The following is a 50935-nucleotide window of genomic DNA, read 5'->3' as shown; positions in this document are numbered from 1 at the left end:
GCGATGGTGCGTCGATTGGATGATCTTCAGGAAATGGAGCAGATGGAGCTCAATCGTCTGGATGTGTCCGACGAAAAGGTCAAAGACTCGATCAACTCCGTTCTGCGCCACATCGAAAAAGAGATCGCTGAAACGCACAAAGCGATCAAGAAACACATCGATGATGATCCGGACATGCGCCAGATGCGCGACTTGATCGTGACCATCGACGGTATCGGGCAGAAAACCCTTGAGCGGCTGCTGGCCGAGCTGGGCGACCTGCGCAAATACGACGACCCTCGCAAACTGGTCGCTGCTGCAGGGTTGAACCCTAAGCTGCAGGAGTCAGGAAAACTCAAAGGCAGAACAATTATTTCGAGGGTCGGCTCGGCTCGCGTTCGGGCGGGTCTGTACATGCCAGGCCTGGTAGCGCTGAGGCACAACGAGGCGATCATCGCCATGAAGGAACGCTTGAAGGCCAATGGCAAAGCCCCCAAACAGATCATCTGTGCAGCCATGCGCAAGTTGTTGCACTTCGTCTACGGAGTGCTCAAATCGGGCCAACCATTTGACCCGAAATTGGCACTTGCCCGGTGAGGGGCAAGACGGTATCTACAGGGTTTGTGGCGGGTCAGGCGCGGTCGCGGGGAATCAGGCTCTGCAACTGCTGTGCAAGAAAGTCCGCATCAAACACGAAGGTGTCCGGATCCTTCAGGCCATTGGTTTTGCGCCACTGCCACTCGCCGCTCGGTAATCCCACCAGCGAAATGCTGCCATAGCGCGCCGCGGTCAGGCCCATCACCGCCAGAGAAATCTGCCCGGCGCTGCCCATCACGTCCGGCACGAATTCCACCATTTTGCCGGCGATCACGATGCTCAGTTTTTCGGTGTTGAAGGTCGAGGTTTCCACCGGGGTGCTCGGCCCGAATGCGACGTAAGCTTCGCGGCTCACCTCCAGCAGGTTCGGTGCCTGCACCGGTTCCAGCCATTGCTGGATCTGGCCGAACAGTTCGGTGATGCGCCTGGCCCACGCCTGCGACTGGGTTTCGAACAGTTGCTTCTTGTGCGCTTCACTCTCGGCATAGTGACGAAGCATTTCGCCCAGTTGTTGTACGTCGTTCATCGGTACGTTCCTCGGGGAGAGCCTGCGAGAGTCGATAGTGACAGATCGAGGCGCCGGCGTACGTTTAACCTCGAACGTCGACACCGTGACACTTGGCAAATGGATCAACGGTACAGTTGCTTTGTACTGGCATCCGTCGTGCAACCGATGGACACTCGGCCGGAGCCCGACTTTTCCAATACGGGCCATTGAACGAGGAATTTCAATGCGTACCATCGGCTTGATCGGCGGCATGAGCTGGGAATCCAGCGCTGAATATTATCGACTCATCAATCAACAGGTCCGCGACCGCCTCGGTCCGCTGCGCTCGGCGCAAATCCTGATGTACAGCGTCGACTTCGGCCCGGTCGAACAGGCCCAGCACGCTGGGCGCTGGGACGATGCGGCGGCGATTCTGGTGGATGCCGCACGCAGGCTCGAGGCCGGCGGCGCCGAATGCGTGGTGCTATGTACCAACACCATGCACAAGGTCGCGGAGCAGATTCAGGCAGCGATCAGCATTCCGTTCCTGCACATTGCCGAACCGGCGGCGCAGGCCGCGCTGAATATTGATGCGCACACGGTGGGCCTGCTCGGCACGGCGTTCACCATGGAGCAGGACTTTCTCAAGCAGCGCCTGATTGCGCAGGGTTTGACGGTACTGGTGCCGGACGACGCCGAGCGCAAAGAAGTGCACCGGATCATCTACGACGAATTGTGCGTCGGAGTGATCAGTGACGAATCACGCAAAATCTATCAACGGGTGATCGAAACGCTGACCGCGCGCGGCGCCCAGGCGATCATCCTCGGCTGCACGGAAATCGGTCTGCTGGTCAAACCCGAACACAGCGCCCTGCCGCTGCTCGACACCACCGAACTGCATGCGCAGGCGGCGGTGGCGTTTGCATTGAGCGACTGACTCCCACAGAATTTTTTTGGCTTATCGACGGCGCAGGCGGGCCATGCTCAGGGTGTCGACCCATCGCCCGTCGCGCACCGCGTAGTCACGGAACAGGCCTTCGTTCTCGAAGCCGAACTTGCGGTACAGACCGATGGCCGCCTGGTTGTCGGCGTACACCGAGAGTTCGACCCGGTGCAGGTTCATCCAGTTGTCGGCGACGTCCAGCGCCGCCGCCAGCAGTTTTGACCCGACCCCTTTGCCTTGCCACGCCACGGCGACCGCCATGCCGACACTGCCGGCGTGGGCGCGGCGGATTCGTGAATAGTTTTCCAGGCCAAGATGACCGACCACCGCGCCCTGATGCAGCGCCACCAGTTTGACCATCCGCTCATTCTCCGCCAGCAGCCGCTGACGCCAAATCTCGGTAGATTGAAACGGCATCTGCAACACCTGCCGGGTCACTGCCGGATCGTTGTACAGCGCGGTGACGGCCTCGATGTGCGATTCATTGAAGCGTTCAAGGGTGATGGCGGGGTTGTGCTCGGGCATGGCGGATCCTTCCTGGACCGATGGGTGGCCAATCACTCTAAACTGCTTGTTCAAACACATACAAACCGTAGGAGCTGCCGCAGGCTGCGATCTTTTGATNAGATCAAAAGATCGCAGCCTGCGGCAGCTCCTACAGGGAATGGTGTGTCGGGGGATTGGGTCAGGTCTGAAACCATTCCTGGCGTTCTTTGAAGGTGTGGTGGATGAGTTCGACCAGCGTGCGGACTTCTTCTATCGCCTGGGATTCAACGTTGACCGCCAGCCATGCCTGCAACTGCATCGGCTCATCAAACAGCCCCGGCAGCGCGATCAACCCGCGATCGAAGCGGCTCATGTACGCCGGCAGCAGACCGATGCACGCGCTGCAGCGGATCATTTCCAGCATCAGCTCGTAAGACTGCATCTGCACCACACCGGCCAGACGCTGTTCAACCAGCTCATTCCACGGCCGAAAGCTGTCGATCTGCCGGTCGTGCTGCCATTGCACCAGCATGAAATCGCCGAGGTCGTCGGCACTGGCCGGGCGCGCGGTGACGCGGGAATAGCGTTTGGCGATGTGCGGCAGGTAGTCAAGCCGCGCCAGCGCCTGCGGCTGGCTGGTGGCGAAGGTCGGGCCGGGGCTGGGGGTTTCGCCGTGGGCCAGCCATAGCACCACGTCGGCACTGACCGCGCGCAGCGCCAGTTCGCTGTCCAGCGCAATGATCTCCAGACGCACGCTGGCATTGCGCCGCAGCAGTGCGATCAGGTCACGACCAAGGATGTCATGCAGAATCGACTCGGCGACGGCCAAACGCACCAGCGGCTGCTCTACCACCGGCAGTTTGCGTTCGTGGGCCAGCGCAACCAGTTGCGCCTGCAACTGCTGACCTTCACGGGTGAGGCTCAAGGCGCTGCCTTGAAAGCTGAACAGCGCGTGCTGCAGCGTTTGCTCCAGCTGCGCCAATTGTTTGCGCAGCAAGGTCGAGCGCACGTTGAGGCTGCGCGCCGCCTGCATGAAGCAACCGCAGCGAGCACTGACCAGAAAATATTGCGCGACCTCGGCATCAATGGTCGCGGCTTGCGCCAGCCATGGTTCGCGCTCGCCCTGTGCCCAGCGATAGTCGGGGCTACCCTGTCGTCCTGCGGGTTCGGTGAATGACATCGATGACTCCCTGTCGATCTTTGTTGTTGATGCTTCCGGCGCGGTATGGAACGTCTGAACCTGTGAAAATCCTGTGGGAGCTGGCTTGCCAGCGATGGGGGACTCACATCCAGCCCNTCCGCCATCGCTGGCAAGCCAGCTCCCACAGGGTTATTGGTGGGTTTCAAGGACCTTGTTCAGCTCGGCCCCATCGATGCTCAGCGTCGCGGTATTGAGCATGCCGTCCAGATACGCCTGGGCAATCTGCTCCTGCCGTTGCGCCCGCAAGGCTTGAGTCAACTGATCGCGCAGTTCGTCGAGGGTCGCGGTACGCGCCGGTTGCTGTTCGGTGAGTTTGATCACATGGAAACCGGCTGCACTCTGCAGCGGATCGGACACCGCGCCGACCTTCAACTTAGCCACCGCCCCCCGCACCTCCGGCACCAGTTGCTGCAACGGTTGCAGCCCGGTGTCGCCGCCGCGTTCGGCGGTCAGCCGATCCTGCGAATACTGAGTCGCCAGCGCGGCAAAATCCCCCGGCGTGCCTTGGGCTTTCTTGCTTAGCTCGGTCGCCTGTTTGCGCACGGTTTCCAGGCTCTGGGCATCCGGCACCGCGAGGAAAATCTGGCTGACCCGATACAACGGCGGGGTCATCCAGTTGGCTTTGCCGGCGTCGTACGCCTGTTGCAACTCGGCCGTACTCGGGTAGTCCGCCGGCACGGTGCTGACCGAGCGCAAATAATCGCGAAAGACGATCTGCTCGCTGGCCGCGCGGGTTTGCCGCACCACGTCCGGACGCTGCGCCCAGCCCTGAGCGTCGGCCTGCTCCAGCACCGCTTTCTCTGCCAGACGGGTACGAATCCAGCGCTCCAGTGCTTCACGGTTGCCGCGCAGTTGCTCGGCACTTGCCGGTGGCAATGTCGCCAGCAATGCCTGCAACTCCTGTGGCGTCACCTGCTGATTGCCCAACCGCGCCACTGCCGGCCCCGCAGCAACCGCCGCCAAGGGCGACGATTGCTGGGCGGCAACCGGGTCAGTGCCCGGTCGCAGCACCAGTGCCACGGCTACCACCAACAGCGCCACTGCCCCGGCGCCGATCACCATGGCAGGCTTTTTCACAGCGCGACTTCCTCTTGTTCGGCGACCGCGACTTTGGCTGTCGAGGCTTGCGCGGCCTGGGTGAAATCACGCAGATAGACGATGAACTCCTGCAGCAAACGGTCCCACAGCTCCAGGCTGCCACGCAGGTGTTCGTTGCTCACACCCGCCGCGACCACCACGTCCATTTCCATCACCAGAAACTCGCCCTGCAACGACAACCGGGCAAAACGCCGGGTGGCGTTCCACTGTTCGGCCACACCTTGTGGCAACTCACCTTGCACCCGCAGCGCGCAGCTGAAGGTGAAATCGACATAGCTGCCCTGCTCCACCGCCGGGTTGCCGAAACGCACGGCATAACCGATGCCCTGACTGGCGCTGAGCAACTGCACGATGCCGTTCTGTTCGGTCTGGTTGACGCGATAACCGGCCGCTTGCAGGACGTCGGTCAGGGATTGCGGGGACACATGGCTGATCAATTGAGTCATGACTTCTTCCTTGTTTGTTAATCAATGCGCGAGCGCAGCTTGCGGCGCGTCGAATTGAGTCTTGTAGAGCTCGTCACCGAACCCCTGCGCCAGTTCATCAAACTTGACCCGGGCGCTGCCCGCGAAGGGCTGGCGGATCTTCATCACCTCGGCGACATCGATGTTTTCGTAGGCGCTGAGGATCTGTTTGGCGACGCCGTACATCTGCTGATTCTTGACTGAACATTGCTGCACTTGTGTGTCACGTTCAGCCAATTGCGCTTGAAGCTTAGACCGTTCTGCCTCTTTGGCACGGGCCATGACCAGCAACTCGTCGTAGGCCTTCTTGAATTTGCCGACCTGTTCGCTGCTGGCGGCGACTTGCGCTTGCGCCTGGCTGTGCAGATTCTGCTGCTGGCCGGCCAACTGTTCGGCCACGCCTCTGGCCTTGGCCAGTTCAGCGGTCAATTGCTTGATCTGCGCCTGCGCGGCCTTGGCCTCATTCTGCGCCGCCAGTTGCGCGGCGCTGGCCTGGGCCTGCTGACTTTGCAGGGCCTGCAACTGCTGAGTGGTGCTGCGCAACTGGGTACGCAGACGCTCCTCCATGCCTTCGGCGTGCGCGCCATGTGCAATGAAAAAACTCAGCCCCAACAGTAAAACTCGTGCGTGCATGACCGTACTCCCGGCGCCTTAGAAGCGCGTGTTGATCTCAAGCTGCAAGACGTCGATGTCGAACGGCGCACCGTACACGGCCTCGGTGCTCATCCAGCGGCCGGTGGCGTAGACGTTCTTCGCCAAACCGTAGTTGCCGCCGAGGATATAGCCCTTGGCGTTGGTGCCGCCGAGGTGGAACGACGAGTCGTTGAAGCCATCAGGCAAGGCGTCCGGCTGGATGTACTTGTAGCCGGCGAACAGGTTCCAGTCGCCCTGCTTCTTCAGGTCCAGCGCGTTGCCAAGGGTGAACTGGACCATCCACGCATTGGCGCCGCTTTGGATCTCGCCGTTGCTGTTGAGGTTGTTGACGATCTGCCCCTCGGAGCGCTTGCGCATGTCGCCTTCGTCGTAACCGAGGTTGTGGATGTAGTTGCCCTGGCTGCGCAATTTGAAGTCTTGCGGCAGATCGGCGTCCCATACCAGGTTCAGGTCGAGCAGGTTGAATTCCGACGCAAGACCAACGAATTGCGGCTGCGGCGTGGTGGTCGGGTTGGCCGGGTTCGGCGTGATGTCGCGCAACAGGAACACGCTGTTGCCCTTCTGCATGAACGCCGCTCGAGTGCCGTCGGTGTCGCAGCCCGGAGCGCCGGCCCACGGTGCGCAAGGGCTGGAGCGTTGGCCTTGAATGTCGTCGAAACGGTAATAGGCCAACGCACCCTTGAGGCGGTTGTTGCTGTTGATCGCCCACTTGGCGCCAAGCTGCGCGCCGTACAGCCACTTGTTGTCGCTTTCTTCCTTGTCGAAGCCATTGCTGGTGCTGGTGTCATTGGTGTAATCCACCGGGAATGCACCGACGGTGCCGAACACGCCCCAGTCGTGGTTGAGCTTGTGGTCGAAAATCGCCGCCACACCGTCGAAGTTGAGGTCGTTGGAATAGAGCATGTCGGTGGACATGAACGGGTTGGCGAAACGCCCGCCGGTCAGGGTCAGCTCATCGGTCGGTTTCCAGTTCAGGTAACCCTGATCGAGCCAGATGTCTTTCTTGGCAAAACCGCCGCCGAGGTTCTGCGTGGTCGATACCGGGTTGTTGTCCGAGCCGGTGCCGATGCGGATGCCGGCAGTCCATTCTGGCGAGATCACCGCTTTCATCCCTAGCCGCGCGCGCAGCCGGAACAGGTTGGTGCGGTCTTCACGGGTATTGAGCAACGGCGGCAGGTTGGTGCTGCTGTTGGGGTTCACGTCGTACGGGCCGTTGTTGTTGAGTTTGGCGAAGTCGACGATTTCGTTGCTGTTGCTGCCCGAGTAGTAGCGCGATTCGTCACGCAGACGAATGTCGCCGTCGAAGCTGATGCGCGATGCCCAGTCCGGGAAGGTGTTGGGCGCGGCCCAGTTTTCCTGCTTGGCGGTGGCCATGACTTCGGCCTTGACCTGATCGCGGATCTGGTCGCGTACCGCGGCCGGCACATATTGCACGCGCACATCGCCCGGTGCCGCCACCGGTCCGGCCGCTACGGCGGTGGAAGCGGCGGCCTGCTTGGCCTGCGCCGCTTCGTTCTGCGCCTGGGCGATCAGCGCATCGGCCTTGTCCTGTTTCAGAATGCCCTGCTCGACCAGCAAGCGGATCAGATTGATCGTGGCGTTCTCCGAGGGCGCAGGCGCTGCCGCGGCCTGACCGACCAGGGTCGCGATGACCATGCCGACCGCCAGGGACAATCGATTCACGTTGGAAATCATCTGCACACAACTCCTTTTCATACAGCTTTATGAATTCGGTTAACCCGGACGCCGCCCTTGCAGGGACAGGCGCACAGGCAAGGTGATGGAGGCCGGTGGCCGTTCGCTCAGATGGGGCGCGTTACGCAATGCGGCCAGCACCTGAGTGTCGATCTCGGGCTTGCCGCTGGACTTGACCAGCTCGACCCGGGTGATTTCGCCGACGCTGCTCAGCCAGACATCGGCCTGCAGCGAAAACGCGAGGTTGCGCAGGTCCGGGTTCTCGCGCAGCAAACGCTGGAAGGTGAACGCCAGGAACTGGCTGTAGGTGCCGGTGCCCAAGCGTCCGCCACCCGCACCGGCCATGCCGCCGCCCTTGCCGGCGCCGATGTTGAACGCGTCGTTGCCACTCTGCGCGTCGCCGTCCATTTGCATCGGGTTGGCCAGATCGTCCGCCGGTGATGGCGGCGCCTCTTCCTCGGGCTTGACCTCTTGCGGCTCGGGCGTTGGCTCGGGCTCGACGATTTTTTCTTCCACCGGGGTTTCCGGTTCCGGCGGTTTTTCCGGCGGCGGAGGTGGCGGTGGCGGCAATGGAATGATCGTCGGCACCTTCGGCGCTTCACGGCGGATGCCGCTCATGTCATTGGCCCACTGCCACAGGAACCACGCGGCGAGCGCGCCGAGCAGCAGCCCGGCGCCCCACTTCAGGTAACGCAACGGCGAGCGCTTCACCGGCAGTGGCTCAATCGGGAGTTGTGCGGTCATCACTCAGCCCTGCGTCGGTTTGCCGGTCACCAGACCGACCTGGGACAGTTCGAGCCGGCGCAACAGATCCAGCACTTCAATGACCTTCTGGTACTGCACCGTGGCGTCGCCGCGCACGATCACCGGGAAGTCCGGGCTCTGCGCCTTCTCGATGCGCAGGCGCTCCTCCAACTCGGCGAGGGTCACCGGGTAGGCGTCGAGGAACACCTGGCCGCCGTCGTTGACCGAAATCGCCTTGGTCTTGGCCTCGGACAGCGACACTGAAGCGCTGGCTTTGGGCAGGTTGATCTGGATCCCGGAGACCTGCGCGGTGGCGGTGAGGATGAACATCACCAGCACCACCATCAGCACGTCCACCAGTGGCGTGATGTTGATGCTGTCCACCGCTGCATCTTCGTCATCGTCGTGGGAGGCATTTACAGACGCCATGGCAATGCTCCTCAGGCCGGTACGGAGTGGTTGGCGTGATGGCTGCGCTGATGCGCCGCTTCACTGGACTGACCTTCACCGTGCATCTCCGCCAGACGGGTAATGAACTCGTCGACGAACACGCGCATGTCGGCGCTGACTTCCTTGTTACGGGTGATCAGACGGTTGTAGCCAAACAGCGCCGGGATCGCGACAAACAGGCCCATGGCGGTGGCGAGCAACGCCGCCGCCATGCCGGGCGCGATGGCGTTGATGTTGACGTCGCCGGCCATGGCCGTACCGAGGAACACCACCATGATCCCCAGCACGGTGCCGAGCAGGCCGATGTACGGGCCGCCGGCGATGGCGTTGGACAGCGTCGCGAGTTTCGAGCTGAGCGCCTGGTTCTCGCGGGTGCGCACGCCGTCCATCGAGCAGCGAATCGCTTCAATCGTCGCTGCCGACACCGAAGAGGTATCGGCGCCCTGCTCGCGGCGGGTACGGATTTCCTTGACCGCCACCGAGTACAGGCGCCACAGCGGCGAATGCTGCAGACGCTGGGCCAGTTGCGCGTCGTCGGCGAACATCTCCAGACGGGTACCGACCTTGGCGAACTGCTCGCGGAAATCCTCGTTGGCCTTGCTCACGCGGCTGAGGGTGCGGTTCTTGCGCAGCATGATGATCCACGACTGGAACATCATCAGCACCAGCACGGCGATGATCACCCAGGCGTCCACCGGTACCGCGTTGAGCAGGAATCCGAGGCTGCCGAAACCGAAGCCGGACTGCTCTTCGTCGACGCCGTAGGCCACCAGTTTCGACTCCGCGCCTTGCGAGGTGGCGTCGGCCAGCAGCAACGTCGCCGGGCGGGCAACTTTGGAAAGGCGCAGTTCGTCGATGGCCCCCACAAATGGCTGGTACGGGCCAGCGGCCAGATCACCGCCAACCGCCATCACCGAATTGAACGCCGGCATCGTTTGCGCGAGGGTCGCGCCCTCACGACCGTTGATGTACAGGCTGACTTTCGAACCTTCGGCGGTCAGCGCGACGTGCTGCCATTGGCCGGGATTCAGCGCCTGAGAGGCCACCGCGCGCTGGCCGTCGATCTCCACGAACGGCACGCCTTGATTGACCCCGACCAGCAGACTGTTAGCGCCTTCGCGACGGGTCAAGATCAGTTGCTCGCCATTGGCCTGATCCAGCCGCAGCCAAGCACTGAAAGTGAATGCGCTGCCAGCGCTGTGCTGCAACGATGGACTGGCCGGCAGCAGCAACGGCTGGCCGCTGAACTGCAAGGCGCGCCCTACTACACCGTCAATCGCCGCACCGGTGGCGCTTTGTGCGGTGTTGCCGTAGGCGGTGGTGTCTTTGGCCGGGGTGCCGGTAGCACCGTCGAAGTGATAGAGCGCGGTGTAATTCGGATCGAAGGTCAACTGGCCGTTGCCGGTCGCCGGGGCCTTCTGGTTGCCGTAATACATCCAGATGTCCTGACGCTGGCCGCCCTCGACATTCGGCACATCGACCCAGATCAGCGCCATGCCCATCAACGCGTCGAAGCTTTCGATCTGGTGATTGAGCACGGTCTTGTCATCGGCGGCGACGAAGCGCAAATCCGCACCGTCTTCCTTGACCCCGTCGAAGGTGAAATTGCCGGTGTGCAGGCGCACCAGCAGCGCGGTGCGGCCCAGGGCCTGATTGATCCCGGCGCCCTGCGGCGTGGTGTCGACGGCGATCTGTTTGCGGTAATGCCAGTCGTCCTGCCACCAGGCCTGCGCCGTGGCCGGGAGCACGAAGCCCAGGCAGATCAACAACGAAAGAATGAGGCGCTGCATGAACGTGCTCCTTTAGAACGTGGCTTGAAGGTTGAAGTGCAGGCGCGATTCCTGCTTCGAGGTGTTCGGCCCTTCGAGTAGCGGGTAGCCCCAGTCGAGGCTGCCGGACAGCCATTTGCTGAGGCTGGCGCGGGTGCCGAGGCCGACACTGGCCAGGGCGTAACTGGCGTCCTGATCCGGCAACTCGTCACGCAGGTACAGTTGCGCACCTTCGGCAAAGGCGTAGAAGCGCCATTCCTGCATCCAGCTGCCGGCGTATTTCGCCAGCGACGGCGTGCGCAGTTCCTGACTGAGCAGCACGCCGTCATCCCCGGTGCGTTCAGCGGCCAGATAACCGCGCACCGAAGTGGCGCCGCCGGCGGAGAATTGTTCGTTGGAGACCAGTGGCCCCGACGCCAATTGGAACGCGCCTTTGCTCGCGCTTTGCCAATCGTTGTCGAAGGTCCAGGTGAAGGTGCTGTCGCCCTTGACCACCGCGAAACTCGGGTTGGCGCGGTAGCGCTTGTAGTCGAAGTCTTCGTCGGAACTGCCGTAACCGAAGATGCTGCGAGTGGCCGCAACCAGGCTCAGGCCGAGGCCTAGCTGACTCTTTTCGGTGTAACGGAAGCCGTTGTAGGCGAAGGTGAACGGGGCGTATTTCAGCGGCACCTTGTCGCTCTCGCCGGACAGGGTCAGGCGTTCGTCGAAATCCTTGAAGTCGATACCGGCCGACAGCGAGTTCGACCAGTTGCCGCTGGACGGCAGCGTGTAGATCGCCGACACCCCGTAGGAATGGCCCTTGCCCAGCACATTGCTGCCGCCGATGGTCGCGACGTTGCTGTCAGACTGATAACCGGAGAACTGCACGCTCCAGCGCTCGCTCAGCGGCGCGGTGTAGGACGCCGACCAGACCTTGGCGTTGTCGGTGTCCTGCGGCGCGGTGAAGTACGTCAGGTTGATGCTGTGGCCAAGCTGCCAGAGGTTGTTGTAGCCAAGGCTGGTCACGGCGCGCAGTTTCTCGGTGTCGGCGCTGTAGTCGTTGTTGAGGCCGACGCTGGCGCTCCACGGGTTCTGGTCTTCGACCTGCAAGTCGACGTCCATGGTCCCGGGGCGCTGGCCTTCGCGCACCAGCGGCATGACCTGGCGGCCCGGGGTTTTATTGAGCTGCGCCAGTTCGCCCTGAACCTTGGCGAAGTCCGGCACCTCGCCTTCTTTCAGGGCCGGGACGTTGTCGCGGATGTCCAGCGGCGAATAGTGTTTGGCGCCGACCACACGCACGCGGCCGACCTTGGTTTCGCTGACTTGCAGGTAGACGATACCGTCAGCCACTGCTTGCTCCGGCAACTCGACGAACACCGATTGATAGCCACGCTCCTGATAAGCCTTTTGCAGGGCATCGCGGGCGCCTTCGATGTCAGTCATGGCTTTTTGCGGGCCGAGAAACGGATACACCGCCTCTTCGATGGCCCGTGCGTCGAGCACGGTGTTGCCGCGCACGAAGTATTCGTTGACGTCCACCAGACGTTGCGGCGCGGCGCCTTGGGCAGCCTCTTCGGCGAATGCCGGTTGCGCGCCGGCCGTCACCAGCAGCCAGCCCCACAGCGCCAGCCGTGACGTGAAAATTCGATCCACACTACCCCCTGAATTCGCGATGACCTGTTGGCGCTGTCGCGCGCCTTGTGTGTTGCGTCAGTTGCTGGCTGTCGAGGCACCGCTGTGCTTGCCGAGCCAGGTGTGCAGCAGCGCGAAGTTCAAGGAGAACTCAGGCATTTGCAGCAAGGCACCGCAGAACACTTCGCCAATGATTTTCTGGATGAGCAGCACCGCACGCGGCTCGTTGAGCAGCGTGGCGATGTCGCGACTGAGGACGTTGAAACTCCAGACTTTCTGATTCAGGCCAAGACCGACGAACCAACGGAACAGCAAGTTGTAATTGAGCTGCTCATACAGCTGCTGTTCGCTAGGCACTGAATACAGCAGTTGCAGGAGCAGGATGTGCATGACGGTTTGCGCGGGGATGAGCATGCCGGGCTCGGCATTGAGTTCGTGCAGCAGGCCTTGGTGAGCGTCGAGCAAGTCGTCGATTTGCGGGCGCAGCAACACCAGCGAATGGCCGGGCGGAATGTAGCTGGAGACCTCTTTCAAGGCGCCCTGCCAGTCATCCTGCGAGACGATCCAGACCCACGGCGCGCCGTAGCGATACACCGACACCGGTTTCTTGCGCGCCGCCTCAACGATCTTCGACAGGCGCTGATCGAGCTCCTGCATGCCCACTTTCGAGTAGCGTTCCATAGTCCCCATTGCCTCACTCCCGGCGTCCCGCCTCGGCTTGTGAAAAGCGCCCCGTTGGGCCCCTCAAGCGCGTTACATAGGCATGACCGGACTGGCTATGTGCTACCGAACTTTTGTCATGAAAGCTTCATCAATGATTCAGAGGAAAACGAACAGGAAAAAAAACATGGAAGCCAGGTTCACTGCCATGTTTTTGGATGACGCAGAACGTCAGTTTTTAAGCTCAAAGACACCATTGGAGAGTGCGACTTCTTTAGGTCCTGTCGGCTCACTACCGGCATCGGCAATCATTTTAAGGTTAAATGACCCAGTGATTTTCACGGTCCCGGCCGAGATGGTGGCCGTCAGGGAACCAGACTTTACGGTATACCTAAACATGTAATCATCCTCCCTAAAGGTATATTTAATCACGGGCAATTGTGCATCTATGAAGGTTTTTGTTCCCTCAAACTTCTCGATATTCATAGATAAGGAAGTGTGAAATTTGGCACCCATAGAGTGGCTTACATTCACTTGAAAAAAATTGCCGACCTCGCTGAGAGCGAGCTCACTGGCTTCAAATTTCCCGAATTCGCTGGTGTCAAAGTTAAACTTACCGATAGTCGCCATTTGCATCACCTATCTATAGAGGGGTTATCAATAACGCCTGAAGGTAATACTTGTCCCTTCAACGACGACGCGAGGGCCAATTATTGCGCGCAGCAGAAACATGCCGTCTACTGTAAAACCTGACAGTAGACGGCGCCGGATATTGGTCACATGTTGTGCGATCTGGCCTCAGGTGTACGCCGGCCAGGTGTAGACAATTCTGCCGCCACGCACCGCCAGCAGATCACCGAATTGCAGGAGGACGGCTTCAGTCTGGGTCGGACGCAGGAACACTTGATCTTCGACGGTCAGGCCGACCGCGTCAGAACCGTTGACCATTTCCTGATTCGAACTGCGGCCATACACGCCGTTGCTCTGTAGTCCGGTCGGTGATTCGAACTCGGCCATCCAGTTGCCGCCGTAAATGAAAAAGGTCTGGCGCTGATTGACATCCCACCACGACAGCAGCTTCGACTGGTCATCCAGCGCCGGGATGTTCACCGCGCCGGTGCTCTTCAACACCGGGGTGGCGATGTAGGTCGCCGGCACATGGTCAACCAGCGAGGGCAGGTCGTAATGCGTCGGTTTGAGCATCGCCGTACCCACCGACACCTCGGTGCTCAGTGTCTCGTTTTCGTGGATGCGGTAGCTCGGGCTGCCGGCGGTGTTCAGGCACAGGTGGTCATTCCACAACGCCGGAAACTGCAGGCGAGTGAAATCCACGCAGCGCTGATAAATCACCATCACCTTGGCGAACAGTTCCTCGGGCGAACCGAGTATCCCCGGCACGCCCATGCCCACAAACGGGTCGTAACCCATGAACCCGGCGAACACCAGGTGCTGCGGGTTGGCGCTGATCAGCGCGAGCATCTGCCCCAACGCACTTACATCACTGACCCCGCCGCGATGCAGGCCGACATCCAGCTCGATGTTGATGCGCATCCGTGTGCCCAATCCCTGCGCCAGCGCCAGGTATTGCTGCAGACGTTCGGGATTGTCGATCAGCCATTGCAGTTGCTTCGCGGGATCGAACGGGCCTTTGTGGGTTTGATAGAACAGCTGTGCCGAACGCACCGGCAGCGGCTTGCCGAGCAGGATGTCGGACTGGGGAAACGTGACAGCGTCGTGATTGAGGAACGGCTGGTGAAACGACATGAGCTTTTGCGTCCCGGCCCGTTGCGCGATGTAGCTCAACAGTCCCGGTGACGGCAGGGATTTCTCCACCAATCGCAATTGCTTGCCGCCGCGTCGCACCGACTGCATGACCACGTCGATGTTGTGGTCGAGCCGATCCAGATCGATCAAAAGCACCGGACGCATTGGGCCGTGGTCTTTCAACTCTTTATTCAGGGCGCGAAAATACTCGCTGTACGGGCCGCCGTGATCGCCCGGTCGCAACCAGGCACCGACTCCCAGCAAAAAGGCGCCAACGCCCACGGTGCCCAGCATGAAATTGCGTCGATTGACCGCCATCAGTTCACCCCCAGAATTGACGACAGATGCGCGTTGAGAAAACGTCCGCGCGGGTCCAGTGCCTGGCGTACGTCGACAAACTCGCGCCAGCGCGGGTACAGCGGTTGCAGGGTGCGCGCATTGAGCGTGTGCAATTTGCCCCAATGCGGGCGACCGTTGTACTTCCAGAAAATCGGTTCGACCGCGGCGAAGAAGTTGTGATGGTCCATCTGATAATGCTGGTGCACCGAGATCGAACAGCTGTCGCGGCCCTCGAACATGCTCAGTGGAATGTCGTCGGCCTTGACGTAGCGGTACTCGATGGGAAACCAGGTGCGCAGGTCCTTGTCCTGAATCAGCTTGAGGATTTCACGCAGGCAGGCTGGGCCGTATTCGGCGGGCACCGAGTACTCCATCTCGTTGAAGCGCACGGTGCGCACGTTGGCGTAGATGTCGAACGAGTCACCGACCCGATCATCGAAACTCGCCAGATGCCGCAAGCTGTTGAGCAACGAGGTGCGCAGGCCGGGGAAGTCACTGCCGTACTTGTCGATCTTCTCGATCAGGGTCACGAACTCGTTGCCACCCTCCTCCTCGGGCGGGATCGGCGGTGTGGCCGGGTCGCCGGTTTCGTTGAGGGCGATGGACAAGGCGTAGTCGGAATGGGTGACCACGAGCATTTCCCAGTGCTGGTTTTCGCGGGTGTTCTTGTCCAGATCTTCAAGCAGCTCTTCGGTCTTGGCGATCCACTGGGTTTCCCGCAGACGATACGCCGGACGGTTTTGCAAGCGGATTTTAGTGGCAACACCCAACGCACCAAGGGATACCCGGGCAGCATTGAATACGTCCGGATGACGCTGGCTGTCGCAGTCCAATACTTCGCCGCTGGCGGTCACCAGCTGCATCCCGCAGACGTGCGCCGAGTAAGACTGAAAGGTTTTGCCGGTGCCGTGAGTCGAGGTGGAAATGGCGCCGGCGAGGGTCTGGTAATCGATGTCGGCCATGTTTTGCAGGGCTTGGCCGATGTCTTTGAGCGGCTTGCCCATACGCGACATCGGCGTGCCGGCGGCGAATTCGGCTTGCAGGGTGTTCGGGTCGTGATCGAGCAGACCGTTGAAGTAGCTCAGCGACAGCAACGTGCCGTCGGTGGGCACCAGCGCACTGAAGGAATGCGCCGAACCGACGGGACGAATCTTGCCCGGTGCCTGTTGGATGACTGCGGTCAATTCGTCCAGATTCTTTGGTGCTATCCGCGTCGCCGGCAGGCAACTCTGCCCGCCCGACCAGTTGCGCCAGGGAATCAGTCGTGGCGCGCGCATCAACTGGCCCAGCGCCGGATTGGAAGCCAGCGCACTGAAGGCGCCGACGATACTTGCCCGTTGCAACAACTGACGGCGTGTCAGATCCATGCTCATGCGCGCGCCCTTATTGTGGGAGGGGCTGATCGGCCATGAAGCCGATCAGTTGCAGGAATTGTTCTTCCGAACACTCGACGCACTGGCCCATCGGCGGCATGCCGTTGTAACCGTTGATGGCGTGATCAAGCAGGGTGTCGGCGCCCTGTCGCAGGCGCGGTTCCCAAGCTTTGCGGTCGCCGGTCAGCGGCGCGTTGGCGGCCGGGTTGGCGTGGCACAGCTGGCAGCTGTTGGCGTAGATCTGCGCCAGTGCCGGGTCGGAGGGCGTGGCGTTGTGAGTGGTCGCCGGCGGTGCAGCTTTTTCGCCGCAGCCGCACAGGGTGACAGACAGCGCCAGCAATAAAGTGAGTGGGATTACCCGCATAACGATCCTCGCCTGGGTAGCGCTTTTTGTTGTGATCACACCTTAAGGCAGGCACGGCAGCGGGTTGAGGGCATTGCGGGACAACGAGGGGGCCATCCGGGGACACACCGATGCCCTCTGTAGGAGCTGCCGCAGGCTGNTGATCTTGACCTTCAAAAGCAAAGTCAAAAGATCGCAGCCTGCGGCAGCTCCTACAGAGATTGGGGTGAGCATCCCGCTCTGTTCCGCCTCTCTGCGTGACATTCGCGTGACATTCGCGGGTTTAAATTCCCGCGTATTCAGGCGTATAACCTGTACAGACTTTTTGATCTGCATACGGACATCAATACGGGGTAGCGACATGACCACAGCAAACATCCTTGGCAACCTGTTCCCTTCTGTCAGCGACATCCCGGAAAAATACCGCCTCGACGGTCAGGTCGAGCAACGCGAATATCTCGTCGATGGCCAACTGCGGCGCTGGGACGGCCCGCTCGCCACGGTACGCAGCCCGGTGTACCTGCACGGCGAGAATGGTGATGAACAAGTGATTCTCGGCAGCACCCCGCTGCTGGATGCCGACACCGCCCTCACCGCCCTTGATGCCGCCGTGCGTGCCTACGATCGCGGTCAGGGCCTGTGGCCGACCATGCGCGTGGCCGAGCGCATTCAGCACGTCGAAGCGTTCCTCGGGCGTATGCGCCAGCAGCGCGAAGCCGTGGTCAAATTGCTGATGTGGGAGATCGGCAAGAACCTCAAGGACTCGGAAAAAGAGTTCGACCGCACCTGCGATTACATCGTCGACACCATCAACGCACTCAAAGAACTCGACCGCCGCTCCAGCCGGTTCGAACTGGAACAGGACACTCTCGGCCAGATTCGTCGCGTGCCGCTCGGTGTCGCGCTGTGCATGGGCCCTTACAACTATCCGCTGAACGAAACCTTCACCACGCTGATCCCGGCGCTGATCATGGGCAACACTGTGGTGTTCAAACCGGCCAAGCTCGGCGTGCTGCTGATCCGACCGTTGCTTGAAGCGTTCCGCGACAGCTTCCCCACCGGCGTGATCAACGTGATCTACGGCAGCGGCCGCGAGACCGTCAGCGCGCTGATGGCCAGCGGCAAGATCGATATCTTCGCCTTCATCGGCACCAACAAGGCCGCCAGCGACCTGAAAAAACTGCACCCGAAACCACACCGTTTGCGCGCCGCGCTGGGTCTGGATGCGAAGAACCCGGGCATCGTCCTGCCCGAAGTCGATCTGGACAACGCAGTCAGCGAAGCGGTCACCGGCTCTCTGTCGTTCAACGGCCAGCGCTGCACGGCATTGAAGATCCTGTTTGTGCATGAGGACGTGGTCGACGCCTTCATCGAAAAATTCAACGCCAAACTCGCTACGCTGAAACCTGGCATGCCGTGGGACAGCGGCGTGGCACTGACGCCGCTGCCGGAGTCGGGCAAGGTCGACTACCTGCACGGTCTGGTGGCTGACGCGCAGAGCAAGGGCGCACAAGTGGTCAACCCGAATGGCGGCGCCAGTCGCGAGTCGTTCTTCTACCCCGCCGTGGTGTACCCGGTGACGCCGCAGATGCGTGTGTACAACGAAGAACAATTCGGTCCGGTGGTGCCGATCGTGCCGTACCGCCACCTCGATACCGTGATCGATTACGTGCTGGAATCGGACTTCGGCCAGCAACTGAGCCTGTTCGGCACCAACCCGGTGGCGATCGGCCGACTGGTCGACACCTTCGCCAACCAGGTCGGGCGGATCAACCTCAACGCCCAGTGCCAGCGCGGCCCGGACACTTACCCGTTCAACGGGCGCAAGAACTCCGCCGAAGGCACGCTGTCGGTACACGATGCACTGCGGGTGTTTTCGATCCGCACACTGGTGGCGACCAAGTTCCAGGACAGCAACAAGGACCTGATCAGCGAAATCATTCGCGGCCGCGATTCGAGCTTCCTGACCACCGATTACATCTTCTGACGAGGACTTTGCACTGAGCACCTTCAGCACCCACCGACTGCCACCGCTGCTGCGGCGAATCCTGCGTCCGTTGCTGGACCCGTATCGCCGCTACCAGCACGCCCGACTGATTCACGCGGTGCGGGTAGCGCTGGGTCTGCTGGCAACTATCCTGCTGACCACCGGCATCAACCTGCCCCACGGCGAGTGGGCGTCGGTGACCATGCTGGTGGTGATTGGTGGCCTGCAGCACCACGGCAACATCGGCAAAAAAGCCGCCGAACGCGCCACCGGCACCCTGATCGGTGCCGGCGTCGGACTGGTGCTGGTGGCGCAACAGGCATGGCTGGGCCTGCCATGGCTGACGTACTTTGCCATGGCGGTGGTCTGCGGATTTTTCTCCTATCACGCCATCGGCAAGGGCGGTTACACCGCCCTGCTGTCGGCGATCACGGTGTTCATTGTCGCCGGACATGGCGACAACCCGATCACCGACGGCTTGTGGCGCGGGGTCGACATCCTGATCGGCATCGCCCTGGCCCTCGCCTTTTCCTTCGCCCTGCCGCTGTACGCGGTGTATTCGTGGCGCTACAACCTGGCCGATGCCCTGCGCGATTGCGCCACCTTGTACGGGCGAATCATCAGCGGTCAACCGGTCAGCGCCGATGAACATCTGAAGCTGATGGGCCGGGTGACCACGGTGATGGTGCAATTGCGCTCACTGATGCCTTCGGTGTCCAAGGAAGTGAAAATCTCCATGACCGAACTGGACGCGATTCAACGCAACCTGCGCATGTGCGTCAGCACGCTGGAGATCCTCGGCAACACCCGCCCGGATGCCAACGACCCCGACGCCATGGCGCACCTGCAATCGGCGTTGCGGGCCGAGCACCGGGTGATCCGCGTGCAACTGATTGGCATGGCACGGGCCTTGAAGTCCGGCGCTACTCAGCGCCTGGAACGCCCGCTGGAGTTGCCGGACGCCAGTCTCGACACGCCGGTGTACAACACGCTGGACGGTTACCGGTTACTGACCCGACAACTGGCCGCGAACATTGGCGAGCTGCGCCAACGCCTGGCGATGACGGCGCCGCGCTGGAACATCTGAATCAGCGGAAAAATCCATGTAACAAAGCCGACATCATCACTACAATGCGCCGCACAACGGATGTGACATGGACGCATAAATGCAATTCAGGAAGAGTATCAACGCCCTGCGGGCACTGGCCGTGCTGTCGGTCGTGCTGTTTCATTTCAAGGTGCCAGGATTCGAGGGCGGGTTCGTCGGCGTAGACGTATTCTTCGTCATCTCCGGCTTCCTGATGACCGGCATCATCGTCAATGGCGTGCAGCAGCAGAACTTTTCCCTCCTCGGTTTCTACGCCTCCCGCGCTCGCCGCATTATTCCTGCCCTGCTGGTGCTGTGCGTTACGCTGCTGGTCTTCGGTTACTTTTACTTGCCGCTGGACGACTTGCGCGAAACCATCCGCACGATCAAGAGCAGTCTGCTATTCAGTTCGAACTTCAGTTTCGCCGAAAGCGGCAATTATTTTGCCGCGCCACTGCATGAAAACTGGTTGTTGCATACCTGGTCACTGTCGGTCGAATGGCAGTTCTACCTGCTTTATCCCGTGCTGATCATGGGGCTGCACCGGTTCTTCGGCACCGATAAAACCCGCTTTGCCTTGCTGGCCGTGGCGCTGATTTCGCTGCTGGCGTCCATCGTCGTGCCCCCCGTCAACCCGACGTTCGCCTTCTACATGCTGCCCACCCGCGCCTGGGAAATGATCGCTGGCGGCCTGGTTTTTTTGTTTCCGCTACGATTGAGCCAGCGCGGCGGCGCAATTTGCGAAGGATTCGGCCTGCTGGCGATTGCCGTCAGCGTGCTGGTTTTTTCGGCAGCGGACCTGTGGCCGGGCTACCTGGCACTGGTGCCGGTGCTGGGGACGATGTTGGTGATTCACGGCAATACCCGGTCGGTGTTCAGCAGCAATCCTGCGCTGCAATTTGTCGGGAGCATTTCCTACTCGATGTACTTGTGGCATTGGCCGCTGGTGGTGCTGCTTTACCTGTGCGGGCTTTTGAGCAGTTGGCCGCACGTGATCGGCGCAATCATCGCCTCGTTCGTCCTCGGCACCCTGTCCTTCTACCTGGTGGAATCGAAGGTGAAGAAAGGTACGAGCGCTACTCGAACAGTGATCAAGTTCGCGTCGCTGACGGTAGCGGTGGTGGCCGTGTCTGCAACGACGTCGTCGCTGGTAAAGCAGCATCCCGACTGGCGCCCGGCACTGGTCGAATTTGGTCAGCCGGAATACACCAGCAAGCTGTATCCGCAGGAGTGCTACCCGAATGCCTATGCGGCGGCGGATTGCAAACTGGGCACGGGGGATGTGTCGGTGATTTTGTACGGCGACAGTCATGCGCAATCCACCGCAGCGGCGGTGCAGATGGACAACCCTAACGCAGCGCTGTCCTGGTCACGGGGCGGTTGCCCGACCTTGGCCCACTTCGCCATGCACGACAAAACCGTCGAAAGCCAATGTCGAGGCTTCAATCAGGAAAAGCTGCAACAACTGAAGGCCGGCTATGCCGGGATCCCGGTGGTGCTGTTCAGCCGCGCGGCGCTGTACGCGGATTCAGGGCGGGATAACAGCTATCGGATTTCCTTTCCCGAGCGCCAGAACGCGTTTGCCGAAGCCTATACCGAAGAGTACGTCAGCACGGTCTGCTCGATCGCTGAAAACCATCCGGTGTATATCGTCAAACCGATCCCGGAAATGCCTTTCAGCGTCTACAAGGGTTTGAATCTTAATCAGCGGTTGTTCCGGCAAACCTCGGACATTTCCCTGCCGTTACAGGCTTACGAGAAACGTAATCGCATCGCCATCGGCACCATCGAAGCTGCTGCCAGCCGCTGCAACGCGACGGTGATCGACCCGACGCCGTACCTGTGCCCCGATGGCCACTGCATGGGCTCCATGGACGGCGTCCCGCTGTACTTTGACGACAACCATCTGGTGGATGCCGGCAATCAGCAGTTGAAAGGACTGTTCCGCGATGTGATCAAACCGATCTGAGCTGGCGCCGGGCTTTCAAGCCCCAGCCCTGTTGCATCCCGGCGGCGGCCAACAGAATCGCCGCCACGCCGACCCATTGCAGGATTTGCAGGCGATGGCCGAAGGCAAACCAGTCGACGAAGATCGCCGCAATCGGGTAGATGAACGACAGCGCACCGGTCAGGGCGGTCGGCAGTTTCTGGATCGCGCCGTACAGCAGCACATACATCAGGCCGGTGTGGACGATGCCCAGCGTCACCAGACTGGCCCAGGCTGCGCCGGTCTGCGGCAGACCGTTGAAGTGCGCGAACGGCGCGAGCAACAGCACTCCGGTGCAGACTTGGATCAGCGCGATCAGATGCGGCGGCGTGCCGGTCAGACGCTTGATGATCAGCGCCGCCATCGCGTAGAGCAACGCCGCGCCCAGCGCCAGCGCGATCCCCAGCAGATATTCGTGACCGCTCTCGCCCTGCCCGCCGTGGGCGCTGACGATCGCCAGCATGCCGAGAAAGGAAATCGCTAGCCAGAACAGCTTCTGCAAGGTGATTTTCTCGCCGAGAAACAGTGCCGCCAAGCCAACCAGCATGAACGGTTGTACGTTGTAGACCGCCGTGCCGATGGCGATAGAGGCACGGGAATACGAGCCGAACAACAACACCCAGTTGCCGACAATCGCCACCCCGCTGAGCACCGCGAGCAGGAACGTGGTGCGGGTCAGAATGCCCGGACGCAGGAAGCCGAACGCGGCACAGATCAGCAGCAAGGTGCCAGCGCCGAACACGCAACGCCAGAACACCACGTCCAGCACCGGCTGCCCGGAGACCAGCACGAACCAGCCAATGGTCCCGGAAATCAGCATGGCGGCGGTCATTTCCAATGAACCACGGCGGATTGAGTTGTCCATCATCGATCTCCCTAAACGTTTTGACGAAAGCGTGGGCAAAGTATGCCAAGCCGGCTCCCTGCGCCTCCAGCGCAAAAAGCAGGCTAAACTCGGTTTCTGCCTTTTTTATCGCGGGTGGTTTCCCGTCAATGCCTAATGCCGGAGTTGCGCCATGACCGACGATATCGACCAGATCCTCATCAGCGCCTTGATGGAAGACTCACGCCGCTCGCTCAAGGCACTGGCGCAGATCAGCGGCCTGTCGTCGCCCAGCGTGGCCGAGCGCCTGCGTCGCCTGGAGGAGCGCGGCGTGCTCAAGGGCTATACGGTTGAGATCGACCCGAAATGCTTCGGCTATCAACTGCAGGCCATCGTTCGGGTGCGACCGTTACCGGGGCAATTGCAGGAAGTGGAACGACAGATCCTGTCGATTCCGGAATTCACCGAGTGCGACAAAGTCACCGGGGAGGACTGCTTCATCGCCCGCCTGCACGTGCGCTCGATGGAACAGCTCGACACCCTGCTCGACCGCCTCAACACACTGGCCGAAACCAACACTGCGATCGTCAAGAAGACGCCAGTCAAGCGCCGGTTACCGCCGATGGCGTGAGTGCTTTTTGCGCGTGTTCGGCGTAGATTGGGATTTTTCCGGCGAAGGATTGGCGGTAATGAAATTTCAGGCATTGATGCTGTCGGCAGTATTGCTCACCGGGTGCGGGACGGTGCAAACGGTTGCGTTCAACGACAAGTTTTCCGTGGACCAGCTGAAAACCAAGAAAACCTATTGCGGCGCCGTTCCGCGCGTTTACAGCGGTGCAACCTACGACTTTTGCATGCTGCACGCCGAAAAACCGGATGATGTCGACGCGTTCAATTACAACAATGCTTCTTTTGGCCTGGTGGTAGATGCCGCGGTTTCGGGTGTGCTGGATACATTTCTGCTGCCCTACACCATTTACAAGCAACAGGCTGATGGCAGCATCGTGATCAACTGATCTGCTTTTCGCAGACAACAAAAAACCCGCCGATGCGGGTTTTTTGTTGTTTCAGGCCAGCGATCAGTCGTCGCGGCTCATGATGCCGAAGATCTGCAACAAGCTGATGAACAGGTTGTAGATCGATACATACAGGCTGATGGTCGCCATGATGTAGTTACGCTCGCCACCGTGGATGATCGCGCTGGTCTGGAACAGAATGCAGACCGACGAGAACAGCACGAAACCGGCGCTGATCGCCAGTTGCAGGCCGCTGATCTGGAAGAACATGCTTGCCAGAGTGGCACCCAGCAACACGAAGAAACCGGCGGTGATGAAACCACCGAGGAAGCTCATGTCCTTGCGGGTGATCAGCACATAGGCCGACAGACCACCGAACACCAGTGCGGTCATCGCGAATGCCGAACTGACCACTTCAGCGCCGCCCTGCATGCCCAGGTAACGGTTGAGGATCGGGCCGAGCAGGAAGCCCATGAAACCGGTCAGCGCAAAGGCGGACACCAGGCCCCATGCCGAATCACGGAGTTTGTTGGTGAGGAAGAACAGCCCGTAGAAGCCGATCAGCACCACGAAAATGTTCGGGTAGCCGACACGCATCTGCTGCGCCACAAACGCCATCACACCGCTGAATGCGAGGGTGAGCGCCAGCAAGCCGTATGTGTTGCGCAGGACGCGGCTAACCTCTAGCTGCTCAGCCTGCACGCTGTTGTGAACTGCGTAATCCTGTTCGCGCATGGCGACACTCCTGTTGGTTTGAAACGTTCAGTGGCAAAGATCATAACAGACGCTCTGTAACAAGCCATGCACAGAGTTTGACAGTGTGTTTCATTCAGGTATTATGGCGCCCGCAACGCAAACGGAGGTGTGGCCGAGTGGTTTAAGGCAACGGTCTTGAAAACCGTCGACTGTAACAGGTCCATGAGTTCGAATCCCATCGCCTCCGCCATATTTAGTACTTCAAAGCCCTGATTATTCAGGGCTTTGTCGTTTCTGGAGCTCGCGTTTTTTGGACATCCATTTCTGGATCGTTTCCGCATCTTTTCAGCTATTTCCGCAACCCTCCCGTTCCATTCCAGCGTTCCAGCCTAGATCAAGAAACTCAGAACTCATCCACAATGAGTATTCGGTGACGTCCATAGGCAGCTTACGGCCAGAAGCGGATCAACGTGAATGTCTGCCACGGCCAATACCGCACGTTCAGATAAACGACAAAACTGTCCGTGATCCTGCCAGACGTGACCAGTCAAAAGATGAGTAGTAAGGGGGGCAAAGAGGCACGACAAAGCGGGCCTCGATTTCAAGCTTTTATACCTGTATCGGTTATATTTTTTCAGTTTGCCCCTTATCGTCAGGACGGATCTTGAACCAGATCGAGTACATCGCGGGCAGGAACACGAGCGTCATGATGGTGCCGACGAGCGTGCCGCCAATCAGGGTATAGGCCAGCGTCCCCCAGAACACCGAGTGTGTCAGGGGAATAAACGCGAGGATTGCCGCCAGGGCCGTCAACAGTACCGGTCGTGCACGTTGCACCGTGGCTTCGACGACAGCGTGAAACGGATCCAGCCCTTCTTGCGCGTTGTGATGAATCTGACCGATCAGAATCAGCGTATTGCGCATCAGGATCCCCGACAGTGCAATCAACCCGACCAGCGCATTGATGCCAAACGGCTGATTGAAGATGAGCAGTGTCGGCACCACACCAATCAACCCTAACGGCGAGGTAAGGAACACCATGATCATCGCCGAGATCGAACGGACCTGCACAATGATGATGACCAGGGTCATGGCAATCATGATCGGCAACAACGGCAGGATCGCCTTGCCAGCCTTGCCGGACTCTTCAATCGCGCCCGCCTGCTCGATCCGGTAACCGGAAGGCAGCTTCTCGATGATCGGCTGCAGTTGCTTCAGAAGCGCGCTGGAAACATCCGGTGGCTGCAAGTCCTCGGCAATGTCGCCGCGCACGGTGATGGTCGGGGTGCGATCACGCCGGCGCAGGATCGGATCTTCCATGCGCACATCGACCTCGCCTATCTGCGACAAGGGGATTCGCTGTCCCGACGCACCGACTAAAGTGAAGCCTTCGATTTGTTGCGGATCGAGCCGTATATCGCCCGCTGCCCGCCCCATGATCTGCACTGAACGAATATCTTCACGCACCGCCGTGATCGGTACTCCGCTAAGCAGGAATTGCAATTGCTGTGCAACCGCAGTCGATGTCAGCCCCACTGCCTGCAGACGGTCCTGATCCAGGTTGAAATGCAACGATGGAGTCAGCGGCCCCCAATCAGTGTTCACGGTTCTCATCATCGGACTGTCTTGCATCACGCCCCGCACCTGCTCGGCGATCACGCGCAACTTTGCCGGATCAGGCCCCATCACACGGTATGCCACCGGAAATGGCGAATAAGGACCAAACACAATCTGCGATGCCCTGAGGCGCGCCTCAGGGGCAAGCCCTTGAGCGACCGCGTCACGAAAACGCAGTTTGAGGGTTTCCCGTGCCTCCTGACTGTCGGTCAGCACAACGATCTTGGCGAACGACGGATCGGGCAGCTCCGGCGCCATCGCCAGAAAGAAACGCGGCGCCCCTTGGCCAACATAGGCCGTGACGATTTTTGCCTCGTCTTGCTGGCGCAGCCAGGCTTCTACTTTGGCGGCCGTGGCGCTGGTCTGCTCGATGGAAGTGCCGTAGGGCATTTGCACCTCGATCATGACTTCGGGACGGTCAGAGGTTGGGAAGAACTGTTTCTTCACCAGACCCATGCCCGCCGCCGCCACGAAGAACAGTCCGATAACCATGCCCGCGACCCACCATTTGCGCGCGATGACCCGGGTCAGAACCCGGCGGAAGCGGTTGTATCGCGGCGTGTTGTAGATGGCCGCGTGTCCACCCTCGACTGCCTTGATGTCTGGCAACAGTTTCACGCCCAGATAAGGGGTAAATGCCACTGCCACGACCCAAGAAGCGATGAGAGCAATGCCCACGATCCAGAACATGTTACTGGTGTATTCGCCGGCGGTTGACTGAGCGAAACCGTTCGGCAAAAAACCGATCGCCGTCACGAGGGTTCCCGCCAGCATCGGTGCCGCCGTGTGGCTCCAGGCATAGGCAGACGCCTTGATGCGATCGTAGCCCTCCTCCATTTTCACCACCATCATTTCAATGGCAATGATCGCGTCATCGACCAGTAGCCCCAGCGCCAAGATCAACGACCCGAGGGTAATACGGTCGAAGTTCTTGCCGGTGGCTGCCATCACCACAAACACGATCGCCAGGGTCAAAGGCACGGCGGCGGCGACCACCACGCCGACACGCCAGCCCATGCTGAGAAAGCAGACGAGCATGACCACCAGCAGCGCGACGAAGAATTTGACCATGAACTCGCCGACGGCAGAGTCGATATTCACAGCCTGGTCGGTGACCTTCGAGAGGCTCATGCCCAGTGGCATTTCCTCATTGATCCTTGCGGTCTCGGCATCCAGCGCCTTGCCCAGATCAAGACCGTTCCAGCCCTCGCGCATCACTACGCCGAGCAACAGCGCATCTTCGCCGTTATTGCGCACCAGAAAAGTGGCCGGGTCTTCATAACCGCGTTCGACCGTCGCCACATCAGACAGCTTGAGTGTCCGCCCTTGCACGACCACAGGGGTATCGCGGATTTTCTGCAGTTTGTCGAACGCACCATCGAGACGCAGAATAATCTGTGGCCCGCTGGTTTCGATTGATCCGGCCGGGGTCAGCGCATTCTGACTGTTCAGCGCGGCGAAGATGTCCTGCGGTGACAAGCCCAGGGTCGCCAACCGGTCATGAGAGAACGAAACAAATATCCGTTCGGCTTGTTCGCCGATGATGTTGACCTTCTTCACCCCCGGCACATGCAACAGGCGCTGGCGCATCGACTCCGCATCGCGGACCAGCAAGCGCTGGGGCTCGCCTTTGGATTTCAGAGCGAACAGCGCAAAGGTCACGTCCGAATACTCATCGTTGACCATCGGCCCGATGACGCCCGCCGGCAACTTGATGGCTTCATCGTCGAGTTTTTTACGCGCCTGATAGAACTCCTCCTGCACTTGCGCAGGCGGCGTGCTATCGAGCAACGAGACCATCGTGAAAGCGAGCCCCGGCCGCGTATAGGTTTCGGAGCGGTCGTACCACTTGAGCTCTTGCAGGCGTTTTTCCAGGGGTTCCGCGACCTGATCCTGCATCTCTTGTGCGGTAGCCCCCGGCCACGCCGTGATGACGGTCAACTGCTTGACTGTAAAAGGAGGGTCTTCGGCACGCCCCAACTGGAAGAACGCCAGGATGCCGGCAACGGCAATCAGGAAAATCAGAAAGACTGTAATCGCCCGCTCGCGAACGGCGATGGCGGAAATGTTGAATCGTCCCTCGCTCATGGACGACTCCCGGCAACGGTGGCCGCATCAGGCACAGGCATTCTTACAGGCTCACCTTCGCGCAACAGATGAGCGCCCAGCGCAACGATTTGCTCGCCGACGCGAAGGTCGCCGGCCACTCGGGCCGATTCGTCGCTCAACCCTAGCACCTGAACCGGTCGCCAAGTCACGCTTGGCGGGGTGCCGGTGATAACCCACACCCCAGGGCCTTTACCGGCGTCGTAAAGCGCGGCAATGGGCACTTGCAACGACGCGGCAGGTGTCGAGACCTCGGCTATTCTGAGGGTGACTGTCGAACCTATCGGCGCATTGGCCAGCGCGCCTTCCAGTACATAGCGGGCCTCGAACGTACGCGTCGTGCGGTCCGCCGAATCCGAAAGCAACCTCAGTTTCGCGGTAACAGCCCCCGAAGCGTCGCCGTAGCGCGTGGCTTGAGCGGTGGATCCTGCTGCGGGACGCAACGTCTCGGGCAAGTGCACGATGGCCTCGCGTTGCCCTGCCCGCGCCAGTCGAACCACCGGCTGTCCCGGGCTGACGACTTGTCCGGGTTCGGCGAGTGTTTCCACTACAACGCCATCGGCATCGGCGACCAGCACCGCATATCCGGAAGCGTTGCGTGCAACGTCCGCATTTGCTTCAGCGGCGCTTAGTTGCGCCTTGGCGGTATCTGCGGCGGCTTTAATCTGATCGTATGCCGATGCGGAAATGGCGCCGGCGCTGACCAGGGTGCGATAGCGGGCTTCGTCATCGGCTGTCTGCCTGGCGCGGGCCCGTGCAGCGATGACCGACTCCTGCTGCGCGCGCGCCTGCAACCCCAAGTCAATGGGATCAAGCCGCATCAGCGGCTGACCGCGCTTGACGGTCTGCCCTGTGTCAACCAGACGCTCGAGAACCTTGCCCGATACGCGAAAGCCCAGGTCGCCCTGAATGCGCGCCGTCACCACCCCCGTAAAAGATCGGGAACCGTCGGCCGCTGCCTGAACGGCGGTAGCCCGGACCAAAGGCGCTTGAGTACGCGGGTCGACTACGGAGGAAGAATCACCGCACGCTATCAGGGCGAGTGGCAACAGGCATGCGGCTATGGGGAAAATTCGGAGCCGGCGCATAGATTCCCTTACTAAAAATAGGATAGTCATCATATTCTCAGACTTGTGACCATTGTAGTCAATAGTCACGATATTTGAACCATACGACGCTCAAGCATTATCAATTTTTCCGAAACTGCCTTTTTAATAAGCCAATAAGCTCTATCGCCTTAATTGACACATTGTGACCAATACGTACCATGGTCACGAAAATCTCGTTAAGGAACGCCGATGCCTCCTCTCCGCCCAATTACTCTTTTGGTTACCGCCAGCCTAATGACAGGTTGTGCGGTGGGTCCGGATTACCATCGTCCAGACGCCCCGCTTTCGGACCATTTCCTGGGCCAGTCCGCTGTCGAACCGCGATCAGGATTGACACCGGACGGTCTCGCCGACTGGTGGAAAAACTTTAATGATCCGCTGTTGACCGACTTCATCAACCAGGCGCTGCAGCAGAATCTGGATCTGGCACAGGCGTCGGCGCGCGTCACCCAGGCAAGGGCCGGCCTAGGAGCCGCAAACGCAGCACTGCTGCCCTCGGCGAACATCAACGCACAAGCGGCACGCGCTTATCAGTCCGTCGAGACGCCACTGGGCCAGGTGTTGAATTCAACACCGGGCTATGACCGTTACGGCAATTCTTACGAGGCCAACTTCGAGGCGAGCTGGGAAGTCGATGTCTTTGGTGGGCTGCGCCGTGGACGTGAGGCAGCAGTGGCCGAGTACCAGGCCTCAGCAGCGGGTTTCACCGCTACACGGCTGGCGATCGCCGCGCAAACGGCCGATATCTACACCACCCTGCGCGGATTGCAGGCACGGCTGGACATTGCCAACCAGCAAGTCGATACCCGGCGCGCGTTGCTGGAGAAGGTTCGGTTGCTTTACGGGAAGGGCCTGGCCGCAGAGTATCAAGTGCGCCAGGCCGAGGGTGAATTGTCACAAGTTCAGGCGAGCGTTCCGGTACTGCAAAGCGGTCTGGAGGCGGCCATGAATGCGATGGATGTGCTGCTCGGCACGCCTCCGGGCACTCACCGCACGCAACTGGCACGTGAGGGCGAAATTCCCAAGGTGCCGTCGTTGACTGCGCTGGGCACACCGGCAGATCTGCTGCGGCGCAGACCGGACCTGATCGTGGCCGAGCGTCGGCTTGCAGCCTCTAACGCGCGCATTGGTGAAGCGATTGCCGAGTACTACCCGAAATTTTCCCTCAGCGCCTTGCTGGGTAGCGCAACAGCGGTATCCGGAGGCAATCTTTTCACCAGCGGCGCGAGCCAGTCGAGCGGTGTCCTGGGCCTGCGTTGGAGGCTTTTCGACTTCGGACGCATCAACGCCCAGATCGATCAGGCCAAGGGGCAGGAAGCTGAAGCGTTGGCCGCGTATCGCCAGTCAGTACTGCGAGCCACCGAGGATGTAGAGAACGCGCTGTCCTCGCTGGTGAATCGGCAAGCTCAGACCACCACCCTTACCGGCGGCGAAGAGGCGCTGACTCAAGCTCGCCAGTCCGCGTTCACCGCCTATGAAAAAGGCACAGCCAGCCTGATCGATGTCTTGCACACCGACGAAACACTGCTGCAGGCCTCCGACGCCAGAGCGCAAGCGCGGACGGAGTCGGCCCGCGCGGCGGTGGCGGTATTCAAGTCGCTCGGCGGTGGCTGGCAACCCGCTGAATCGCAGTCTGTAACGGCGCGCTGAGCAGCAACCCCAGATCGCTTCAGACCAGGCTATTCCGAGTCGGGAGGCATGCGTACTCCCGACCCGCATTTGGCTTAACCGCGTTGAACTAGAAGCGGTAACTGACTGAAGTACCGAACCCGCTCGCACTGTTCTTGTACTTGGCACTGTACGCACCCCGGGTTGCCGAGGTGTCGTTGATCTGTACGCTCTCCTCCCAAAGATAGGAATACGCGAGATCGATCGTGACATTGTCCACGGGTGTCCAGCCGGCACCGAAGCTGAAAACCTTACGGTCGCCGGTAGGAATCCGAGGGCCGCGATCGGTATTGTTGGTGGGTGACTGATCAACCGAAAACCCGCCACGCAGCACCCATTGGTTATTCAATTGGTAGGCCGCACCGATCGCGTGAGCCCAGGTGTCATGCCAGTTCTGCTCTTCGCTGATCGTCCCCAATTGGCCGCTCAGCAACGGCGGCAAGCCGCTGTTCTCAATCGTCAGTTCCTTGAAGCGGCCCCAGCGTGTCCAGGTACTGCCCACATAGAGGGTCCAGTCGTTGTTGAATTGATGCGTCACCGAAAAGTCCACCGACTCCGGCGTGTCCACATCCAGCGACGCGTCATAGCTACGGCCGCTGACGCCCAGCACGCTGAAGATGCCATCCGTGACCTTGGTTTTGGCGTCCAAGTGGTAACTGACTTTGGAGTGATACGTCAGGCCCAGACGGGTCTGATCGGTCGCCTGCACCAGCACGCCGGCGTTGAAACCCAGTGCGGTGTCATCGCCGGTGCTTTTAAGCTTACCGTCATTACGCCCCGGGCTGAGTGGATTGGGCACCATGCCAGATATCTCTCCGCCGATACGGTTGATGGTTGGCCCGAATCCGATTGAGACTTTTTCGTTAAAGGCGTAGCTGATCGTCGGCTGGAAGGTCAGCGTGGTGACTTCACTCTTGTTGGCGTAATAGCGGCCGGCAAAACCACTGCCGTAATCGGTGATCAACCCGAAAGGCACATAAAACCCGACGCCGAATGCCCAATGCTCATCGATCGGCTTGACGTAATACCCCATCGGTACAGTGGTGGTGGGCACCATGTCGCCGTCTTCCTTCCCCCCAAACGTACTGCGTGTGTGGCTGATGTCCGATTTGGCGAACAGCGTCGCCGCCCCCACGCTCACTTGCTCTCGTTTAAGCCGCGCCATGCCTGCCGGGTTGCCGTAGAGCGTACTGGCGTCCTCCGCCGATGAAGATCGCCCGGCAAAACCGGAACCCATCCCGCTGATGCTCTGTTCGTTGAGGGCAAAACCACCGGCCAACACATTGGAAGACGCCAGCAAAACGGCGAGGCCGACGGGATTCTTGAGTATTATTTTTTTCATTATCTGGACTCTATGAGATCACTGAAAAACAACATCGAAAACGACAGCGAAGCCATACTATCCAAGTGACCATTTCAGTCAATGGTCACATAATACTAAATTGAACGCCGCTCCGGCATGCATGTGCCGGGAACAGGAAATCCGGTTTGGGGATGTCGCGCTCTGGCTCAGCTCACCTGAACAGGTGAGCTGAGTTGGTCAGGGCATCAGGCTACGCAGAATGAGGTTGGAGGTCAGCGTGGGCGCTACCTCGATAAAATCGAGATTGTGCTGCAGCAGCAACGGGTTGACGAAGGGGCGCAGGGCCAGATGAATCGCCTCGACGGTCTCGTCCAGCGGGGTCTTGCGCTCGAACTCTCCGAGCTCCCGCCCTTCACGCACGATGTCGAAGATAAAGCACTTGATCTGGTCTTCATACATCTGGGCACTGGGCCAGCGCTCCCCGGCGGAGAATGCAGCGATGTCGTAGAGCTTGCGATCATTGAAGAACAGATCCACCCCCGTTGCTATCACGGTTTTGACTAGTCGGCGGAAACGCTCGGTTGGCGAAATCGCCTCTGCGTTAACAGCCTGTTCTACCGCTGCAACGATTTGGCCCAGACAATTTGAGCAGATCGCTTCGCCGATCGCCTGTTTGGAATCAAAGAATTTATAGATGTAGGCCTTGGAAAAACCGATGGCCCTCGCCAGGTCGGAAACCGTGGTTTTGCCGTAGCCGTATTGACTGAAGTGTTCATTGGCTGCCGCGACAATCTGATCACGAATGTCGTGATCGACTGGGCCACGTGGGCCGGGCGAAGATATGGATGGCTGATTCATGGGCGTAGCTTACTCACCCTGTCGAGGACTTACAAATCGTGACCAATTTAGAACATAGTCACGAATAACTGGCGAATCGACTGAAAACGGGCTGACGTTCAAGTCATCGAACACCCTTCTACGGCGTTTCCACTTCATCGACCGGCAATGAAGCAAACATTTCAGCGCGGCATATCTCAAGTATCTCATCCGCCAATGCAGAATCATCCGGGCAGGCGCGTGACAGGACGATTGCTCCGACCGCACGCGACAGCAAGTCGATCATTTTCTGTCTCCCTTCACCCTCCGCGGCATCCGGCCCTGTCGGGTATTTATCCCCCAGGGTCTGCAGGGTACGTTCAATGCCTTCGGCAAACGTCGCTTTCACATCGTCCGGCTGACGCGCCGCGTCGCCACACAGTGCGGCCATGGTGCAACCGCTGCCGCGTCCGTCGCGATGTTCTCTGTTCACGTAGACGTCGATGAATCCCGGAACATCGAGCGTCTGGGCGCCGGTCAACGATTTGCCGAGACTGCAGGCAGAGGCTTCGGCCATCAGGTCAGCCTTCGAACCGAAGTGCTTGTAGAAGCCTCCATGAGTGAAACCGGCAGCCGCCATGAGGTCCGCCACACCGACGCCGTCAAAACCACGCTCACGGAACAGCTCTGAGGCCGTTTCAACGATGTGTTCTCGATTGGCCTGCGCTTGGGCCTTGGTCACTCTCACGTGCAATACCTCGTGTTCAGCGGGAATTCCTGCGTCCGATGATACATAGATGTCGCCCATAATCAAAATCGTTGACAGTTTAGATTTCGATCATCATCCTAATTTCACACCCACCGATCTCCATCCACGGGCACGGAAGATTCATCACATGACCAAACAGACTCTGTTCACTCCTTACACGCTAGGCAGTCTCACGCTGTCGAACCGCGTCGTTCTCGCACCGCTGACACGCAACCGCGCGGGCCAGGGCTTTGTCCCGAGCGAATTCGCGGCAACCTATTACAGCCAGCGCGCCAGCGCCGGTTTGCTGATCAGCGAAGCTACTCAGATTTCCCGACAGGGTCAGGGTTATCAGGACACCCCCGGGATCTACACCCAGGCACAGATTGACGGTTGGCGCACAGTCACTGATGCCGTCCACGCCAAGGGCGGAAAAATCTTCCTGCAGCTGTGGCATGTCGGCCGCGTCTCACACGTTGACCTGCAAGAAAACGGCGCCGCACCGGTGGCCCCTTCTGCACTGCGTGCCGTGACCAAAGTGTTCGTCAATAACCGCTTTGAAGACGTCTCCGAACCCCGCGCCCTGGAAGCCAGCGAACTGCCGGGGATCGTTTCCGATTTCCGCCAGGCTGCGGCCAACGCGGTCGATGCCGGGTTCGATGGCGTGGAGATTCACGGTGCAAACGGCTACTTGCTGGATCAATTCCTCAAGGACAACGCCAATCTGCGCACCGACGCTTACGGCGGCTCGATTGAAAATCGTGCGCGCCTGTTGGTCGAAGTGACGGCGGCCGTCATCAATGAGATCGGCGCGGATCGCACTGGCGTGCGCCTGTCTCCCGTGTCGCCGGCCAATGGCGTCTCCAGTAGCGATCCGCAGGCGCAATTCAATTACGTCGTCGAGCAACTCGACGCCCTCGGTGTGGTTTATCTGCACATGGTCGAAGGCGCGACCGGCGGCCCGCGCGACGTGGCCCCTTTCGATTTCGGCGCCCTGCGCCAGCGCTTCAAAAACACCTATATCGCCAACAACGGCTATGACCTGGACCTAGCGAACGCGCGGCTCGCCGAAGACCAGGCCGACCTGATCGCCTTCGGACGCCCTTTCATTGGCAACCCGGATCTGGTGGAGCGCCTCAAGCAGGACGCGCCGCTGTCCGCGTTCAATCCCGCCACCCTCTACGGCGGCGGCGCGGCGGGCTACATCGACTACCCGACACTGGCTGAATCGAGCGTCAGCGCAAGCTGAGCGCGTTCTGTTTCTCACCTCCTGAAAGAGAGATACCCCATGAACACTCGCCCTACTGTTCTGATCACCGGCGCCTCCACCGGCATTGGCGCTGTCTACGCCGAACGTTTCGCACAACGCGGCCATGATCTGGTACTGGTCGCCCGCGATCAGGCTCGCCTGGACGCACTCGCAGCGCGATTGCGCAGCGAGCACGACGTCGCCGTCGATGTCATCCCGGCAGACCTGACCCAACTCAGCGATCTCACCACCGTTGAAAGCCGCCTGCGCGACGACGCCCGCATCGGCATTCTCGTCAATAACGCCGGCGCCGCGCTGTCCGGCCACTTCGTCGACCAAAGCACCGACAGCGTTGCGCAACTGGTTGCCCTCAATACCACGGCATTGGTGCGGCTCGCCAGCGCCATCGCACCACGCCTGGCCAAGGCCGACGATGGTGCGATCATCAACATCGGTTCGGTGGTGGGTCTGGCGCCGGAGTTCGGCATGACGGTCTACGGTGCGACCAAGGCCTTTGTGCTGTTCCTGTCCCAGGGCCTGAGCCTGGAGCTTTCGCCTCAGGGCGTCTACGTGCAGGCCGTGTTGCCCGCCGCCACCCGCACGGAAATCTGGGATCGCTCCGGCGTCGACATCAATACCCTGAGCGAAATCATGGAAGTGGGTGACTTGGTGGATGCCGCTCTGGTCGGCTTCGATCGTCGCGAACCTGTGACCATCCCGCCGCTGCACGAAGCTGAGCGCTGGGATGACCTGCAGGGCGCACGCCAGGGTCTGCTGGGGCAAATCCGCCAGTCTGCGGTCGCCCAACGCTACCAGACGCCACAGTGATTTTTTGCTAGCGAGCATTCGCGGCAGATTCGATGCAGGCACATGGCATTGCATCGAATCCTGCCCGCTGGCCGGAGTGACTATGAGTTCAATGCAGACAAATTCCCGCTCGGGTTCGCCGACGTTATTCATCGACGCGGCGAACCAGTCGATAACGGTCAACGGCATTCCCTTCGCCTACCGCGACACTGGGCCCGCAACCGGCATGCCCCTGGTACTGTTCAACCATTGGGGCGCAGTGCTGGACAACTTCGACCCCGCGATCATCGATGGCCTGGCGCAAACCAGACGCGTCATCACCACCGACTATCGCGGCATCGGCAACTCGGGTGGAACCGCGCCACTGACGGTGGGCGAAATGGCCGACGATGCCATCCAGCTGATCAGGGCGCTGGGGCTGAAAACCGTGGATGTGCTCGGTTTCTCCCTCGGAGGTTTCGTCGCTCAGGACATTGCCCTCAAGGCGCCTGACTTAGTACGCCGGTTGATTCTGACCGGTACTGGACCGGCGGGAGGCACCGGCATCGACAAGGTCGGCACAGTGTCATGGCCATTGATCCTCAAAGGTTTGCTGACCCTGCGCGATCCCAAGTTCTACCTTTTCTTCACCTCGTCTGCCAATGGGCGACGGTCTGCCTCGCAGTATTTAAGACGCCTCAAGGCACGCAAGAAAAATCGCGACAAGGGCCCGACGCCCCGCGCTTTCCTGCGGCAATTGAAAGCCATCACGGCGTGGGGCAGACAACCGCGACAAGCGCTTGGACGCTTGCGCACGCCGACGCTGGTCGTCAACGGCGACAACGACATCATGGTGCCCAGCGTTAACTCGTTTGAACTGGCCAGGCTTATCCCCAACGCACAGTTGGTGATTTATGAGGATGCCGGGCATGGTGGGATTTTCCAGCATCACGCCGACTTTGTGACGAAGGCGCAGGCGTTTCTTGATGCTTGACCACGTCACGCAGCAACACCGCAACCCCACCGACTACCCTCCGTATAACCAGCAAGAGCCGCACCACGATGAAAGCATTTCTGATTGATGGCTATGGCAAGAACCCCGGACGCATTGGCGAAGCGCCCGCCCCTGCAGTCGGTGCCCACGACGTCTTGATCGAGGGCCATGCGAGCAGTGTCAACGTGCTGGATTCGAAGATCAGCAAAGGCGACTTCAAGCTGATTCTGCCCTATGCCTTTCCGTTGATATTGGGCAATGACCTGGCGGGGGTTGTGGTTAAAGTCGGCCCGGAGGTGACACGCTTCAAACCGGGAGACGAGGTATACGCTCGCCCGCCCGAAGCGCGGATCGGGACGTTCGCCCAATTGATCGCCGTGAACGAAAACGCGGTCGCCCTGAAACCCGCCAATACCGACATGGCACAAGCCGCATCCCTGCCCTTAGTTGCACTGACCGCCTGGCAAGTACTGGTTGAAACCGCCCGGCTGCAAAAGGGCCAGAAAGTGCTGATTCACGCGGGTTCCGGCGGCGTCGGCACAATTGCGATTCAGCTTGCCAAACACCTCGGTGCGTTTGTCGCCACAACTACCAGCACCGCCAATGTCGAATGGGTCAAGGCGCTGGGGGCCGATCTAGTCATCGACTATAAACAGCAGGACTTCGAAAATGTGCTGCGTGACTACGACGTGGTGCTGAACAGCCTTGGCGCCGACGTGCTGGAGAAATCACTCGCGGTCCTGAAACCCGGTGGTCAACTCATTTCCATCTCGGGCCCACCCACTGTGCAGTTCGCGAGGGAGCAAGGATTGTCCTGGCCATTGCAGCAAGTCATGCGACTGCTGAGCCTTGGCATTCGTCGCAAAGCGCGCAAGCAGGATGTCAGCTACGCGTTCGTGTTCATGCGGGCCAATGGCGCTCAACTGCAACAAATCACCGCGCTAGTGGAGGACGGGATCATCAAACCAGTGGTTGATCGTTCCTTCCCCTTTGAATCAACGGCTGAAGCATTGAAGTACGTTGAGCAGGGACGCGCCAAGGGCAAGGTCGTTGTTTCGCTCAAATGACCACGCCGCCTACTCATGAGTCGACCATAGAAACTGCACAGCTTTTACTGCTTGAGCGCTCATCATCCGAAGCGATTTCGCCAGAGGTGCAGGAACAGCAAGCGCCGCAACCGGATGTTGCGCGGGTTGAACCGCCCGTTATCGTTTGGCGCAGTTTGATGCTTGAGCCATAAGGCGAAACCGGTTGCAGGTGATCTCGTCAGGCTGTCGCGTTCGGCTCGACAAGATGAACTTCCGTGGCATTGCGTCCGGCCAGCCAGGCAAGCACAGATGCGGCGACTAGGACAGCGGCGCTAAGCTCGAAGGTGGCTTTGTAGCCGCTCAAATCAAAGGCCAGACCGCCAATGATTGCGCCGCCGGCGATCGCTAGTTGGACGATGGCCACCAGCAAGCCGCCTCCGGCTTCCGCATCATCCGGGAGCGTCTGCGCCATCCATGTCCACCAGCCGACCGGCGCGGCCGTGGCGACCAGCCCCCAGATTCCGAGCAACACGGCGGTCAGCACCGGTGATTTGCCGAAGCTGACCAACGCCAGCGCGATCACCGCCATGATCAGTGGAATGGCGGTCAGCGTGCGGTAGAGGCCGCGACCGATAAACCGTTCGATCAGAAAGGTGCCGATAAAACCTGCCACTCCAAGCCCCAGCAGCATGAAGGACAAGGTTGAGACACTGACGCCGGTCACGCCCTCAAGAAATGGTCGCAAGTAGGTGAACAGCATGAACTGGCCCATGAAAAACACGCTGACGGCGACCATGCCCAAGGCCACTGGCAACTGTTTCATCAGTCGCAGAACGTTGCCGCTACCGGCCTGGTGCTCGGCCTTGAAGGACGGCAGGCTGATCAGCAGCCACACGGCGGCCAGCACTGCGACTGGAACCACACAGAAGAACGCGCCACGCCAGCCGATCAGCGAACCAAGAAAACTGCCCGCCGGAGCGGCGATGACCGTGGCCAGCGCGTTACCGCCATTGACGATGGCCAGCGCTCGCGAAACCTGTTCAGGCTTCACCAGACGCATTGCAGTCGCCGCCGACAATGACCAGAAACCACCAATCGCTATCCCGATCAACGCACGTCCAAACATGAATGACGGGTAGCCCGGCGCGACCGCGACGACCGTACCGGAGACGATCATCAACAAGGTCAGGCCCAGCAGCAGCTTCTTGCGTTCGACGCGAGCGGCGACCGAGGCAATCAGCAGGCTGGTGATCAAGGCAAAGGCACCGGACACGGAAATCCCCTGCCCGGCCTGGCCTTCGGTGATATGCAGGTCGGCTGCAATCGGCGTCAGCAGGCTGACCGGCATGAACTCTGAAGCGACCAGAGCGAATGCGGCCAACGACATGGCCAGCACAGCGCTCCAGCCGCCTGTTCTTTTAGAAGGATCTGTAGAAGGAAACGTCATGGAAACTACCTGTGGTGCGAAAAACCTGTGGATGTGATGCGCAGGGGGCAAGCAGCTTGAAGCTGATTCGGGCGCTGCCCCTGTAACAGATAGACACATTCTCCCGGTCAATCCGGCCCTTCCCTAGCGCATTCCTCTTGAATGCTTGCCTGATCCTCTGGCGATGCAGGTTGATGGATAGGAAACGTCTCGCGCGCGGATTAGAGTTCGGTCAATAGGAGTGACCCGACATGATCCCTACCCCTCTGCCCCAGGAATCGCCTTTGGCATTGCACATCGACCCGCGCGTGAGTGCTCCGGGTGACTTCGCCACGGTCATACCCGGGCTGTCACTGTTTCGTCGCGACCAGCCGGCGGCCCCCGTGGTGTGCATGATCGAACCGAGCCTGATTCTCGTCGGTCGCGGTGAAAAGCGTTTGTGGGTCGGTGGCGAGGGTTACAGCTACGACCCTTCGCGGTTTCTGGTCACCTCACTGGACCTGCCTGCCAACTCCGAAGTGATGCTTGCCAGTCCCCAGCAGCCCTGTGTCGGCCTCGTGCTGAAACTGGATGTCAGCATGCTCGCCGAGGTCATCACCAAGAGCGGCTTGCCGGCCAAGCGCCAGCCAGCAACGGGCACGGGCGCCGCGATTGGCAGCCTGTCGTCCGCGCTGGAGGGCGCACTTGATCGCCTGCTGGCGTTGCTCGATGAGCCCGAGGCGATTCCGGTGCTGGCGCCGCTGATTCTGCGTGAAATCCACTATCGGCTGCTGCATACCGATCAAGGCGCACGGCTGCGGCAGATCACGGCCGTCGATGGTCAGGGTTATCGCATCGCCAAGGCGATTGACTGGCTCAAGGTCAATTACACCGATGCCCTGCGCATCGACGATCTGGCTGCGCAGGTGCAGATGAGCGCGCCGACCTTTCACCATCATTTCCGCCAGCTCACCGGCATGAGTCCGCTGCAATACCAGAAATGGCTGCGGCTCAACGAAGCGCGGCGACTGATGCTGGTCGAACGCCTCGACGTGTCGCGGGCGGCGTTTGCGGTCGGTTATGAAAGCCCTTCGCAGTTCAGCCGCGAATATGGCCGGCTGTTCGGCACCGCGCCGAGTCGTGACATTGCCCTGTTGCGCGGGCAGCCATTCGAGGCAGAAGCGCTCGGCACAGTAGCGAATTGAACGAACAACCAACGTCACCGGTGATGCGCCCCGCCGCGTGTCACCGCTCATAACAATGCACGTCAACCGATGATCAGCGGGTGAACCATGGAACTACGAATCAACCAGAAGACCTATCAGGTCGATGCCGACGCCGACACGCCCTTGCTGTGGGTGATCCGCGATGATCTTGGCATGACCGGCACCAAGTACGGCTGCGGACTGGCGCAATGCGGCGCCTGCTCGGTGCTGGTGGACGGCAACGTCGTGCGTTCGTGCGTCACGCCGGTCGCGGGTGTGGTCGGCCGCGAGGTCACGACCATTGAGGCCATCGAAAGCGATGAAGTGGGCAAACGAGTGGTCTCGACCTGGGTCGATTTGCAGGTCGCTCAGTGCGGCTATTGCCAGTCCGGGCAGGTGATGGCCGCTACCGCGCTGCTCAAGCAAAACCCCAAGCCCAGTGATGCGCAAATCGAGGCGGCGATGGTCAATCTATGCCGCTGCGGAACGTACAACGCCATTCATGCCGCCGTGCATGAGCTGGCCGGCAAGGGAGACGCGTGATGAACGTTCGCATCGAACCTTCACAGCTAGCCTCAGTACTGGATCTGCACGAACCGATCAATGTTTCGCGCAGACGTTTCCTGACCGGTACCGCCGTCGGCGCGCTGGTCCTCGGCTTCGGTCTGCCGCTCGGTGCGACGCGCGTGCAGGCTGCCGTTGCGACGACGGCCGAGCGCGGCACGCAAGTGCCGGCGTTTCTCGAAATCCGCCCGGACAACCGCGTGCGTCTGCTCTGCCCGTTTATGGAGGGCGGACAAGGCACGTTCACGGCGATGGCGCAGATTGTCGGTGAGGAACTGGATGCCGACCCGGCATCTTTCCTAGTCGAAGCCGCGCCGCCCGGCGAAGCTTATGTGGTGTTGGAAAACGGCATGCGCATCACCGGCGGTAGCATGTCGGTGCGCATGAGTTACCCGGTGATGCGCCGCCTCGGCGCCCTCGCCCGCGCCATGTTGTTGCAGGCGGGCGCGCAGCAACTGGGCGTGCCAGTAAGTGAATTGACCACCGAGCCTGGCAAAGTCGTGCACGCCAAGTCGGGCCGCTCGCTGGCCTACGGTGAACTGGCCGAGCGTGCGATGGATCTGCCGGTTCCTGATCCGGCTTCCGTGAAGCTGCGCGATCCGAGCCAGTTCCGCTGGATCGGCAAACCGGTGAAGCGGCTCGATGCCTACGACAAGTCAACCGGCAAGGCGCTCTACAGCATCGATCTGAAAGTCGACGACATGCTCCATGCCGCCGTGCAACATGCCCCGCGCCTGGGAATGACCGTGGGCAATGTGCGCAACGAAGATCAGGTCAAGGCGATGAAAGGCGTGCATTCCGTGCATCGTCTGCCGGGTGCTGTGGCGGTGGTCGCCGAGCGCTGGTGGCACGCCAAACGTGCGGTCGAGGCGATTCAGGTCGACTGGCAAGAGCCAACGGCCGAGAGCAAAGTGCGGCCGATGCCCGCCGACTTTTCCAGCGATGCCTGGCTCAAGCGCCTCGCTGAAGATAAAAGCCCGGCCAAAGATGATGAAAACGAAGGCGACGTGGCGGCGATTCTCAAGGAGACCAAGACCCGGATCGACGCCACCTACCACAACCAGTACCTGAACCACGGCCAGCTGGAGCCGCCTTCAGCACTGGCCCGATTCAACCCGGACGGTTCGCTGGAAGTCTGGCTGCCGAATCAGGCGCCGGACATGTTCCGCGCCGACATCGCCAAGCGTACGGGCCTCGATCTTTCGCGCATCACCTTGCATTCGCCACTGCTGGGTGGGTTTTTCGGCCGGCATTTCCTCTATGACTCGGCCAGTCCGTATCCGCAGGCGATTGCGCTGTCCAAGGCAGTTGGCCGTCCGGTCAAGCTGATCTGGAGCCGCGAAGAAGAGTTCCTGCGTGACGTGCTCCGCCCGGTTGCCGCGGTGAATTTCCGGGCGGCACTGGACAACGACGGCTGGCCGCTGGCAATCGAAGCGATCAGTGCCACCGAAGGCCCGACCGAAGCCCTTGCCGGCAAACAGGGTGAAAAGCTCGATCCAACGGCGCTTGAAGGCTTGTCGGGCAAGTCCTACGCGATCCCCAACAAACGCATCGCACAGATCTACGTCAAAGGCCCGGCCATGCTCGGTTACTGGCGTTCGGTGGGCAATTCGCTCAACGACTTCTTCTATGAATCGTTCCTTGACGAACTCGCCGACAAGGGCGGCAAAGACCCGTTCGACCTGCGCCTGCATTTGCTGCGTGACAACAAACGCCTGACCACGCTGCTGCAAGCGGTGGGTGAACTGTCCGGAGGCTGGAAGCGCGGGCCGTTTACCGCCGAGGATGGCAGCAAACGTGCACGCGGCGTGTCCATGGCTTCGCCGTTCGGTACAGAGACGGCGGTAATCGCCGAGGTGTCCATCGAAAACGGTCAGGTCAAGGTGCACAACATCTGGCAGGCGATTGACCCAGGCAGCATCGTCAACCCGGCGATTGTCGAGGCGCAGGTCAATGGCGCCGTGGCGTTGGGACTGTCGCAAACGCTGGTGGAGGAAGCCGTGTGGGTGGATGGCAAACCCCGGGCGCGCAACTACGACTTGTATCCGATCCTGCCGCCTGCGCGGATGGCACGGGTTCATGTCCGTGTGGTCGAGAGCGGGGAAAAAATGGGTGGCATCGGTGAACCGCCATTGCCTGCGGTCGCGCCCGCTGTCGCTAACGCGGTGGCAGCGCTAACCGGTCAGCGGGTGCGCAGCCTGCCCCTGAGCCGACACACCTTCACCTGATCAGCGCCGGAGCATTCATGAATAACAGCCGATTCGCAAGAACCGCTGGCTGGCTGGCCGTGCCGTGTCTGGTCGCGGCAGGCCTGCTGGCCTGGTATGTCACCCGCGAGCCCGTCTCGCGCCTGGAAAACCACCAGATCGCCGTGGCCGACATCGACCCGGCATTGGTTGCTCGGGGCGAATACGTCGCCAGGTTGAGTGATTGCGTGGCCTGTCACAGCGTGCCGAATGGCGCTCCGTTCGCCGGTGGGCTGGAAATGGCCACACCGCTGGGTGCGATCCATGCGACCAATATCACCCCGGACATGGAAACCGGCATCGACCACTACAGCCTGGCGGACTTCGATCGTGCCGTGCGCCATGGAGTAGCTCCCGACAGTCGCCGGTTATACCCGGCGATGCCCTACCCGTCCTACGCCAAGCTCAGTGACGATGACGTGCGTGCGCTGTATGCGTTCTTCATGAAAGGCGTGGCGCCGGTCAAACAGGCGAACACCCCGAGTGCGATTCCGTTTCCGCTGAACCTGCGCTGGCCGATTGCACTGTGGAACGGCGTATTTGTCGACGCCGAGCCCTACGTAGCCAAACCGTCGCAGGATGAACAGTGGAACCGTGGCGCTTACCTCGTTCAGGGCGCTGGACACTGCGGCAGCTGCCATACGCCGCGTGGCTTGGCGTTCAACGAAAAGGCGCTGGATGAATCCGGTACACCATTCCTCGCGGGCGCCTTGCTCGATGGCTGGTATGCACCGAGCCTGCGCGATGATCACAACACCGGCCTGGGCCGTTGGAGCGAGTCGGAAATCGTGCAGTTCCTCAAGACCGGGCGCAACCAACATGCGGTGGTCTACGGCTCGATGACCGAGGCGTTCAACAACTCCACGCAGTTCATGAGCGATGACGATCTGACCGCGATTGCCCACTATCTGAAGTCGCTTCCCGGGGATCGCGAACGAGATGGCGCGCCGTGGCAGTACCAAGCGGTTTCGGCAGCGCAACGTCTGGACTCGCCCGGTGCTCATACCTACGTGACACGCTGTGCGTCGTGCCACGGTCTGGACGGCAAGGGTCAATCGCAATGGATGCCACCGCTGGCCGGCGCGACGTCTGCACTGGCCAAGGAAAGTGCTTCGGCGATCAACATCACTCTCAATGGCGCGCAACGTGTGGTGGCGGCCGGCGTGCCGGATGCCTATCGCATGCCGGCCTTCCGTGAGCAGTTGTCGGATCAGCAGATCGCCGAAGTGTTGACCTTCATGCGCAGCACCTGGGGCAATCAGGGCGGTGCTGTTGATGCACAGGCGGTTGGCAAACTGCGTGAGCACACCGATCCGGCCAGCAGCAGCCCGATCATTCTGCAGATGCGTTAGAGGAAAACCTGATGGAGAGCATCGACTTGCTGGTTCTGCGCACAGCGCGGGACTGGCTTGCCGCCGGCGAGCGTGTGTTGCTCGCCACGGTGGCGCGCACCTGGGGTTCATCACCACGGCCAACGGGTTCGATGATGGCTTTGCGTGACGATGGTCGCGTGGTGGGCAGCGTGTCCGGTGGCTGCATCGAAGACGATTTGATCCATCGCTATACCACGGCCCATGGCGGCAGCGCTTTCAGCGACAGCGCGCCGCAAGTGGTGCGCTATGGTGTCAGCGCCGATGAGGCGCATCGCTTCGGCCTGCCCTGCGGTGGCACGCTTGAACTGATTCTGGAGCTCAACCCGGCGTGGCAGTCACTCGACTCGTTGCTAGTGCAACTGGACGCCGGGCAACTGGTCCGTCGTCGCCTGGCGTTGGAGTCCGGTCAGGTCATGCTCGAACCGACCGCGACGCCCGAACAATTCAGCTTCGATGGCACGCAAATGCTCAACACCCTGGGGCCAGGCTATCGGATGCTGATGATCGGTGCGGGCGCGCTGGCCGAGTATCTGGCCACCATGGCGCTGTTCAACGGTTTCAAGGTGGTGGTGTGCGATCCGCGTCCCGAGTACATCGAGACCTGGGCGGTGGAAGGCGTGGAGCGGATTGTCGGCATGCCGGACGACGTGGTCCGCGACTTCGCGGTCGATCTACGCACCTGCATTGTCGCCTTGAGTCATGACCCCAAACTTGACGATCTGGCCCTGCTCGAAGCACTCCACAGCCCGGCGTTTTACATCGGCGCCATCGGCTCTCGACGCAACAGCCAGCTGCGCCGCGAACGCCTGATCGAACATTTTGGTGAGACCGAAGCGTCGCTTGAGCGACTGCACGGACCGATCGGCCTCTACATCGGTAGCAAGACGCCTGCGGAAATCGCCGTAAGCGTGATGGCCGAGATCCTTGCAGCCAAGAATGGTGCGAGCCTGCCGAGTGGACTCAGCGTCTCCCAAGCAAAACACTCCATTGAGTCTGTGGCCTCCTCATCGTAGAGCGATGCTTAGTTGCCGAAGCCCGGTGCATATTTTTCAGCACTCCGGCAGCGCAAGCCCATAGTCGTCAGTGGAGACTTGAGCCGCCTCGTTGAGTCGCTGGCGCAACGCAGTAGTTAGTTGCCGCTCCACTTCCCAAGGATCCGACAAGGCGGCGAGTTGCGGCGCTAACTGCGGCGACAGGCTCATCAAAGAATGATTGAGCGCACGTGCCGTTTCAAAAGCAGCTTTCTGCACAAAGCTGATCTCGACCAGTTCACCCTGCGCCTTGCGAAACTCCATCTCAGCCATCCGCGCCAAGTAGTGCTCGCGATGTGCACGCGCTTTCTGAAAGTCCGGAGTCTGCCCTTGCGCAGGATCAGCGGGCGGCGGCGCAGCCATGTTCGTCGGCTCGGATTCAGCTGCGACGTAACTGTACACATAACGCTGGAGCCGATCTTGTTAGTGGCGAGCAGCGACGGCAGCCTTGCTGGGGTCGGCGGTATCGCTGATCAACGCTTCAGTGCCCAGCACGTCAACCTGCTTACCATTGAATAAGAGAACCAGGTGGCCATTCTCTTTCAGCCAGGTGATGTAGCTCGGTGACCGGCCGATGTGCGCAGTGAAGGCACTCGTGGACAGGTACGTGGCAGTGCTCATAAGCCCTCCTTTTCAGCGGCTTTTCAATGAATCCTTTCAAGATTTCAGTGGATTGAAATTTCAGTAAGCGGGCGGGCCTCCCACTAACACGATCCCGCGGGTTTCCGACCCCGTGTCCTTTGGAAGTCCCCAGGGTCCCCGGCGGTTTTCTGCCCGGTCTGGTCGGTCGAGCCGGCATCCGAGTACCATGCCCTGCCCCATCCGTTTGGAAAGACGGACATCCCTGCGCACGTTTCAGCTAGAGAGATTCCGCGAGTTCGCTAACCCGTGTAGGGGGCGGCCCTCAGGGAGGACCCGTGAAATCTGCGCCCTACCGGCCTGCCCGGCTCATGCCTTCGGCTCGTCCTCGCTCGGGTCAAGCCGCTTGGCGACCCAGCGTTCGTACAAGCCGATTGCAACGTCGGCGCCGGCCATCGCGGTCAGGCAACCCAAGGCGCCCGCTGTCCAGATCGACAAGCCCGCGCCGAACAGCAACATCATCGCTGACACGCCGCAGACGATGCAGGCACCGGACCGAAGTGCGAGGCGCCGCAGTAACGCCCAGCCTCGTGCCCCGTCCTTGTCAGCGCGCCACATCTCGCCCGACACACCGCCAACCAGGGACAGGGCAATCACCAACCAGATCGGCATTTCTGCCAGCGCCTGTTGCTCGTTCGTCATTACCCTGCCCCTTAAACAAAAAAACCCGGCGCTATGGCCGGGTCAGGTGGTGGGTGGTCTGCCGCGCTTTGCGGTCGCACCCATCGAAGATGGCCCCTTTTTACAGCTCGATTCTGCTGGCAGCAAGACTGATTTAATGCCATCCGGTGAATGTGTGGCTTATGTCTGGTGAACGGCTGGCGAATGTCGGTGAATATCTATCCCGGCTGTCTTTTGCTTTTCTGGCGTCCCATACGTCCCACTTCTCTAAAACAAGGTGGGACGTCTGAAAGCCCCGCAGATTGGGGCGTTGCCCCACCGTCCTACTTTTCTTTCTCTTTTCTCGTGTATAGAGAGAAATTTAAAAAGCACGCGTGCGCGTGAACGCGCGTATCTGTGCCCGCTACGCATACACGGGTGGGAGGCAAAAAAGGTGGGACGGTGGGACAACCCAACAACGACGGGGCCTGTGCCCGTCCCATTGCTGCAAATGCAGTAGGACGGACGCAGGCCGGTGGGACGGCGTAAGCCAGAGGGATGCCCACGATCAAGCCGCTTCCCCCAGGAGGAAGTGCTCGACCACGATGTGGGCGTCGTGCAGGCGCTGGTAGTAGACGTTGCGCGTGCAGCCACTGCGCGTCAGACGTGCCGCCAAGGGCGTGTCAGGCTGGAAGTAATGCACCTGCACCACCGTCATCAGCTCGGGATCGAGGCGTTTCTTGACGATGCGCTCAATGTCAAGAGACGCCTCGAGCGGTACTCGGCTCCCGCGCCGTCCGCGCACCAGCTGACCGCCGCTTTCCATCATCATCGCAACCATGTTGCCGCCCGAGTAACCAGCGGCCACCTCATCGCTGTGCAGCTCTTGCGCCCATTGTTTGAGGGCCATATCGATTGCCTTAATCATCGAAGCACGGCTCCTCGAACTCGTCCCGTTGCAGCGCAGACGCCCTGCCCCAGTGCTCGGGTTTTTTGTACGCCCATGGCCGCTGGCCGCTCTTGTTCAACGCACCTAGACGGAAGCGTCGCCAGCCGAGCCGGTGCAGGATTGCGCCGACGCGCATTTGCTCGGGCTTGCCCCAATGCCCTGGATCGAGCTTGAGTGCTTGACTCATCACTTCACTGCCGGTGGTTGTCTCGCCGATCTGCGACTCTTCGAGCCAGGTCAAGATCGGTGTTTCCCATTCGTCCACCACAAAGCGTTCGTCCTGCTCTTCGCTGAACATCGGCGCTTCTTCTCGCGTGACCCACCAAAGGTCGCCGGCCTCGAAGCAGAACACCGCTTCGGCCCATAGCTGGTCGCGGATCTCGCGCAGCAACGGCACATCGACCTTGGTACAAGCCACCGGCCAATAACGACGGTTGCCGGTGGCGTCCTTGAGGTATTCGTCCTGGTTGGTGGTGCCGACAAAGACACACTGGCGTGGCACGTCCAGGGTTCTGCGGCCATAGCTTTCACGGTAGGTGTCGGTCGAGGCCGAGAAGAACTGTTTGGCCTTGGTGCTCTCGGCCTTGTTGAAGCTGTCCAGCTCGCCGAGCTCGACAATCCACTTGCCCCGAATGGCCTGGAAGCCGTCCTTGTCGCCGAGGGCAAACGGGGTGTCCATGAACCACTCACCGCCGAGCACGCTCATGGCGGTCGACTTACCGGCGCCCTGTACGCCTTCGAGGATCATCACCGAGTCCGCCTTGCAGCCTGGCTTCATCACCCGCGCTACGGCCGAGATCAGCCAGCGTTTGCCGACCTTGGAGGTGTAGTCGGTTTCTTTCACCCCCATGACATCCGTTAACCAACGCTCCAGGCGTGGCACCCGATCCCATTCGAGTTTTTTCAGGTACTCGCGCACCGGGTGAAAGGCGTGGTCGTGAGCGACCACACTCACCGCCTCGATCACGTGCGAGGACTTCACGCGCAGGTTGTACTGCTGCGCGAGCCACTTCATCACGCGCACGTCGTCGATGTCGGCCCACTCGCCAGTGCCACCGCCATAGGGCGCGGCACGCAGCTTGACGATCTTCGAGCTGAAGGCGCAGTAGCTGATCACCCCGGCCCAGCGTTCGTCGTGAGCGAGGATCAGTTCGACGTTCTGCATGTGCGCGATCAGGGCGCCGCTCTCGCTGCGGGCCAACTGATCTTTCCAGCCACCAGCTGCTGGTGGGCGGACCACGGCCAGCACTTGGCGGCGAACTGCGTCGAGACCTTCGGCGACATGCAGGTCGTTGAAGTCGGTCCACTTGTCGTGGCGCTCGACCGCGAAGATCGGCGCAACCACCTGGGCACCGACGATCAAAGCGGCGTTGCTCGCCTTCTCCTCACCCGGATTCCAGGCATCGCCGTTGGGCTTGGTGGTCTTCCAGTCGTCATCGCGGCAGATGATCAGCGGGCAGCCGGCGAAGCGCTCGCGCATGACCTTGCACACAGCCAGCAGGTTGCCCGCATCGAAGGCCACGGCCACCGCGAGCGACGTCGCCATGTGCAGGCTGGCGCCGGTGGCGTAACCTTCACAGACCAGCACCGGTTCACCCGGTACTGGGTGCGGACCGAGCAGGTGAAAGGTGCCCTCCTTAGCCATCCCGTAGGGCCAGTAGGATTTGTCGCGGCCGGTGTCTTCCTGCTTGTTCGGGAAGATCACCTGCAGGCCCATGATCTGATCACGGGCGTTCTTCATTGGGACCAATACGGCGCCGGTGCGCGGCGCGTAACGCACGTTAATGCCAACAATCTGTTTGCGGTCCAGGTAATCGCTGCGCCCGGTGGTCGGCATGCGCTCAAACAGACCCTGCGCCCTTTTCGCGGCCCGCCGCGCAGCGTTGTTCGCGATTTCCGCGGCGCGGCGTTTGGCTTCTTCCTGGCGGGCGCGCATCACTTCGCGCTCTTCCGGCGACATCCGCCCGGCCTTGACCTTGATCTTCTGCGTCTCGCCCGAGCGCCAGTCACCGAAGGCGCCGAAGATCAGGGTGTCGCCCTTCTCCGTGCGCTGCTCGTGGACCACATACCAGCCGTTCTTTTCCTTGCCTTTGTCCTGGGATGTCTTGCAGCGGGTCAGCTTGCCGAACACCAGCGGTTGTGTCGGCTCCAGACCGTAATCGGCGAATTGTCCCAATACCTCATCGAGCATGCTGAATCCCCCGCTCAGAGAGGGATTGGCAACTGATGCACTGCGAGCAACCCGGTTGAGCCAGGCGGCGTGCTTCCGGGATCGGGTCGTCGCAGGCTTCACAGAACAGCAAGGAATGGGCAGCGCTTTCGGCCTTGGCAGCGCTGCGCGCGGCCATGGCCTGATCGATGCGTTCCTGCACCAGATCGTTGGCGAAATCAGCAATATCAGCCACGGTCGGCACCTCGCGTCGTCTGGTTGACGTAGGTGGCGCGGTTGAACAACCCGAGTAGCCCTTGAATGCCCCGGAACACCTGCAGACGAATCGCTGCCAGTTCCTGATCAGTCACCACACCGTCGCCGATGCTCTTGGCCCAGGTCTCGGCCAGATCCGCGACCTGGCGGAAGTATTCAGCGATGCCGGTGGTGAGGGTCTCGGGCATGTCGTTGGTGTAGGTGTCGGCCAGCTCCTGCCAGACCGTGTCACCGACCAGCGCATGCACCGCATCGAGAATGCGGCGATCCTTGGTCAGTTCGAGGATCTCGCCGAATTCCTGAATGTTGATGGAGTGGCTCGGGTGGGTCGGCGACAGTTTATGCTGCAGCGTGGTCGGGTTACGACCGGTCGTGGCTGCGATGGCAGCAGCGCCGCCCGGGTAATCGCGAGCGGCGTGGTACAGCGCTAAATCGAGCGGCAGGATTTCCCGCTGCGCCCGTTCCAGAGAACTGAGAGCAATTCGGCTCATGGCATTAATCCTAAAAGTTGCCAGTGCCGCGCGACAGAAGTTGGTGATACATTTGCCGCGTGGTCTGGAGAGGCCCAAAGCCGGCTAGGTTCGTAAGACCAACACCGGCACCGTGCCGGGGCGAACAATCCGTTGTTCACCCCTGGCGCAACAGCTGCCAGCTCTGTGGTAAGAACGGCAGCAACACCAAGGCTTCCGAGCCTTGGAAACGCGATGAAAGTCGGCGGCATGTGGTGTGCTCGCCTTCCGACATCGCGACCCGACTGCATTGTGGTGATGCTGTCGGGAGAAACTGGGCGACCCTTGGGTCGCCTTTTTTCTATGCAGCTT

46 protein-coding genes, 1 tRNA gene and 1 pseudogene are annotated in these 50935 nt (G+C 60.6%); 18 read left to right on the top strand and 30 right to left on the bottom strand.

Going from position 1 to position 50935, the window contains the following annotated elements; genetic code table 11:
• The coding region (locus tag ACTJKS_RS24910) for a transposase (protein ID WP_440828800.1) at nucleotides 1-576 on the top strand (576 nt) is incomplete at its 5' end.
• A 34-nt stretch (nucleotides 577-610) separates the two neighbouring features.
• On the opposite strand, the gene ACTJKS_RS24905 is transcribed toward ACTJKS_RS24910, so the two are convergent.
• Entirely contained in the window at nucleotides 611-1102 is a 492-nt protein-coding gene (locus tag ACTJKS_RS24905) for a hypothetical protein (RefSeq protein ID WP_108182583.1), read from the bottom strand.
• Between the two features lie 205 nt (nucleotides 1103-1307).
• Between ACTJKS_RS24905 and ACTJKS_RS24900 the strand changes: the two genes are divergently transcribed.
• Nucleotides 1308-2000 (top strand): aspartate/glutamate racemase family protein, encoded by a 693-nt coding sequence (locus ACTJKS_RS24900; RefSeq protein ID WP_262948340.1) that lies wholly within the window; start codon nucleotides 1308-1310, stop codon nucleotides 1998-2000.
• A gap of 21 nt (nucleotides 2001-2021) precedes the next feature.
• Here the strand turns inward: ACTJKS_RS24900 and ACTJKS_RS24895 are convergent, their stop codons facing one another.
• From ACTJKS_RS24895 to ACTJKS_RS24825, 15 genes are all read right to left on the bottom strand, one after another.
• Nucleotides 2022-2531: a GNAT family N-acetyltransferase gene (locus ACTJKS_RS24895; protein ID WP_262948339.1), complete on the bottom strand. Its 510-nt coding sequence runs from the start codon at nucleotides 2529-2531 to the stop codon at nucleotides 2022-2024.
• A 160-nt stretch (nucleotides 2532-2691) separates the two neighbouring features.
• Entirely contained in the window at nucleotides 2692-3672 is a 981-nt protein-coding gene (locus ACTJKS_RS24890) for a LysR family transcriptional regulator (protein ID WP_262948338.1), read from the bottom strand.
• Between the two features lie 150 nt (nucleotides 3673-3822).
• Nucleotides 3823-4770 (bottom strand): peptidylprolyl isomerase, encoded by a 948-nt coding sequence (locus tag ACTJKS_RS24885; RefSeq protein ID WP_262948337.1) that lies wholly within the window; start codon nucleotides 4768-4770, stop codon nucleotides 3823-3825.
• Nucleotides 4767-5237, bottom strand: a complete 471-nt coding sequence (locus ACTJKS_RS24880; protein WP_108182578.1) for a YbjN domain-containing protein — start codon at nucleotides 5235-5237, stop codon at nucleotides 4767-4769. The genes ACTJKS_RS24885 and ACTJKS_RS24880 overlap by 4 nt, the downstream gene beginning before the upstream one ends.
• Nucleotides 5238-5258: 21 nt before the next feature.
• Nucleotides 5259-5888: a DNA repair protein gene (locus ACTJKS_RS24875; RefSeq protein WP_108182577.1), complete on the bottom strand. Its 630-nt coding sequence runs from the start codon at nucleotides 5886-5888 to the stop codon at nucleotides 5259-5261.
• 18 nt (nucleotides 5889-5906) lie between these two features.
• A complete protein-coding gene (locus ACTJKS_RS24870) occupies nucleotides 5907-7604 on the bottom strand; it encodes a putative porin (RefSeq protein WP_198760247.1) in 1698 nt (565 codons plus the stop codon).
• A gap of 39 nt (nucleotides 7605-7643) precedes the next feature.
• Nucleotides 7644-8348 carry an energy transducer TonB family protein gene (locus ACTJKS_RS24865; RefSeq protein ID WP_262948336.1) on the bottom strand — a complete coding sequence of 235 codons (705 nt, stop codon included), beginning with the start codon at nucleotides 8346-8348 and terminating at the stop codon, nucleotides 7644-7646.
• Nucleotides 8349-8351: 3 nt separating this feature from the next.
• Nucleotides 8352-8777: an ExbD/TolR family protein gene (locus ACTJKS_RS24860; protein ID WP_003224462.1), complete on the bottom strand. Its 426-nt coding sequence runs from the start codon at nucleotides 8775-8777 to the stop codon at nucleotides 8352-8354.
• 11 nt (nucleotides 8778-8788) lie between these two features.
• Nucleotides 8789-10588, bottom strand: coding sequence for a DUF2341 domain-containing protein (locus tag ACTJKS_RS24855; RefSeq protein WP_108182574.1), 1800 nt, complete (start codon nucleotides 10586-10588; stop codon nucleotides 8789-8791).
• A 12-nt stretch (nucleotides 10589-10600) separates the two neighbouring features.
• Entirely contained in the window at nucleotides 10601-12199 is a 1599-nt protein-coding gene (locus tag ACTJKS_RS24850; RefSeq protein WP_262948333.1) for a ShlB/FhaC/HecB family hemolysin secretion/activation protein, read from the bottom strand.
• A 57-nt stretch (nucleotides 12200-12256) separates the two neighbouring features.
• Nucleotides 12257-12868: a transposase gene (locus ACTJKS_RS24845; RefSeq protein ID WP_086791026.1), complete on the bottom strand. Its 612-nt coding sequence runs from the start codon at nucleotides 12866-12868 to the stop codon at nucleotides 12257-12259.
• 201 nt (nucleotides 12869-13069) lie between these two features.
• Nucleotides 13070-13468 carry a hypothetical protein gene (locus ACTJKS_RS24840; protein WP_142580080.1) on the bottom strand — a complete coding sequence of 133 codons (399 nt, stop codon included), beginning with the start codon at nucleotides 13466-13468 and terminating at the stop codon, nucleotides 13070-13072.
• A 168-nt stretch (nucleotides 13469-13636) separates the two neighbouring features.
• The gene (locus tag ACTJKS_RS24835) at nucleotides 13637-14845 is read right to left on the bottom strand and encodes a DSD1 family PLP-dependent enzyme (RefSeq protein WP_262948386.1); all 1209 of its coding nucleotides are present in this window, start codon (nucleotides 14843-14845) and stop codon (nucleotides 13637-13639) included.
• Nucleotides 14846-14919: 74 nt separating this feature from the next.
• Nucleotides 14920-16248: a D-arabinono-1,4-lactone oxidase gene (locus ACTJKS_RS24830; protein WP_262948384.1), complete on the bottom strand. Its 1329-nt coding sequence runs from the start codon at nucleotides 16246-16248 to the stop codon at nucleotides 14920-14922.
• 76 nt (nucleotides 16249-16324) lie between these two features.
• A complete protein-coding gene (locus ACTJKS_RS24825; protein WP_108182569.1) occupies nucleotides 16325-16678 on the bottom strand; it encodes a c-type cytochrome in 354 nt (117 codons plus the stop codon).
• Nucleotides 16679-17018: 340 nt separating this feature from the next.
• Here ACTJKS_RS24825 and ACTJKS_RS24820 point away from each other — a divergent pair, with 340 nt between their 5' ends.
• The 3 genes from ACTJKS_RS24820 (at nucleotide 17019) to ACTJKS_RS24810 (ending at nucleotide 21700) form a co-directional block, all read left to right on the top strand.
• Nucleotides 17019-18644: an NADP-dependent glyceraldehyde-3-phosphate dehydrogenase gene (locus ACTJKS_RS24820; protein WP_262948326.1), complete on the top strand. Its 1626-nt coding sequence runs from the start codon at nucleotides 17019-17021 to the stop codon at nucleotides 18642-18644.
• A gap of 46 nt (nucleotides 18645-18690) precedes the next feature.
• Nucleotides 18691-19731: an FUSC family protein gene (locus ACTJKS_RS24815; RefSeq protein ID WP_198758790.1), complete on the top strand. Its 1041-nt coding sequence runs from the start codon at nucleotides 18691-18693 to the stop codon at nucleotides 19729-19731.
• Between the two features lie 79 nt (nucleotides 19732-19810).
• Nucleotides 19811-21700, top strand: coding sequence for an acyltransferase family protein (locus tag ACTJKS_RS24810; RefSeq protein ID WP_262948325.1), 1890 nt, complete (start codon nucleotides 19811-19813; stop codon nucleotides 21698-21700).
• Here the strand turns inward: ACTJKS_RS24810 and ACTJKS_RS24805 are convergent.
• Nucleotides 21687-22583 carry a DMT family transporter gene (locus ACTJKS_RS24805; protein WP_262948323.1) on the bottom strand — a complete coding sequence of 299 codons (897 nt, stop codon included), beginning with the start codon at nucleotides 22581-22583 and terminating at the stop codon, nucleotides 21687-21689. The two genes, ACTJKS_RS24810 and ACTJKS_RS24805, sit on opposite strands and share 14 nt — an antisense overlap.
• Before the next feature lie 151 nt (nucleotides 22584-22734).
• Between ACTJKS_RS24805 and ACTJKS_RS24800 the strand changes: the two genes are divergently transcribed.
• Nucleotides 22735-23172 carry an Lrp/AsnC family transcriptional regulator gene (locus ACTJKS_RS24800; protein WP_007915449.1) on the top strand — a complete coding sequence of 146 codons (438 nt, stop codon included), beginning with the start codon at nucleotides 22735-22737 and terminating at the stop codon, nucleotides 23170-23172.
• 58 nt (nucleotides 23173-23230) lie between these two features.
• Nucleotides 23231-23557 carry a YceK/YidQ family lipoprotein gene (locus ACTJKS_RS24795; RefSeq protein ID WP_108182565.1) on the top strand — a complete coding sequence of 109 codons (327 nt, stop codon included), beginning with the start codon at nucleotides 23231-23233 and terminating at the stop codon, nucleotides 23555-23557.
• A gap of 63 nt (nucleotides 23558-23620) precedes the next feature.
• Here ACTJKS_RS24795 and ACTJKS_RS24790 read toward each other — a convergent pair whose 3' ends face one another.
• Complete coding sequence (locus ACTJKS_RS24790; RefSeq protein WP_027613775.1) at nucleotides 23621-24292, bottom strand: Bax inhibitor-1/YccA family protein; 672 nt, start codon at nucleotides 24290-24292, stop codon at nucleotides 23621-23623.
• Nucleotides 24293-24415: 123 nt separating this feature from the next.
• Here ACTJKS_RS24790 and ACTJKS_RS24785 point away from each other — a divergent pair.
• Nucleotides 24416-24503, top strand: a tRNA-Ser gene (locus tag ACTJKS_RS24785).
• Nucleotides 24504-24877: 374 nt separating this feature from the next.
• Here ACTJKS_RS24785 and ACTJKS_RS24780 read toward each other — a convergent pair.
• On the bottom strand, nucleotides 24878-27958 hold the full coding sequence (locus ACTJKS_RS24780; RefSeq protein ID WP_440829030.1) for an efflux RND transporter permease subunit: 3081 nt from the start codon (nucleotides 27956-27958) through the stop codon (nucleotides 24878-24880).
• The gene (locus tag ACTJKS_RS24775; protein WP_440829032.1) at nucleotides 27955-29064 is read right to left on the bottom strand and encodes an efflux RND transporter periplasmic adaptor subunit; all 1110 of its coding nucleotides are present in this window, start codon (nucleotides 29062-29064) and stop codon (nucleotides 27955-27957) included. The genes ACTJKS_RS24780 and ACTJKS_RS24775 overlap by 4 nt, the downstream gene beginning before the upstream one ends.
• Before the next feature lie 210 nt (nucleotides 29065-29274).
• On the opposite strand from ACTJKS_RS24775, the gene ACTJKS_RS24770 reads away from it, so the two are divergent.
• Nucleotides 29275-30735 (top strand): efflux transporter outer membrane subunit, encoded by a 1461-nt coding sequence (locus ACTJKS_RS24770; protein ID WP_440829029.1) that lies wholly within the window; start codon nucleotides 29275-29277, stop codon nucleotides 30733-30735.
• A gap of 88 nt (nucleotides 30736-30823) precedes the next feature.
• Here the strand turns inward: ACTJKS_RS24770 and ACTJKS_RS24765 are convergent, their stop codons facing one another.
• From ACTJKS_RS24765 to ACTJKS_RS24755, 3 genes are all read right to left on the bottom strand, one after another.
• The gene (locus tag ACTJKS_RS24765; protein ID WP_440829028.1) at nucleotides 30824-32095 is read right to left on the bottom strand and encodes an OmpP1/FadL family transporter; all 1272 of its coding nucleotides are present in this window, start codon (nucleotides 32093-32095) and stop codon (nucleotides 30824-30826) included.
• 198 nt (nucleotides 32096-32293) lie between these two features.
• Nucleotides 32294-32914 carry a TetR/AcrR family transcriptional regulator gene (locus ACTJKS_RS24760; RefSeq protein ID WP_440829027.1) on the bottom strand — a complete coding sequence of 207 codons (621 nt, stop codon included), beginning with the start codon at nucleotides 32912-32914 and terminating at the stop codon, nucleotides 32294-32296.
• A gap of 118 nt (nucleotides 32915-33032) precedes the next feature.
• Nucleotides 33033-33620, bottom strand: coding sequence for a TetR/AcrR family transcriptional regulator (locus ACTJKS_RS24755; protein ID WP_440829031.1), 588 nt, complete (start codon nucleotides 33618-33620; stop codon nucleotides 33033-33035).
• A 148-nt stretch (nucleotides 33621-33768) separates the two neighbouring features.
• Here ACTJKS_RS24755 and ACTJKS_RS24750 point away from each other — a divergent pair, with 148 nt between their 5' ends.
• The 4 genes from ACTJKS_RS24750 to ACTJKS_RS24735 all read left to right on the top strand — a co-directional run bounded on the left by ACTJKS_RS24750 (nucleotide 33769) and on the right by ACTJKS_RS24735 (nucleotide 37716).
• The gene (locus ACTJKS_RS24750; protein WP_440829026.1) at nucleotides 33769-34869 is read left to right on the top strand and encodes an alkene reductase; all 1101 of its coding nucleotides are present in this window, start codon (nucleotides 33769-33771) and stop codon (nucleotides 34867-34869) included.
• A gap of 39 nt (nucleotides 34870-34908) precedes the next feature.
• Complete coding sequence (locus ACTJKS_RS24745) at nucleotides 34909-35697, top strand: SDR family NAD(P)-dependent oxidoreductase (protein WP_440829025.1); 789 nt, start codon at nucleotides 34909-34911, stop codon at nucleotides 35695-35697.
• Between the two features lie 82 nt (nucleotides 35698-35779).
• On the top strand, nucleotides 35780-36649 hold the full coding sequence (locus ACTJKS_RS24740; RefSeq protein ID WP_096820463.1) for an alpha/beta fold hydrolase: 870 nt from the start codon (nucleotides 35780-35782) through the stop codon (nucleotides 36647-36649).
• Nucleotides 36650-36717: 68 nt separating this feature from the next.
• Complete coding sequence (locus ACTJKS_RS24735) at nucleotides 36718-37716, top strand: NADP-dependent oxidoreductase (protein ID WP_440829024.1); 999 nt, start codon at nucleotides 36718-36720, stop codon at nucleotides 37714-37716.
• Nucleotides 37717-37915: 199 nt separating this feature from the next.
• On the opposite strand, the gene ACTJKS_RS24730 is transcribed toward ACTJKS_RS24735, so the two are convergent.
• Nucleotides 37916-39124 (bottom strand): MFS transporter, encoded by a 1209-nt coding sequence (locus ACTJKS_RS24730; protein ID WP_440829023.1) that lies wholly within the window; start codon nucleotides 39122-39124, stop codon nucleotides 37916-37918.
• Nucleotides 39125-39354: 230 nt separating this feature from the next.
• On the opposite strand from ACTJKS_RS24730, the gene ACTJKS_RS24725 reads away from it, so the two are divergent.
• The 5 genes from ACTJKS_RS24725 (at nucleotide 39355) to ACTJKS_RS24705 (ending at nucleotide 45483) form a co-directional block, all read left to right on the top strand.
• Nucleotides 39355-40287, top strand: coding sequence for an AraC family transcriptional regulator N-terminal domain-containing protein (locus ACTJKS_RS24725; RefSeq protein ID WP_440829022.1), 933 nt, complete (start codon nucleotides 39355-39357; stop codon nucleotides 40285-40287).
• 87 nt (nucleotides 40288-40374) lie between these two features.
• Entirely contained in the window at nucleotides 40375-40830 is a 456-nt protein-coding gene (locus ACTJKS_RS24720) for a (2Fe-2S)-binding protein (RefSeq protein WP_064118102.1), read from the top strand.
• Nucleotides 40830-43079 carry a molybdopterin cofactor-binding domain-containing protein gene (locus ACTJKS_RS24715; protein WP_440829021.1) on the top strand — a complete coding sequence of 750 codons (2250 nt, stop codon included), beginning with the start codon at nucleotides 40830-40832 and terminating at the stop codon, nucleotides 43077-43079. Before ACTJKS_RS24720 ends, ACTJKS_RS24715 begins: the two co-directional genes overlap by 1 nt.
• Before the next feature lie 17 nt (nucleotides 43080-43096).
• Nucleotides 43097-44449, top strand: a complete 1353-nt coding sequence (locus ACTJKS_RS24710) for a c-type cytochrome (protein WP_440829020.1) — start codon at nucleotides 43097-43099, stop codon at nucleotides 44447-44449.
• An 11-nt stretch (nucleotides 44450-44460) separates the two neighbouring features.
• Nucleotides 44461-45483: an XdhC family protein gene (locus ACTJKS_RS24705; RefSeq protein ID WP_440829019.1), complete on the top strand. Its 1023-nt coding sequence runs from the start codon at nucleotides 44461-44463 to the stop codon at nucleotides 45481-45483.
• Between the two features lie 36 nt (nucleotides 45484-45519).
• Here the strand turns inward: ACTJKS_RS24705 and ACTJKS_RS24700 are convergent.
• The 6 genes and pseudogenes from ACTJKS_RS24700 to ACTJKS_RS24675 all read right to left on the bottom strand — a co-directional run bounded on the left by ACTJKS_RS24700 (nucleotide 45520) and on the right by ACTJKS_RS24675 (nucleotide 50605).
• Nucleotides 45520-46122: pseudogene (locus ACTJKS_RS24700) on the bottom strand (terminase small subunit).
• A gap of 327 nt (nucleotides 46123-46449) precedes the next feature.
• Nucleotides 46450-46782, bottom strand: a complete 333-nt coding sequence (locus ACTJKS_RS24695) for a phage holin family protein (RefSeq protein WP_440829018.1) — start codon at nucleotides 46780-46782, stop codon at nucleotides 46450-46452.
• A gap of 526 nt (nucleotides 46783-47308) precedes the next feature.
• Nucleotides 47309-47668 carry a PA0613 family protein gene (locus tag ACTJKS_RS24690; RefSeq protein WP_440829017.1) on the bottom strand — a complete coding sequence of 120 codons (360 nt, stop codon included), beginning with the start codon at nucleotides 47666-47668 and terminating at the stop codon, nucleotides 47309-47311.
• On the bottom strand, nucleotides 47661-49880 hold the full coding sequence (locus ACTJKS_RS24685) for a VapE domain-containing protein (protein ID WP_440829016.1): 2220 nt from the start codon (nucleotides 49878-49880) through the stop codon (nucleotides 47661-47663). The genes ACTJKS_RS24690 and ACTJKS_RS24685 overlap by 8 nt, the downstream gene beginning before the upstream one ends.
• Nucleotides 49870-50094, bottom strand: coding sequence for a TraR/DksA family transcriptional regulator (locus tag ACTJKS_RS24680; RefSeq protein ID WP_008080171.1), 225 nt, complete (start codon nucleotides 50092-50094; stop codon nucleotides 49870-49872). The genes ACTJKS_RS24685 and ACTJKS_RS24680 overlap by 11 nt, the downstream gene beginning before the upstream one ends.
• A complete protein-coding gene (locus ACTJKS_RS24675) occupies nucleotides 50087-50605 on the bottom strand; it encodes a phage regulatory CII family protein (RefSeq protein WP_083368989.1) in 519 nt (172 codons plus the stop codon). Before ACTJKS_RS24675 ends, ACTJKS_RS24680 begins: the two co-directional genes overlap by 8 nt.
• Between the last annotated feature and the right edge of the window lie 330 nt (nucleotides 50606-50935).

This window comes from Pseudomonas sp. 22189 (assembly GCF_052045635.1).
GTDB lineage: Bacteria > Pseudomonadota > Gammaproteobacteria > Pseudomonadales > Pseudomonadaceae > Aquipseudomonas > Aquipseudomonas parakoreensis.
The sequence above is the reverse complement of the archived record's forward strand: the minus strand, read 5'-3'. Positions and strand labels throughout refer to the sequence as shown.

What these genes read in the sequence shown, in the direction of transcription:
- ACTJKS_RS24895 (WP_262948339.1), bottom strand. Translation starts at nt 2,531, where the DNA reads ATGCCCGAGCACAACCCCGCCATCACCCTTGAACGCTTCAATGAATCG.
- ACTJKS_RS24705 (WP_440829019.1), top strand. Translation starts at nt 44,461, where the DNA reads ATGGAGAGCATCGACTTGCTGGTTCTGCGCACAGCGCGGGACTGGCTT.
- ACTJKS_RS24690 (WP_440829017.1), bottom strand. Translation starts at nt 47,668, where the DNA reads ATGATTAAGGCAATCGATATGGCCCTCAAACAATGGGCGCAAGAGCTG.
- ACTJKS_RS24685 (WP_440829016.1), bottom strand. Translation starts at nt 49,880, where the DNA reads ATGCTCGATGAGGTATTGGGACAATTCGCCGATTACGGTCTGGAGCCG.
- ACTJKS_RS24870 (WP_198760247.1), bottom strand. Translation starts at nt 7,604, where the DNA reads ATGATTTCCAACGTGAATCGATTGTCCCTGGCGGTCGGCATGGTCATC.
- ACTJKS_RS24905 (WP_108182583.1), bottom strand. Translation starts at nt 1,102, where the DNA reads ATGAACGACGTACAACAACTGGGCGAAATGCTTCGTCACTATGCCGAG.
- ACTJKS_RS24775 (WP_440829032.1), bottom strand. Translation starts at nt 29,064, where the DNA reads ATGCGCCGGCTCCGAATTTTCCCCATAGCCGCATGCCTGTTGCCACTC.
- ACTJKS_RS24745 (WP_440829025.1), top strand. Translation starts at nt 34,909, where the DNA reads ATGAACACTCGCCCTACTGTTCTGATCACCGGCGCCTCCACCGGCATT.
- ACTJKS_RS24695 (WP_440829018.1), bottom strand. Translation starts at nt 46,782, where the DNA reads ATGACGAACGAGCAACAGGCGCTGGCAGAAATGCCGATCTGGTTGGTG.
- ACTJKS_RS24825 (WP_108182569.1), bottom strand. Translation starts at nt 16,678, where the DNA reads ATGCGGGTAATCCCACTCACTTTATTGCTGGCGCTGTCTGTCACCCTG.
- ACTJKS_RS24740 (WP_096820463.1), top strand. Translation starts at nt 35,780, where the DNA reads ATGAGTTCAATGCAGACAAATTCCCGCTCGGGTTCGCCGACGTTATTC.
- ACTJKS_RS24725 (WP_440829022.1), top strand. Translation starts at nt 39,355, where the DNA reads ATGATCCCTACCCCTCTGCCCCAGGAATCGCCTTTGGCATTGCACATC.
- ACTJKS_RS24720 (WP_064118102.1), top strand. Translation starts at nt 40,375, where the DNA reads ATGGAACTACGAATCAACCAGAAGACCTATCAGGTCGATGCCGACGCC.
- ACTJKS_RS24715 (WP_440829021.1), top strand. Translation starts at nt 40,830, where the DNA reads ATGAACGTTCGCATCGAACCTTCACAGCTAGCCTCAGTACTGGATCTG.
- ACTJKS_RS24790 (WP_027613775.1), bottom strand. Translation starts at nt 24,292, where the DNA reads ATGCGCGAACAGGATTACGCAGTTCACAACAGCGTGCAGGCTGAGCAG.
- ACTJKS_RS24710 (WP_440829020.1), top strand. Translation starts at nt 43,097, where the DNA reads ATGAATAACAGCCGATTCGCAAGAACCGCTGGCTGGCTGGCCGTGCCG.
- ACTJKS_RS24845 (WP_086791026.1), bottom strand. Translation starts at nt 12,868, where the DNA reads ATGGGGACTATGGAACGCTACTCGAAAGTGGGCATGCAGGAGCTCGAT.
- ACTJKS_RS24805 (WP_262948323.1), bottom strand. Translation starts at nt 22,583, where the DNA reads ATGGACAACTCAATCCGCCGTGGTTCATTGGAAATGACCGCCGCCATG.
- ACTJKS_RS24820 (WP_262948326.1), top strand. Translation starts at nt 17,019, where the DNA reads ATGACCACAGCAAACATCCTTGGCAACCTGTTCCCTTCTGTCAGCGAC.
- ACTJKS_RS24900 (WP_262948340.1), top strand. Translation starts at nt 1,308, where the DNA reads ATGCGTACCATCGGCTTGATCGGCGGCATGAGCTGGGAATCCAGCGCT.
- ACTJKS_RS24810 (WP_262948325.1), top strand. Translation starts at nt 19,811, where the DNA reads ATGCAATTCAGGAAGAGTATCAACGCCCTGCGGGCACTGGCCGTGCTG.
- ACTJKS_RS24750 (WP_440829026.1), top strand. Translation starts at nt 33,769, where the DNA reads ATGACCAAACAGACTCTGTTCACTCCTTACACGCTAGGCAGTCTCACG.
- ACTJKS_RS24855 (WP_108182574.1), bottom strand. Translation starts at nt 10,588, where the DNA reads ATGCAGCGCCTCATTCTTTCGTTGTTGATCTGCCTGGGCTTCGTGCTC.
- ACTJKS_RS24890 (WP_262948338.1), bottom strand. Translation starts at nt 3,672, where the DNA reads ATGTCATTCACCGAACCCGCAGGACGACAGGGTAGCCCCGACTATCGC.
- ACTJKS_RS24795 (WP_108182565.1), top strand. Translation starts at nt 23,231, where the DNA reads ATGAAATTTCAGGCATTGATGCTGTCGGCAGTATTGCTCACCGGGTGC.
- ACTJKS_RS24760 (WP_440829027.1), bottom strand. Translation starts at nt 32,914, where the DNA reads ATGAATCAGCCATCCATATCTTCGCCCGGCCCACGTGGCCCAGTCGAT.
- ACTJKS_RS24860 (WP_003224462.1), bottom strand. Translation starts at nt 8,777, where the DNA reads ATGGCGTCTGTAAATGCCTCCCACGACGATGACGAAGATGCAGCGGTG.
- ACTJKS_RS24800 (WP_007915449.1), top strand. Translation starts at nt 22,735, where the DNA reads ATGACCGACGATATCGACCAGATCCTCATCAGCGCCTTGATGGAAGAC.
- ACTJKS_RS24675 (WP_083368989.1), bottom strand. Translation starts at nt 50,605, where the DNA reads ATGAGCCGAATTGCTCTCAGTTCTCTGGAACGGGCGCAGCGGGAAATC.
- ACTJKS_RS24840 (WP_142580080.1), bottom strand. Translation starts at nt 13,468, where the DNA reads ATGGCGACTATCGGTAAGTTTAACTTTGACACCAGCGAATTCGGGAAA.
- ACTJKS_RS24730 (WP_440829023.1), bottom strand. Translation starts at nt 39,124, where the DNA reads ATGACGTTTCCTTCTACAGATCCTTCTAAAAGAACAGGCGGCTGGAGC.
- ACTJKS_RS24735 (WP_440829024.1), top strand. Translation starts at nt 36,718, where the DNA reads ATGAAAGCATTTCTGATTGATGGCTATGGCAAGAACCCCGGACGCATT.
- ACTJKS_RS24780 (WP_440829030.1), bottom strand. Translation starts at nt 27,958, where the DNA reads ATGAGCGAGGGACGATTCAACATTTCCGCCATCGCCGTTCGCGAGCGG.
- ACTJKS_RS24865 (WP_262948336.1), bottom strand. Translation starts at nt 8,348, where the DNA reads ATGACCGCACAACTCCCGATTGAGCCACTGCCGGTGAAGCGCTCGCCG.
- ACTJKS_RS24765 (WP_440829028.1), bottom strand. Translation starts at nt 32,095, where the DNA reads ATGAAAAAAATAATACTCAAGAATCCCGTCGGCCTCGCCGTTTTGCTG.
- ACTJKS_RS24770 (WP_440829029.1), top strand. Translation starts at nt 29,275, where the DNA reads ATGCCTCCTCTCCGCCCAATTACTCTTTTGGTTACCGCCAGCCTAATG.
- ACTJKS_RS24880 (WP_108182578.1), bottom strand. Translation starts at nt 5,237, where the DNA reads ATGACTCAATTGATCAGCCATGTGTCCCCGCAATCCCTGACCGACGTC.
- ACTJKS_RS24875 (WP_108182577.1), bottom strand. Translation starts at nt 5,888, where the DNA reads ATGCACGCACGAGTTTTACTGTTGGGGCTGAGTTTTTTCATTGCACAT.